At 70.2% G+C, this 55086-nt stretch carries 54 protein-coding genes (1 of these 54 only partly in view); 23 read left to right on the top strand and 31 right to left on the bottom strand.

What is annotated here, in order from left to right; translation table 11 throughout:
* Positions 1 to 89 precede the first annotated feature (89 nt).
* The 5 genes from C8P66_RS00005 to C8P66_RS24645 form a co-directional block, all read right to left on the bottom strand.
* Positions 90 to 674: a hypothetical protein gene (locus C8P66_RS00005; RefSeq protein WP_111396090.1), complete on the bottom strand. Its 585-nt coding sequence runs from the start codon at positions 672 to 674 to the stop codon at positions 90 to 92.
* 73 nt (positions 675 to 747) lie between these two features.
* Positions 748 to 1956 (bottom strand): cystathionine beta-lyase, encoded by a 1209-nt coding sequence (metC, locus tag C8P66_RS00010; RefSeq protein WP_111396091.1) that lies wholly within the window; start codon positions 1954 to 1956, stop codon positions 748 to 750.
* 29 nt (positions 1957 to 1985) lie between these two features.
* Positions 1986 to 2828 (bottom strand): sulfurtransferase, encoded by an 843-nt coding sequence (locus tag C8P66_RS00015; protein ID WP_111396092.1) that lies wholly within the window; start codon positions 2826 to 2828, stop codon positions 1986 to 1988.
* Between the two features lie 11 nt (positions 2829 to 2839).
* Positions 2840 to 3562 (bottom strand): alanyl-tRNA editing protein, encoded by a 723-nt coding sequence (locus tag C8P66_RS00020; RefSeq protein ID WP_111396451.1) that lies wholly within the window; start codon positions 3560 to 3562, stop codon positions 2840 to 2842.
* A complete protein-coding gene (locus C8P66_RS24645; protein WP_111396093.1) occupies positions 3559 to 4200 on the bottom strand; it encodes an NUDIX domain-containing protein in 642 nt (213 codons plus the stop codon). Before C8P66_RS24645 ends, C8P66_RS00020 begins: the two co-directional genes overlap by 4 nt.
* Positions 4201 to 4325: 125 nt before the next feature.
* Between C8P66_RS24645 and C8P66_RS00030 the strand changes: the two genes are divergently transcribed.
* From C8P66_RS00030 to C8P66_RS00040, 3 genes are all read left to right on the top strand, one after another.
* Complete coding sequence (locus C8P66_RS00030) at positions 4326 to 5213, top strand: DMT family transporter (protein WP_111396094.1); 888 nt, start codon at positions 4326 to 4328, stop codon at positions 5211 to 5213.
* An 18-nt stretch (positions 5214 to 5231) separates the two neighbouring features.
* Positions 5232 to 6209 carry a TRAP transporter substrate-binding protein DctP gene (gene dctP, locus C8P66_RS00035; protein WP_111396095.1) on the top strand — a complete coding sequence of 326 codons (978 nt, stop codon included), beginning with the start codon at positions 5232 to 5234 and terminating at the stop codon, positions 6207 to 6209.
* 135 nt (positions 6210 to 6344) lie between these two features.
* Positions 6345 to 7490: an NADH:flavin oxidoreductase/NADH oxidase gene (locus tag C8P66_RS00040; protein ID WP_111396096.1), complete on the top strand. Its 1146-nt coding sequence runs from the start codon at positions 6345 to 6347 to the stop codon at positions 7488 to 7490.
* 4 nt (positions 7491 to 7494) lie between these two features.
* On the opposite strand, the gene C8P66_RS00045 is transcribed toward C8P66_RS00040, so the two are convergent.
* The 5 genes from C8P66_RS00045 to C8P66_RS00065 are packed head-to-tail and all read right to left on the bottom strand — an operon-like array spanning position 7495 to position 10903.
* Positions 7495 to 7920: a GNAT family N-acetyltransferase gene (locus C8P66_RS00045; RefSeq protein ID WP_111396097.1), complete on the bottom strand. Its 426-nt coding sequence runs from the start codon at positions 7918 to 7920 to the stop codon at positions 7495 to 7497.
* Positions 7917 to 8378: a CopD family protein gene (locus C8P66_RS00050; RefSeq protein WP_111396098.1), complete on the bottom strand. Its 462-nt coding sequence runs from the start codon at positions 8376 to 8378 to the stop codon at positions 7917 to 7919. Before C8P66_RS00050 ends, C8P66_RS00045 begins: the two co-directional genes overlap by 4 nt.
* Positions 8375 to 9010, bottom strand: a complete 636-nt coding sequence (gene parA / locus C8P66_RS00055; RefSeq protein ID WP_111396099.1) for a ParA family partition ATPase — start codon at positions 9008 to 9010, stop codon at positions 8375 to 8377. Before parA ends, C8P66_RS00050 begins: the two co-directional genes overlap by 4 nt.
* A 49-nt stretch (positions 9011 to 9059) precedes the next feature.
* On the bottom strand, positions 9060 to 9596 hold the full coding sequence (locus C8P66_RS00060; RefSeq protein WP_111396100.1) for a hypothetical protein: 537 nt from the start codon (positions 9594 to 9596) through the stop codon (positions 9060 to 9062).
* A 5-nt stretch (positions 9597 to 9601) separates the two neighbouring features.
* Complete coding sequence (locus C8P66_RS00065) at positions 9602 to 10903, bottom strand: sulfite oxidase (protein WP_111396101.1); 1302 nt, start codon at positions 10901 to 10903, stop codon at positions 9602 to 9604.
* 94 nt (positions 10904 to 10997) lie between these two features.
* Here C8P66_RS00065 and C8P66_RS00070 point away from each other — a divergent pair, with 94 nt between their 5' ends.
* Positions 10998 to 12389 (top strand): NAD(P)H-hydrate dehydratase, encoded by a 1392-nt coding sequence (locus C8P66_RS00070; protein ID WP_111396102.1) that lies wholly within the window; start codon positions 10998 to 11000, stop codon positions 12387 to 12389.
* Here the strand turns inward: C8P66_RS00070 and gltX are convergent.
* Positions 12373 to 13749 (bottom strand): glutamate--tRNA ligase, encoded by a 1377-nt coding sequence (gene gltX, locus C8P66_RS00075; protein WP_111396103.1) that lies wholly within the window; start codon positions 13747 to 13749, stop codon positions 12373 to 12375. The two genes, C8P66_RS00070 and gltX, sit on opposite strands and share 17 nt — an antisense overlap.
* Before the next feature lie 165 nt (positions 13750 to 13914).
* Between gltX and C8P66_RS00080 the strand changes: the two genes are divergently transcribed.
* Together C8P66_RS00080 and C8P66_RS00085 are read left to right on the top strand one after the other, a co-directional pair.
* Positions 13915 to 15942 (top strand): ComEC/Rec2 family competence protein, encoded by a 2028-nt coding sequence (locus C8P66_RS00080; protein WP_111396104.1) that lies wholly within the window; start codon positions 13915 to 13917, stop codon positions 15940 to 15942.
* 206 nt (positions 15943 to 16148) lie between these two features.
* Positions 16149 to 16883 (top strand): class I SAM-dependent methyltransferase, encoded by a 735-nt coding sequence (locus tag C8P66_RS00085; protein WP_111396105.1) that lies wholly within the window; start codon positions 16149 to 16151, stop codon positions 16881 to 16883.
* Between the two features lie 24 nt (positions 16884 to 16907).
* Here the strand turns inward: C8P66_RS00085 and lexA are convergent, their stop codons facing one another.
* The 6 genes from lexA to C8P66_RS00115 form a co-directional block, all read right to left on the bottom strand.
* On the bottom strand, positions 16908 to 17618 hold the full coding sequence (lexA, locus tag C8P66_RS00090; RefSeq protein WP_111396106.1) for a transcriptional repressor LexA: 711 nt from the start codon (positions 17616 to 17618) through the stop codon (positions 16908 to 16910).
* Positions 17619 to 17753: 135 nt separating this feature from the next.
* Entirely contained in the window at positions 17754 to 18959 is a 1206-nt protein-coding gene (locus C8P66_RS00095; protein WP_111396107.1) for a molybdopterin molybdotransferase MoeA, read from the bottom strand.
* Positions 18960 to 18978: 19 nt separating this feature from the next.
* On the bottom strand, positions 18979 to 19461 hold the full coding sequence (gene moaC, locus C8P66_RS00100; protein WP_111396108.1) for a cyclic pyranopterin monophosphate synthase MoaC: 483 nt from the start codon (positions 19459 to 19461) through the stop codon (positions 18979 to 18981).
* Complete coding sequence (gene trpC / locus C8P66_RS00105) at positions 19461 to 20297, bottom strand: indole-3-glycerol phosphate synthase TrpC (RefSeq protein WP_111396109.1); 837 nt, start codon at positions 20295 to 20297, stop codon at positions 19461 to 19463. The genes moaC and trpC overlap by 1 nt, the downstream gene beginning before the upstream one ends.
* Positions 20298 to 21323 carry an anthranilate phosphoribosyltransferase gene (trpD, locus tag C8P66_RS00110; RefSeq protein ID WP_111396110.1) on the bottom strand — a complete coding sequence of 342 codons (1026 nt, stop codon included), beginning with the start codon at positions 21321 to 21323 and terminating at the stop codon, positions 20298 to 20300.
* Positions 21324 to 21403: 80 nt separating this feature from the next.
* Entirely contained in the window at positions 21404 to 21901 is a 498-nt protein-coding gene (locus C8P66_RS00115) for a hypothetical protein (RefSeq protein ID WP_111396111.1), read from the bottom strand.
* Between the two features lie 244 nt (positions 21902 to 22145).
* Between C8P66_RS00115 and C8P66_RS00120 the strand changes: the two genes are divergently transcribed.
* Both C8P66_RS00120 and C8P66_RS00125 read left to right on the top strand, forming a co-directional pair.
* Positions 22146 to 23126, top strand: a complete 981-nt coding sequence (locus C8P66_RS00120) for a Bug family tripartite tricarboxylate transporter substrate binding protein (protein ID WP_111396112.1) — start codon at positions 22146 to 22148, stop codon at positions 23124 to 23126.
* Entirely contained in the window at positions 23123 to 24346 is a 1224-nt protein-coding gene (locus tag C8P66_RS00125) for a mandelate racemase/muconate lactonizing enzyme family protein (RefSeq protein WP_111396113.1), read from the top strand. The genes C8P66_RS00120 and C8P66_RS00125 overlap by 4 nt, the downstream gene beginning before the upstream one ends.
* Before the next feature lie 24 nt (positions 24347 to 24370).
* Here the strand turns inward: C8P66_RS00125 and C8P66_RS00130 are convergent, their stop codons facing one another.
* The 4 genes from C8P66_RS00130 to C8P66_RS00145 form a co-directional block, all read right to left on the bottom strand.
* Positions 24371 to 24916 (bottom strand): transposase, encoded by a 546-nt coding sequence (locus tag C8P66_RS00130; RefSeq protein ID WP_158537037.1) that lies wholly within the window; start codon positions 24914 to 24916, stop codon positions 24371 to 24373.
* A 281-nt stretch (positions 24917 to 25197) separates the two neighbouring features.
* Positions 25198 to 25719 (bottom strand): Dps family protein, encoded by a 522-nt coding sequence (locus C8P66_RS00135; RefSeq protein ID WP_111396115.1) that lies wholly within the window; start codon positions 25717 to 25719, stop codon positions 25198 to 25200.
* Between the two features lie 57 nt (positions 25720 to 25776).
* Positions 25777 to 26376, bottom strand: coding sequence for an NAD(P)H:quinone oxidoreductase (wrbA, locus tag C8P66_RS00140; RefSeq protein WP_111396116.1), 600 nt, complete (start codon positions 26374 to 26376; stop codon positions 25777 to 25779).
* 161 nt (positions 26377 to 26537) lie between these two features.
* Entirely contained in the window at positions 26538 to 28049 is a 1512-nt protein-coding gene (locus tag C8P66_RS00145) for an ABC transporter substrate-binding protein (protein ID WP_158537038.1), read from the bottom strand.
* Between the two features lie 94 nt (positions 28050 to 28143).
* Here C8P66_RS00145 and C8P66_RS00150 point away from each other — a divergent pair, with 94 nt between their 5' ends.
* Positions 28144 to 29388 (top strand): aminotransferase class III-fold pyridoxal phosphate-dependent enzyme, encoded by a 1245-nt coding sequence (locus C8P66_RS00150; protein WP_111396118.1) that lies wholly within the window; start codon positions 28144 to 28146, stop codon positions 29386 to 29388.
* A gap of 171 nt (positions 29389 to 29559) precedes the next feature.
* Here C8P66_RS00150 and C8P66_RS00155 read toward each other — a convergent pair whose 3' ends face one another.
* Together C8P66_RS00155 and C8P66_RS00160 are read right to left on the bottom strand one after the other, a co-directional pair.
* Entirely contained in the window at positions 29560 to 32025 is a 2466-nt protein-coding gene (locus C8P66_RS00155) for an arsenate reductase (azurin) large subunit (RefSeq protein WP_111396119.1), read from the bottom strand.
* 76 nt (positions 32026 to 32101) lie between these two features.
* Positions 32102 to 32632, bottom strand: coding sequence for an arsenate reductase (azurin) small subunit (locus C8P66_RS00160; RefSeq protein WP_111396120.1), 531 nt, complete (start codon positions 32630 to 32632; stop codon positions 32102 to 32104).
* Positions 32633 to 32681: 49 nt separating this feature from the next.
* Here C8P66_RS00160 and C8P66_RS00165 point away from each other — a divergent pair, with 49 nt between their 5' ends.
* The 5 genes from C8P66_RS00165 (at position 32682) to arsJ (ending at position 37474) form a co-directional block, all read left to right on the top strand.
* Entirely contained in the window at positions 32682 to 33116 is a 435-nt protein-coding gene (locus C8P66_RS00165; RefSeq protein WP_408881873.1) for an ArsR/SmtB family transcription factor, read from the top strand.
* A complete protein-coding gene (gene arsB / locus C8P66_RS00170; RefSeq protein WP_111396122.1) occupies positions 33113 to 34189 on the top strand; it encodes an ACR3 family arsenite efflux transporter in 1077 nt (358 codons plus the stop codon). Before C8P66_RS00165 ends, arsB begins: the two co-directional genes overlap by 4 nt.
* Before the next feature lie 135 nt (positions 34190 to 34324).
* The gene (locus C8P66_RS00175) at positions 34325 to 35182 is read left to right on the top strand and encodes a metalloregulator ArsR/SmtB family transcription factor (RefSeq protein WP_111396123.1); all 858 of its coding nucleotides are present in this window, start codon (positions 34325 to 34327) and stop codon (positions 35180 to 35182) included.
* Between the two features lie 25 nt (positions 35183 to 35207).
* Positions 35208 to 36251, top strand: a complete 1044-nt coding sequence (locus C8P66_RS00180; protein ID WP_111396124.1) for an ArsJ-associated glyceraldehyde-3-phosphate dehydrogenase — start codon at positions 35208 to 35210, stop codon at positions 36249 to 36251.
* On the top strand, positions 36248 to 37474 hold the full coding sequence (gene arsJ, locus C8P66_RS00185; RefSeq protein WP_111396125.1) for an organoarsenical effux MFS transporter ArsJ: 1227 nt from the start codon (positions 36248 to 36250) through the stop codon (positions 37472 to 37474). Before C8P66_RS00180 ends, arsJ begins: the two co-directional genes overlap by 4 nt.
* A 111-nt stretch (positions 37475 to 37585) precedes the next feature.
* On the opposite strand, the gene C8P66_RS00190 is transcribed toward arsJ, so the two are convergent.
* The 4 genes from C8P66_RS00190 to C8P66_RS00205 are packed head-to-tail and all read right to left on the bottom strand — an operon-like array spanning position 37586 to position 41032.
* Positions 37586 to 38335 carry an ABC transporter permease gene (locus C8P66_RS00190; RefSeq protein ID WP_111396126.1) on the bottom strand — a complete coding sequence of 250 codons (750 nt, stop codon included), beginning with the start codon at positions 38333 to 38335 and terminating at the stop codon, positions 37586 to 37588.
* Positions 38332 to 39132 (bottom strand): ABC transporter permease, encoded by an 801-nt coding sequence (locus C8P66_RS00195; protein ID WP_111396127.1) that lies wholly within the window; start codon positions 39130 to 39132, stop codon positions 38332 to 38334. Before C8P66_RS00195 ends, C8P66_RS00190 begins: the two co-directional genes overlap by 4 nt.
* Positions 39132 to 40202: an ABC transporter substrate-binding protein gene (locus tag C8P66_RS00200; RefSeq protein ID WP_111396128.1), complete on the bottom strand. Its 1071-nt coding sequence runs from the start codon at positions 40200 to 40202 to the stop codon at positions 39132 to 39134. The genes C8P66_RS00195 and C8P66_RS00200 overlap by 1 nt, the downstream gene beginning before the upstream one ends.
* Positions 40199 to 41032 (bottom strand): ABC transporter ATP-binding protein, encoded by an 834-nt coding sequence (locus tag C8P66_RS00205; protein ID WP_111396452.1) that lies wholly within the window; start codon positions 41030 to 41032, stop codon positions 40199 to 40201. The genes C8P66_RS00200 and C8P66_RS00205 overlap by 4 nt, the downstream gene beginning before the upstream one ends.
* 565 nt (positions 41033 to 41597) lie before the next feature.
* Between C8P66_RS00205 and C8P66_RS00210 the strand changes: the two genes are divergently transcribed.
* Genes C8P66_RS00210 through C8P66_RS00235 form a run of 6 tightly spaced genes read left to right on the top strand, consistent with a single transcriptional unit; the run spans position 41598 to position 47194 of the window.
* Entirely contained in the window at positions 41598 to 42941 is a 1344-nt protein-coding gene (locus tag C8P66_RS00210; RefSeq protein ID WP_111396129.1) for an LLM class flavin-dependent oxidoreductase, read from the top strand.
* Between the two features lie 45 nt (positions 42942 to 42986).
* A complete protein-coding gene (locus C8P66_RS00215) occupies positions 42987 to 43409 on the top strand; it encodes a hypothetical protein (RefSeq protein WP_146422632.1) in 423 nt (140 codons plus the stop codon).
* The gene (locus C8P66_RS00220; RefSeq protein WP_111396131.1) at positions 43406 to 44425 is read left to right on the top strand and encodes a sulfate ABC transporter substrate-binding protein; all 1020 of its coding nucleotides are present in this window, start codon (positions 43406 to 43408) and stop codon (positions 44423 to 44425) included. The genes C8P66_RS00215 and C8P66_RS00220 overlap by 4 nt, the downstream gene beginning before the upstream one ends.
* Positions 44422 to 45273, top strand: a complete 852-nt coding sequence (gene cysT / locus C8P66_RS00225) for a sulfate ABC transporter permease subunit CysT (protein WP_111396132.1) — start codon at positions 44422 to 44424, stop codon at positions 45271 to 45273. Before C8P66_RS00220 ends, cysT begins: the two co-directional genes overlap by 4 nt.
* Positions 45270 to 46115, top strand: coding sequence for a sulfate ABC transporter permease subunit CysW (gene cysW, locus C8P66_RS00230; RefSeq protein WP_111396133.1), 846 nt, complete (start codon positions 45270 to 45272; stop codon positions 46113 to 46115). The genes cysT and cysW overlap by 4 nt, the downstream gene beginning before the upstream one ends.
* Complete coding sequence (locus C8P66_RS00235; RefSeq protein ID WP_111396134.1) at positions 46112 to 47194, top strand: sulfate/molybdate ABC transporter ATP-binding protein; 1083 nt, start codon at positions 46112 to 46114, stop codon at positions 47192 to 47194. The genes cysW and C8P66_RS00235 overlap by 4 nt, the downstream gene beginning before the upstream one ends.
* 167 nt (positions 47195 to 47361) lie before the next feature.
* Here C8P66_RS00235 and hflX read toward each other — a convergent pair whose 3' ends face one another.
* Positions 47362 to 48714: a GTPase HflX gene (hflX, locus tag C8P66_RS00240; RefSeq protein ID WP_111396453.1), complete on the bottom strand. Its 1353-nt coding sequence runs from the start codon at positions 48712 to 48714 to the stop codon at positions 47362 to 47364.
* 46 nt (positions 48715 to 48760) lie between these two features.
* Positions 48761 to 50194, bottom strand: a complete 1434-nt coding sequence (locus tag C8P66_RS00245; protein ID WP_111396135.1) for an amidase — start codon at positions 50192 to 50194, stop codon at positions 48761 to 48763.
* 104 nt (positions 50195 to 50298) lie between these two features.
* Between C8P66_RS00245 and C8P66_RS00250 the strand changes: the two genes are divergently transcribed.
* On the top strand, positions 50299 to 51873 hold the full coding sequence (locus C8P66_RS00250; RefSeq protein WP_111396136.1) for an ABC transporter substrate-binding protein: 1575 nt from the start codon (positions 50299 to 50301) through the stop codon (positions 51871 to 51873).
* A gap of 21 nt (positions 51874 to 51894) precedes the next feature.
* On the opposite strand, the gene C8P66_RS00255 is transcribed toward C8P66_RS00250, so the two are convergent.
* Positions 51895 to 52632 (bottom strand): SDR family NAD(P)-dependent oxidoreductase, encoded by a 738-nt coding sequence (locus C8P66_RS00255; RefSeq protein WP_111396137.1) that lies wholly within the window; start codon positions 52630 to 52632, stop codon positions 51895 to 51897.
* A gap of 82 nt (positions 52633 to 52714) precedes the next feature.
* Between C8P66_RS00255 and C8P66_RS23715 the strand changes: the two genes are divergently transcribed.
* The gene (locus C8P66_RS23715) at positions 52715 to 52855 is read left to right on the top strand and encodes a hypothetical protein (protein ID WP_158537039.1); all 141 of its coding nucleotides are present in this window, start codon (positions 52715 to 52717) and stop codon (positions 52853 to 52855) included.
* Between the two features lie 31 nt (positions 52856 to 52886).
* On the top strand, positions 52887 to 53726 hold the full coding sequence (locus C8P66_RS00260) for an NADPH-dependent oxidoreductase (RefSeq protein ID WP_111396138.1): 840 nt from the start codon (positions 52887 to 52889) through the stop codon (positions 53724 to 53726).
* A gap of 6 nt (positions 53727 to 53732) precedes the next feature.
* Here C8P66_RS00260 and C8P66_RS00265 read toward each other — a convergent pair whose 3' ends face one another.
* Positions 53733 to 55086: the 3' portion of a hydantoinase/oxoprolinase family protein gene (locus C8P66_RS00265; protein WP_111396139.1), read on the bottom strand. It continues 686 nt past the right edge of the window; the window shows 1354 of its 2040 coding nt (coding positions 687-2040); its start codon lies off the right edge, out of view; it ends in the stop codon at positions 53733 to 53735.

A 55086-nucleotide genomic window follows, 5' to 3' on the forward strand; every position in this document is an offset into this window, starting at 1 on the left:
GCGGGGGCGCGCAGCGCCCGCCTTGAACCGAACCGGGATCCCGGCAAGCATCAAAAGGCAGAACGACCATTGACCAGCAAGACAGTCGCTTAGCCGGCAGCGGCCAGCCGTATCGGGACCACTCTGGCACCGGGATGTTCAGGCACTTGAGGCCGCAGGACGGCCAGCGCCATGCTCATCTCCACCCCAACCACCGCGCGCCCCGCCCCACGGTTCGCCTCCCGGATCGCATCCAGCGTCAGCACCAGCGCCGCGAGGCACTGACCCAGCGCCGCCCCGCCAGCCACGCCATGCGCGGCGGCGATGCCCATGCATTCCGCCGGCATCATCGCCCGCAGCGCCGCGATCTCCCGCGCGCTGATCGTCATCTCCAGGCTGCGCGCCATGTCGTCATGCAGCGCGATGACCCGGCGAACGGGTGCCAGCATCGGCCGCGGCAGCAGCCCCAGCCCGAAGGCGAGCTGCACCCGGTTGAACAGCGTGTTCTGGCTCGCCTGGACATAGTCCGTGTGCGCGCAGCGATCCTCCAGCATCCCGCTGACCAGATGGTCCAGATACAGATGCGCGCGGAACAGGCTGTGCCATTTGCCGCGGACGTTCACCAGCCTGAGCATCTGGGCGGTGTCGATGGTGAATCCCGGCGCTGACGCCTTCGGCTGTTGGAGCGCGTCCATGCTGCTTCCCCTCCGTGCCCGGCCTCCTGCCGGTGCAGGCCACGAAGGGTGAAGCAGAGCTGCGAAGGCTTCCTTAACGCCCCATCCGCGCCATCGCCGCCCCCAGGTCGGCGATCAGATCCGCCGGATCCTCCAGCCCGACATGGAAGCGCACCATCATCCCCCCCGCATCCGGGTTGGTCGCGGTGCGGGTGACGAAGCCCGTGGTCGGCAGCGCCAGGCTCTCATACCCGCCCCAGCTCGCGCCGATCCCGAACAGGCTCAGGCTGTCCACCATGGCCCAGACCTCGGCCTCGGAGAATTCGGGCTTGAACACCACGCCGAACAGCGAGGCCGCGCCGGTGAAATCCCGCTTCCACAGCGCATGGCCGGGGTGGGAGGGCAGGGCCGGATGCATCACCGCCAGCACCTGCGGCTGCGCCTCGAACCATTCGGCGACCTCGATGCCGCTCTGCTCCTGCCGCACCATGCGCACCGCCATCGTCCGCGCGCCGCGCAGGCCGAGCCAGACGTCATCCGGGCTCGCGTAATGGCCCATCGCGCTGCCGGCGCCGCGCACGATCAGCCAGTCTTCCTCGGTGTTCACGGTGATGCTGCCGAGCAGCGCATCGGAATGCCCGACCAGATACTTGGTCAGCGCCTGGATCGAGACATCGACGCCATGCTCGAAGGGCCGGAAGTGCTTCAGTCCCCAGGTGTTGTCCATCAGCAGCTTGGCGCCGCCGGCATGGGCGGCACGGGCCAGGGCCGGGATGTCCTGCATCTCGAAAGTGTGCGAGCCCGGGCTCTCGGCATAGACGACCTTGGTGTTCGGCCGCATCAGCGCGGCGATCCCGGCCTCGTCGATGGTGGGGCTGTAGAAGGTGGTCTCGATGTTCCAGCCCTTCATCAACCCCTCGCAGAGGTTGCGCGCCGGGCCATAGACGCTGTCCGGCACCAGGCAATGGTCGCCGGCCTTGAGGTAGGCGAGCAGCGGCACCGCGACGGCGGCAAGCCCGGTGCCGACGATCATCGTCCGCGTGCCGCCCTCGATCTCGGCGACCACGTCTTCCAGCGCGTAATGGGTCGGCCCGCCGGCGGTGCCATAGGTCATCACCTGATCGAAGCGCTTGGCGCCGAGGTCCTTGCGCGCCTGCACATTCGGATAGAGCACGGTCGAGCCGCGATGCACCGCGGGGTTCACGAAGCCATGGGCATGCGTGCCGGCGCGGCCGGCATGGCTCATGCGGGTCGCGAAGCCCTGTTTGGTGTTGCGGGGCGGGGTCGCGGCGTCGTCGGGCATCAGGTCAGGGCTTTCATCGGTAAGAGGGGTCAGGCTTTGCCGACCTTGGGGGTTTCCGGACGGCCGGCCCATTCGGTCCAGGAGCCGTCATAGACCGCGGGCTCCGGCAGCCCGGCCACGACCGCCGCGAGGGCGATGGCCGAGGCGGTGACGCCGGTGCCGCAGGTCGTGACGATCGGGCGAGAGCCATCCGCCCCCGCCGCGCGGAAGGCGGCGCGCAGGGTGGCGGCGGGCAGCAGCAAACCATCCTCGCCGGTGATCTCGCTGGCGGGAAAATTGCCCGCGCCCGGCATGTGGCCCGAGGGCAGCCCCGCGCGCGGTTCCGGCGCCACGCCATCGAAGCGCCCGCGGGCGCGGGCATCGACGATGGCGGCCGCCCCGCTCTCGACCAGCCGCTTCATGTCACCGATGCCCTTGATCCGATCGGTGACGAGATCGGGGGTGAAGACCGTGGCCGCGGCGGGGGCCGGCGCGCCGCTCTCCAGCGGCTCATTCGCCTTGATCCAGGCGGGCAGCCCGCCATCCAGCACCGCGACCTGCCGGTGCCCGAACAGGCGGAACAGCCACCAGCCGCGCGGCGCGCGGGTCATGCCGGTCTGGTCGTAGAAGATGACGCGGCTGTCGTTGGACACGCCCATGGTGCCGACCAGTGCGGCGAAGCGCGCGGCCGTGGGCGCCATATGCGGCAGGTCGCTTTCCTGGTCGGCCACCACATCGATGTCGAAGTATCGGGCCCCGGGGATATGGCCCGCCAGGAACTCGGCCTTGGCGTCGCGCTTTTCGACCGCGAGGTACATGGTCGCGTCGAAGAGCACGAGGTCGGGCGCGCCGAGGTTGGCGGCCAGCCAGGCGACGGAGACGGTGGGGGTCATGGTTGGTCCTCTCATACCTGGTCTTCCAGGGCGATCTGCACGCGGCGGTTCTGGCGCCCCTTGCTTTCGAGTTTCAAGACGATGATGCGGCCGATCTCGCTGGTATTGGCGACGTGGGTGCCGCCGCAGGGCTGCAGATCCACGGGCGCCGCCTCGGCACCGATGCGGACGAGGCGGATGCGCCCGCTGCCGCGCGGCGGCTGCACCGAGAGGGTGCGGACCAGGCTCGGCATGGCATCCAGCTCCGCCTCGGCGATCCAGCGGTCGCTGACGGCGTGGTTGCCGGCGGCCAGGGCGTTCAGCGCCTCGGCCAGCCATTCCTTGCTGGGGGGCTCGGCCATGTCGAAATCCAGCCGGGATTTCTGGGCGCCGATCTGGCCGCCGGTGACGCCGACACCAGGCAGCGCCGCGCAGAGCAGATGCAGGGCCGTATGCATCCGCATGTGCCGGTGGCGCTGCGCCCAGTCGATGGTCGCGGTCACCGTGGCGCCGACCGGGGGCAGGGGGCTGCCCTCGGCGACCGGGTGGCGCACCGCATCGGCCTCGCCCTTGGCGGCCTCGGCGATCGCGGCCTCACCGCCGTCCCAGGTGATGGTGCCGGCATCCCCGGGCTGGCCGCCGGAGCGCGGATAGAAGGGGGTGCGGTCGAGGATGATGCCCTCGGGCCCCGCCGCCACGACCACGGCGCTGGCCGAGCGGAGGTAGGCGTCGTCGCGGAACAGCAGCGCGGTCATGCGCGCCACTCATCGCGCAGCGCCGCGCGGCGCACCTGAAGGGAAAGCAGCGCCAGCGCGGTGGGCGCATTCAGCACGCGATTGTCGGCAACCATGGCAAAGGCCTCCAGGGCGGGCAGCACCACGACGCGGGTGCTCTCGCCCTCCGTCTCCAGCCCGGCATCCGCAAGGATGCCCGGTTCGGGCAGCCGCACCCGGGCGAGGGAGAAACGCGCGATCTCGTCGCAGGAGCCCTGCATCAGCATGAAGCCGCCGAGGTCGAGCACGCGATCCGCGACCAGCCCCGTCTCCTCCAGGGTTTCGCGGGCGGCGGCGACGACGGGGTCCTCGCCGGTTTCCAGCAGCCCCGCCGGGCATTCGGTCATGACCGGGTCGAGCCCGGCGGACAGCGCCGGCAGACGGAATTGTTCGATCAGCGCGACGCGATCGGTCCAGGGGTCATAGGGCAGGATCACCACCGCATTGCCGCGCCGCCACAGCTCCCACGTCAGTTGGCGCGACCAGGCGCCATCGAATTTGCGGTAGCGGAATTTCACGATCTGCAGGGCGAAGCGGCCGTCGAAGCCCACCTCATCGCTGTCGATGTCCACAAGCGGATGGGCCGGCACCTTCGGTGCCTTCAGGGAGCGTATTGTCACGGTCGGGGAGGCTAACCGCGAGCCGCCCGCGCGTCCATGCGGCCGACCCTCGGCGACCCGTTGCCGGGGGGGCAGGCGCGGGATAGGTCTGCTGCTGCGGGGAGAGTGGGCGGAATGGACGGCATATGGCGGCGGTGACGAGCCAGGGCCGCGCCATCCTGGGCGTGCTCGGGGCCGCGGGCTGCTTCGCGCTCTCGGCCGGCTGCGTGAAGGCGCTGGATGGCGTCTTTCCGGTCGCGCAGCTCATCCTCTGCCGCAATGTCTTCGCCTTTCCGGCACTGCTGCCGGTGCTGCTCGCGTCCGGCGGCTGGCGGGCGATGCGCACCGCCAACCCCTGGGGCCATGCGCTGCGCTGCGTCTTCGGCCTGTTCGGGATGCTGGGCGCCTTCTACGGCTATGGCGTGCTGCCGCTGGCGACGGTGACGGCACTGGGCTTCACCATGCCCTTCTTCCTCACCGCGCTGTCGGTGCCGCTGTTGAAGGAGCGGGTCGGCTGGCGGCGCTGGACCGCGGTGCTGGTCGGCTTCGCCGGCGTGCTGGTGATGCTGGAACCCTGGGCCAAGGGCGGGCCCTCCTATCCGATGCTGGCGGTGGGGCTGGTGCTGCTGGGCGCGCTCGGCTGGGCGCTGGCGATGATCTCGATCCGCCGCCTCGGCCAGTCCGGCGAGAACAGCGTCAGCATCGTGCTCTGGTTCGCGATCGGCAGCGCCCTGGTCTCGGTGGTCTTCGCGGTGCCGGCCTGGGTCTGGCCGGATGGGACGCAATGGCTGCTGCTCATCGCGGTCGGGCTCATCTCGGCGGTGGCGCAGCTGCTGATGACCGCGGCCTATCGCGCCGCCGCGGCGACCATGCTCGCCCCCTTCGAATATTCCGGCATCGTCTGGACCACGATGCTCGGCGCGCTGTTCTGGGCGGAATGGCCGGATGGCTGGGCGCTGCTCGGCATCGCCATCCTTGTCAGCTCCGGATTGTTCATCTGGTGGCGCGAAGTCTCCTTGGGGGTGCGGCGCTGAGCGTGCGAGGCTGCACGCATGATCCCGCGACGCGCCCTTGCCGGGCTTGCCCCCGCCCTTCTGCTGAAATCCGGCGCCGTCCGCGCCGCCACCGCAAGCTGGACGATCGCCACCGAATATCCCCCCACCAGCCTGCCGGGCGAGGGCATCACGGCCTTTGCCGAGACGGTCACGCGCAGCGGCGCGCTCACGGTGCTCGCCGCGCATAGCGCGCCGGGGGGGCTGCGCTCGGCGGGGATGCCGGCGGCGGTGCTGGATGGGCGGGTGGCGGCGGCCGATGCCTTCGCCGGGCAGCTTGCGACGGCGATGCCGCTGCTCGGGCTGTTCGGGCTGCCGTTCCTGACCGCCTCGGCCGCGGATGCCTGGCGGCTGTGGACGCTGGCGCGGGGGCAGGTCGATGCGTTGCTGACGGCGCGGGGGCTGCGGCTGCTCTATGCGACGCCCTGGCCGCCGGCCGGGCTGTGGTCGCGCCGGCCGGTGACGACGCCCGCCGAGCTGGCCGGGCTGCGGCTGCGGACCTTCGATGCCGCCTCCACCGCCACCTTCAAGGCGGCGGGGGCCGATGCCCAGGCGATTTCCTTCGCCGATGCCCTGCCACGGCTGCGGGCGGGGGATCTGGATGCGGTGCTGTCCTCCGGCGATGGCGGGGCGGGGGCGCGGCTGTGGGAGGTGCTGCCGAATTTCACCCCGCTGGACTGGGCCTGGCCGCTCAGCCTCGCCTTCTGCGGCCGCACTGCGCTGGCCGCGCTGGAGGAGCCCGCGCGTCAGGCGGTGCTGGGGGCGGCGGGGGAGACCGAGGGCCGGCAATGGCGCGCCATGGACACGCGGCTGGAGGAGAATGCGACGCGCATGGCCGCCGCCGGGGTGGCGATGCAGACGCCCGGGCCGGCGCTGGTGGCCGTGCTGCGCACGGCGGCGGGGCCGGTGGTGGACGCCTGGGCGGCGGCGGCGGGGCCGGAGGGGGGGGCGCTGCTGGCGGCGGCGCGGGGGCGGTAGGCGGCAAACGCTGCTCAAAAAGCACTGCGGCGGATGGGAACGGAGTTTGCATATAAAGTAATAAATATAGATATATTTAGATAATTTAAATGAATTTTAAACACTCAATCTGCGTTGAACTGAGCGAGCCCTGTCATGATCAAACTTTTCGAGCCCATGCAGCTTCGCGGCACAACTCTGCCGAACCGCATCGTCATTTCGCCCATGTGCCAATACTCCGCCGAGGACGGCTTCGCGGGCGCCTGGCACATGGTGCAATACGGGCGCTTCGCGGTCGGCGGCGCCGGGACAGTCATGGTCGAGGCGAGCGCCGTGTCACCGGAAGGGCGCATCACCCATGGCGATGTCGGCATCTGGTCGGATGCGCATGCCGACAAGCTGGCCCCGATCGCCGCCTTCATCCGCGGCCAGGGCGCGGTGCCCGCCATCCAGCTTGGCCACGCGGGCCGCAAAGCCTCGATGCAGCGGCCCTGGTTCGGCAATGGCGCGCTGACCCAGGCCGATTTCGACCGCGGCGACATGCCCTGGGAGATCGTGGCGCCAAGCGCGGTGCCGCAGGGTGACGGCCACCTCATGCCGGCCGCGCTGGATGACGCGGGCCTCGCCCGCATCCGTGACGCCTTCGCCGAGGCCGCCAGGCGCGCCGATGCCGCCGGCTTCGACATCGTCGAAATCCACAATGCCCATGGCTATCTGCTGCACAGCTTCCTCTCGCCGCTCTCGAACCACCGCAACGATGGCTATGGCGGCGATGCGGCGGGTCGCATGCGCTTCCCGCTGGAGGTGGCGCGCGCCGTCCGTGCCGCCTTCCCGCCCCAAAAACCCGTGTTCCTACGCCTCTCCGTGGTCGATGGCGCCGAGGGCGGACGGCCGGAGGAGGAGAGCATCGCCTTCGCCGCCGCGTTGAAGGAGGCCGGCATCGACGTGGTGGATTGCTCCTCCGGCGGCATCACCGGCACGACCACGGGCGCCCGGGTGCGGCGCGACTATGGCTTCCAGGTGCCGTTTGCCGCGCGCATCCGGCGCGAGGCGGGGATCGCCACCATGGCCGTGGGGCTGCTGGTCGATCCGCATCAGGCCGAGGCAGTGCTGGCCGAGGGCAGTGCGGATCTGATCGCGATCGGACGCCAGGCGCTGGAGGACCCCAACTGGCCGCTGCATGCGCTGGCGGCGCTGAGCGGCGAAAACCATCACGCCGATCGCTGGCCGAAGCAGCACGGCTGGTGGCTCGATGTCCGCGACAGCGCCTTGGAACGGCTCGGGCCCTACGTGAAGGCGTAGGGGGTTACCCCCAGCGCTTGGACAGCCAGACCCGGTCCTGCCCCGGCGGCCGGTCGGCGAGGCGCCCGATCTCGGCATAGCCGTGGCGGATATAGAAGCCCGGCGCCTGGAAGGTGCTGCTGAACAGATGCGCCCCGATCGCGCCATGGGCGCGGCCGGCATCCTCGATCGCCGCGAGCAGCCGCGTCCCCAGGCCCTGGCCCCGCGCCTCCGCCTCCAGCCAGAGGCGGTCGATGTAGAGCCAGTCCATGGCGACCTCGCCCTTCACGCCCCCGAGCAGGCGGCCCTCGGCATCCCGCGCGGTCAGGAACAGGCGCGCGCGGGCGGTGTGATGGCCGGTCGCCGCCCCGTTGTAGGCGACCAGCCCCTCGTGGATTGCGGTATCGGCCGCGCTGTCGGGCGGCTCCTCGGCAATGACCAGCAGGCTCATCCGCCGAAGCGGCCCCAGGCGGCGACGATCACCGTCAGCAGGCCAAGCCCCATGTTCAGCGTGACCAGCTTGCGGATGCGGTCATTCGCCGCCGCCGCCGCCGCCAGATCGGGCACCGCCAGCGCCGTCCGCATCGCCCGCCAGGGCACCAGCGCAACATAGACGAAGACGCAGGACATGATCAGCCCGGTCAGATGCATGATGTGGACATGCACCCCAGCACCCGCGAAGCCGCCGTACCAGCCGAACAGCAGCGCATAGCCGCTGAGCAAGGTGATCGGCATCGCGTGCCAGACGATCAGGAAGAAGCGCCGGTGCGTCTGCGCCAGCAGCGCCAGCCGGTCGGGGCCGGCCAGCACGGCCAGCGCCGGGCGCAGCACGAGCATGGCGAAGACCATGCCCCCGACCCAGGCGAGAACGCCCAGGATGTGCAGGGTAAAGGACAGGCTTCCGGTCATGTGGCCTCGCGTCTGATGGCCTCCGCGAGCGCCCGCGCCTCATCGGCGGCGGCCCCGCGCGGGGCGTGTTCGATCGCGCCCAGCCCTAAAGCAAAGGCGGCGGCAAAGGCAGTGCGGTTGCCGAAGGCGCCGGGCAGCAGCGGCAGCCCGCGCCGGGCGACCTCGGCCGAGACCTGGTCCTTCAGCTTGCCCGAGGCCGGCAGCCGGTTGAGCATCACCACCACCGGGCGCCGCTCGGCCACCGTCAATTCCAGCGTCGCATCCATCGCCCAGAGGTCGGCGGCCGAGGGCTGCAACGGCACCAGCACCAGATCGGCGGCACGGATGGCATTGCGGGCATCGGCCTCGGCATGGGGCGGGGTATCGAGGATCACCCAGCCGGGCACGCGCTTCAGCCGGTCCACCACCTGGCCGACGCGCCAGCCGGAGGGCGCGTCGAACACCAGCCGCGCCGCGCGGGGCGAGGCATTGGCGAGCCGCTCGGCATGCCAGCGCGACAGCGAGGCCTGGGGGTCGATGTCCAGCACCGTCACCATCTCCCCGCTCGCCGCGAGGGCGGCCGCGAGGTTGGCGGCGATGGTGGATTTCCCAGCACCCCCCTTGCGCTGCGCGACCGCGATGATGAAGGCCATGGCTGCGACTCCGGCAGGGTGGGATCACCTTAACGCCGTATGGCGCCCATCAGTCGGTCGCAAACGGATTTCTGCCGCGGGGCGACGCGCGCGGCGCGAAATTCCGGGCGAGGTAGCCGAGGATGCTTGCCCGCGTCTCCGCCTCCAGCACGGGCATGCCCTGCTTTTCCACCATCCAGTCCAGCACCTCATCCCAGCGTTCCTGGCTGAAGGCGGAGCGGCGGATGAGTGCGGTGTTGTGGCAGGCGGTGCAGATCGCGAAGGTGTCTTCCCGGCCCGCGTCATCCGGCAGGATGTCGATCGGCTCCATAACCTGCACCGGGGCCTCCGTCGGGGCCTCCGTCGGGGCCGGCGCCGGGGCCGGCGCGGGGAGCTGGACCGGGGCCAGCGCGGGAACCGGCGCGGGGAGGGGGGCTGGCGCTGCGACCACGGCCGGGGCCGGCGGCGCTGCGACCACGGCCGGCGCCGGCCGTGCCGCCACGACGGGCGAGGGCGGTGGCGGCCGCCCCCAATACCCCGCCTTCTGTCCGAACAAGGTGAGGGTGGCGAGGACCAGAAGCCCCGCCAGCATCTTCGACAGATCCACCTGGCTCAGCCGACCAGTATGGCGGCACGGCCGATGGCATTGGCGCCATAACCCTGCGGGTTCCAGTTCGCCGCGGCATGGGGCTGCATCTTGCCCTGGGCGTCGGTCGCCCGGGTCCAGATCTCGAAATACCCATCCGAGGGCAGGGCGATCCGCCCGGTCCAGCGCTGCCAGGCGTGGCGATTGGCCGGGTCAGCGACCTGCATCGGCACCCAGCTCGCGCCATAATCCAGGCTCGCATCCACAGCCCGCACCGTGAGATCCCCGGCCCAGGCGGCGCCGCGCAGCTCCAGCGCCCGCGTGCCGGCGGGCAGCCGGGCGCCATGCCCGTGGCTGGTCAGGATCGAGCGCACCGGCATCGAGGTCAGATCGGCGAACTCCGCGCCATTGTTGCGTGAGCCCGGCACGATCGGCCGCACCGGCACGCGGTAGGAGGTGCCGCCCATGCCCTGGCCGGTATGCGGCACCGGCAGCAGGGTCAGCCGCGTCATCCATTTCTGCGACAGGCTTCCGGGCCAGCCCGGCACCACCATCCGCAGCGGCGCGCCATGGATGTTGGGGATCGCGGCCCCGTTCAGCCGCGTGCAGATCAGCGTGTCCTCATCCATCGCCTTGGCGATGGGCATGCCCCGGCTCATCGCCGCGCGGTCGGCGGCACCCGAGAGATGCGGATCGGCACCGAATTGCCCGGTGAAGTGGGCGGTCTCCTTCGGCCCGGCGGCGGCCAGCAGGTCGCGCAGCCGCACCCCGGTCCATTCCGCATTGCTGATCGCGCCATTGCCCCATTGGTTGCCGCTGGCCGGCGGCACGAAGGCGTTGCGGCCATTGCCGCCGCATTCCATCTGCAATTGGCGGGTGACCAGCGGGAAGCGGGATTCCAGCTCGCCGATGGTCAGATCGAGCGGCGTGTTCACCTCGCCATCGATCCGCAGCTTCCAGCTTTTCGGGTCGCCGGCGAAGGGCGGCGGGATCTGGCCGTTGTTGCGGATGAAGAATTTGTCGGTCGGGGTGATGGCATCGTCCAGCATCACCTCGGGCGTCTCGGCGACCAGCGGCCGCTCGCCCAGGATGATCAGCGCGGCCTTGCCCTCCATCTGCAAGGTGGCGGGGGCGGCCGTGCCTTGCGCCAGGGCCGCGGGCAGCAGCCCTGCCGGCATCCGGTCGGCAAAGGGGATGGTGGCGCCGAGGCTCGCCCCCATGGCGGCCAGCGCCGCGCCCCGCAGCGTGCCGCGCCGGCCCCAGATCAGGGCATCGGCGCGTTGGGGGTCGTCGGCATGGAGTTCAGACAGGCTTCTCTCGCGCGTCATGGCACGTGTCCTTTTTGTCTTGCGGTCGCGATCATATCGCAATGCCCGCCGTCGCGGAAGTTGACGCCGAGGCTTCGCGCGCATTGCCTGAGGCATGCACGAACTCCTGACGCCCGCCGAAACCGCCCGCGCCGATGCCCTGGCGGTAGCGGCGGGCGTGCCGATCGCCCGGCTGATGCACAATGCCGGGCGGGCGGTGGCCGAGGCCATCCGCCAGCGCTTCCGCCCCCGGCGCGTGCTGGTGCTGGCCGGGCCCGGCAACAATGGCGGCGATGGCTGGGTGGCGGCTCGGCTGTTGGAGCAGATCGGCTGGCCGGTTGCCGTGGCGCCGCTGGCATCCCCCCACCCGGGCACCGAGGCCGCCGAGGCCATGCGCCGCTTCCGTGGCCCGGTCGTCCCCTTCACCCCCGCCGAGGCGGCGCGGGCCGAGCTGCTGGTCGATGCCGTCTTCGGCGCGGGGCTGAGCCGGGCGCTGGACCCGGAGGTCGCCGCCGTGCTGGCCGCCGCATCCGGGCCGGTGGTGGCGGTGGATGTGCCCTCCGGCCTGTGCGGGCTGACCGGGCGGGGGTGGGGGCCGGTGCGGGCGGCGGCGCTGACCGTGACCTTCGGCTGGCTGAAGCCGGGGCATCTGCTGCTGCCTGGCCGCATGCTCTGCGGCGAGACGGTGCTCGCCGATATCGGGCTGCCGATGTCGGTGCTGGCGGCGATCGCGCCGCGTCTGTGGCGTAATGGGCCTGCGCTGTGGCGGCTGCCGGCGGCCGAGGCGGCGGGCCACAAATACACCCGTGGCCATGTCACGGTGCTGGCCGGCGCCACCATGCCCGGGGCGGCGCGGCTCGCCGCGGCGGCGGCGCGGCGGGTGGGCGCGGGGCTGGTCGCGATCGAGGCCCCCGATCCCGCCACCGCCACCCTGCTGCGCGGCACCGAACCTGGGCTGCTGGTGACCGACGCGGTCTCCGACGACCCGCGCCATCGGGTCTGGGTGCTGGGGCCGGGGCTGCCGGCGAATGCGGCGACGCTGGCCCGCTTCACCGCTTTGGTCGCGGCGGGGCGGCAGGTGGTGGGGGATGCCTCGCTCTTCGCCGCCGCCGGGCTCCCCTCGGCGTTGGCCGGGGCGGCGGTGCTGACGCCGCATGCCGGCGAGTTTTTCCGCGTCTTCGGCGATCCAGGTGCGGACCGCGTTGCCGCAGCCCGCGCCGCCGCCGCCGCGACCGGTGCGGTGCTGCTGCTGAAAGGGCCGGATACGGTGATCGCCGCCCCCGATGGGCGGGCGGCGATCAACGCCAATGCGCCGCCTTCGCTGGCGACGGCGGGCTCGGGCGATGTGCTGGCGGGGATCATCGCCGGGCTGCTGGCCCAGGGGATGCCGGCGTTCGAGGCCGCCTGTGCCGGCGCCTGGGTCCATGGCGCCGCCGCCCCCACCGGCCCCGGCGTGCTGGCCGAGGATGTGCTGGCCGGGATCGGCGGCGCTATGCGGCCGCGCTGATCCGGGCGAGGGCTTCCTCGCGCCCGAGTGCGGCCAAGGTCGCATCCAGCGGCGGGCTTTGCAGGCTGCCGGTGATGGCGGCGCGCAGCGGCTGCGCCAGATCCTTCAGTTTTTGGCCGGTGGCCTCGGCATGGGCGCGCAGCGCCGCCTCCAGCGCCGGGCGGGACCAGTCGGTGGCGGCCAAGGCATCGGCCAGCGGGGCGAGGCGGGCGCGGGCGGCGCCGTCCAGCGCGGCCGCCGCCTTGGCATCCATTGCCGGCATGGCGACAACAAACCGTGCCTGTTCAGCAAGATCTGCCATGTTCTTCGCGCGCGGCGCGAGGTCCGGCACCAGCGCCGCGACCCGCGCCGCCGCCGGCGAGGCCGGGTCCAGCCCCAGCCGCGCCAGCGCATCCTGGGTCAGCCGCTCCGGTGCCGCCTGCCGCATCCAGACGCCGTTCAGATGGCTGAGCTTGGCGTAATCCATCCGCGAGGCCGCCCGGCCCACCGCCGGCAGGTCGAACAGCTCCACGGCGCGCTCGGGCGAAAACACCTCCTCATCGCCATGGCCCCAGCCGAGGCGCAGGAGGTAGTTGCACACCGCCTCGGGCAGGAACCCCTGCTCGCGGAAATCGAGCACCGAGACGGCGCCGTGCCGCTTGGACAGCTTGGCGCCATCCGCGCCATGGATCAGCGGGATATGGGCGAAGGCCGGCCGCGCCCAGCCCATGGCGTCATAGATCAGGCATTGGCGAAACGTGTTGGTCAGATGGTCGTCGCCGCGAATGACATGGGTGATGCCCATGTCATGGTCGTCCACCACCACCGCATGCAGATAGGTCGGCGTGCCGTCGGAGCGCAGGATGATCAGATCGTCCAGCTCGGCATGGGCGACGCGGACCTCGCCCTGCACCAGGTCGGGCACCACCATCTCGCCGTCGCGCGGGGCCTTGATGCGGATGACCGGGGCGATGCCCTCGGGCGGCGTGGCCGCGCCATCCCGCCAGCGGCTGCCGTCGTAGCGGAAGGTGCGCTTCTCCGCCTCGGCGGCGGCGCGCATCGCGGCCAGCTCCTCGGTCGTGTCATAGGCGGCATAGGCGCGGCCGGCGGCCAGCAGCGCGCGGGCAACCTCGGCATGCCGCGCCTCGCGGGCGGATTGCAGCACCGGCGGCTCGTCGGGGCTGAGGCCGAGCCAGGCGAGACTTTCCAGAATCTGGTCCACGGCGGCCTGTGTGCTGCGCGCCTTGTCGGTATCCTCGATCCGCAGCAGATATGTTCCGCCATGGTGACGGGCATAGAGTGCGTTGAACAAGGCCGTGCGCGCCCCGCCGATATGCAGGTAGCCGGTGGGCGAAGGGGCGAAACGAGTGCGGACAGTCATGCGGGCGGCCGATCTTCATGCAAGGAGTCCGCTGCCGCCTAGCACGCCCGCGCCCCGCGCGGGAGGCTGCACCCCCTGTTCCCAGGTCTGACCATTTGCCTGGGCTGGGCGGGGCTGCGCCTGGCGGAGGGCTGGCGCGAGCTGCCGCCCTTCCTCGCCGTCGCCATGGGGGCGGGGGTGCTGCTGTATTTCGCCCAAGGCAGCGAACCGTCCCGGCTCTGGCTGTTGGCGCCCTGGCTGCCGATGGCCGCCGCCTTCTGGCTGCTCGGGCGGGCGCCGCTCGGCGGGTTCTTCCTGGGGCTGGTGGCGGCGGCCCTGCTCGGCTTCGCGGTGCCGCTCTGGCACGCCGGGCGGGCGGCGCCGGTCGAGGTGCTGAACAACCGCGCGGTGATCGTCTCGGGTGTGGTGCAATCGGTCGACCTGCTGCCGGAGGGCCGCCGCGTCACCCTGGCCGCCGCCCGGCTGGACGACGGCCCGGCCCTGGCGCGGAGCCTGCGCCTGCGGCTGCGGGCCAATGACCCGGCGCGGCCCGAGCCGGGTGACAGCATCGCGGTGCGATCCCTGGTCCGGCCGCCAGCCCCGCCCGCCTATCCCGGCGCCTGGGATTTTCAGCGCATGGCGTTCTTCGCGGGGCAGGCGGGGGCGGGATTCGCGATCGGCTCCGCCACGGTCACGCCGGGCTCGGGCGCCACGCCGCCGCTCTCCGGCCTGCGCGCCCAGATCGAGCAGCGCGTCACCGCCGCGGTTCCGGGCGGTGCCGGGGCCGTCGCCGCGGCGCTGCTCACGGGCGGGCAGAGCGCCATCCCGCGCCCTGATCTGGCGGCGATGCGGGATTCCGGCCTGGCGCATCTGCTGTCCGTCTCGGGGCTGCATATCGGCATCGTCATGGGGCTGAGTTTCTGGCTGGCGCGCTGGGCCATGGCGGCGATCCCCTGGGTCGCGCTGCGGGTGCCGGGCAAGCCCGCGGCCTCCCTCGCCGCGCTGGCCGCGGGGGCTGGCTATCTGCTGCTGACGGGATCGCCGGTGCCGATGCTGCGCTCCTTCGCCATGGCGGCGGTGGTGACGCTGGGGGTGAGCCTGGGGCGGCGGGCGATCAGCATGCGCGTGCTGGCGGTGGCGGCGGTGATCGTCATGCTGATCGATCCGGCGGCGCTGCTGGGGCCATCCTTCCAGATGAGTTTCGGTGCCGTCCTCGCCCTGATCGCCGGCTTCGAAGCCATGCGCGCGCCGCTGCGACGCTGGCGGGGGGATGGCGGCTGGCCGCGCCGGGCGGTGCTGTTCGTCGTGGCGCTGATGCTGTCCTCGGTGCTGGCCGGGGCGGCGACCACCCCCTATGGGCTGCATCATTTCGGGCGGCTGCAGCTCTATGGCGTCGCGGCCAATGCGGTAGCGGTGCCGCTGACCTCGGTGCTGGTCATGCCGGCGGGGATGCTGGCCCTGGCGGCGATGCCGCTGGGACTGGAGGGGCTGGTGCTGCCGGTCATGGGTTGGGGGGTGGAGGCGATCCTCTGGACCGCGCGGCAGGTCGCGGCCTGGCCCGGCGCCGCGCTGGTGGCGCCGCCGCTCTCGGGCACGGGGCTGGCGGTGCTGACGGCGGGGCTCTGCCTGCTGTGTCTGTGGAAGGGGCGGGCGCGGTTCGTGGGGGTGCCGCTGATCCTGGCGGGGCTCGCTTCGGGGCTCTGGACCGCGCCGCCGGATGTTCTGGTCGCGCAGGATGGGCGGCAGGTGGCGCTGCGGGCGGGGGAGGAGATGTTCCTCTGGCGCGCCTCGGGCGCCAGCCGGATGACGCGCGAGACCTGGCTGCGCAGCTGGGGGGAGGAGGCGGCCCAGGCCCTGCCCGCGGAGGGCACGGCCGGGGGCGGCGCCCTTGTCTGCGCGGAGAGTGTCTGCCGGCTGCAAGGTGCCTCGGGGGTGGCGGCGCTGATCCGGCCGGCGCCGCCGGTGCGGGGCCAGGGCCGCGCCCAGCCGGAACGGCAGTTCGCCCCCGATGGGCTGTGCGGCACGGTCGCCGTGGTGATCGCGCCGGAGCCGCTGCGCGGGCGCTGCCCTGGCAGCCTGGTGGTGGACCGATTCACGGTCTGGCGAGATGGGGCGCATGCGGTCTGGCTCGGGCCGGGCGGGGTGCGGGTGCTGAGCGATCGCGCGGAGCGAGGGGAGCGACCCTGGGTGCCGCCACGGCCGGCGGCGCGTTGATCCGGGAAGGTCGGCATTTTTACTGAAAATTCCCTAAAATAATCCGGTAACACGTAACGATGACGTTGTTTTCAACTCATATGGTAATATTGACGGTTTTAATATCCGATTTATTGACGATAGATTGATGATGTTGGGGAAGAAGAATATGTGCGATTCGAATTGATCGCTGTTCCCTTCTTCGCGGCCCGTGCTAATCTTGCTGCATGCCACTCGGTCTTCGTCTGCTGCCTCCTTCCGCCGGGGACCGGTTCCGCCGCGCGCGGTTCGGCCTCTGCCGCGGCATCATCGAAGACGTGGTGGCGCAACGTGGGGCATGCCATGTGCTCGATATCGGCGGTGCGCTCCGCTACTGGCAGGTCTGCGCGCCGGATCTGCTGGAGGATGCGCGTGTCTCCTTCGACATGGTCAACATCGCCTATTCGCCCGGTGACCAGGAAAGCGCGGAGGCCATTGGCGGCAACCGGATCCGACTGCTGCTGGGCGATGCCCGGGCCATGCCGGAGATCGCGGATGGCGCCTATGACCTGGCCCATTCCAATTCGGTGATCGAACATGTCGGCCGCTGGCCCGATATGCAGGCCATGGCCGCCGAGGTCCGCCGCATCGGGCAGCAATATTATGTGCAGACGCCCTATTGGGGCTTCCCGATCGAGCCGCATTTTCGCGTCGCCGGCTTCCATTGGCTGCCGGAACAATGGCGCCTCAGCCTGGTGATGCGGGCCGCACGCGGCTATCATCCTCAGGCCGAGACGGTGGACGCGGGGATGCGGATGATTGAATCCGCCGTGCTGTTGAACCGGCGCCAATATGGCGCGCTGTTCCCTGGCGCGAATATCCATAGCGAGATCGTCTATGGGCTGACCAAAAGCCTGATCGCCCTCGGCGGCACGGGCGTGGCGCCCGACCCGCAGAGCAACACGCGCGCCCTGCGGGTCTGAACCCGCCTCAGTACTTCGCCCGCCTCAGTACTTCCGGACCAGCCCGACCAGCCGGCCCTGCACCCGCACCCGGTCCGGGCCGAAGATGCGGGTCTCGTAGCGCGGGTTCGCCGCTTCCAGCGCGATGGAATTGCCGCGCCGGCGCAGGCGCTTCAGCGTCACCTCGTTCTCATCGACCAGGGCCACGACGATGGAGCCGTTCTCCGCCGTGTCGCCGCGGCGGATGACCACGGTGTCGCCATCCAGGATGCCCGCGTCCTGCATCGAATCGCCCGCGACCTCGAGCGCGTAATGCTCGCCGCCGGCCAGCATGGCCGCTGGCACCTCGATCGATTCGCCGGAATCGCGCAGCGCCTCGATCGGCACCCCCGCGGCGATCCGGCCGTAGAGCGGCAAGGACACCGCCGCCGCGTCATTCGCCGTCCGCACCGCGCCGGGCAGGTTGGGGGCGAAGTTGCCGCGGATGACGTTGGGGGCGAAGCCGGCCGCGGCGGGCAGGGCTTCCGGCGCCGCGCCGCGCGAATCCGGCAGGCGGATGACTTCCAGCGCCCGGGCGCGATGGGCGCGGCGGCGGAGGAAGCCGCGTTCCTCCAGCGCCGTGATCAGGCGGTGGATGCCCGATTTCGACTTGAGGTTCAGCGCACCCTTCATCTCCTCGAAGGAAGGGGAGTAGCCGGTGCGGGCCAGATGGCCGTCGATGAAGATGAGCAGCTCGTGCTGCTTGCGGGTCAGCATGGAGGTGGAGAATCCTCGCCAGGGCGTCACGAACAAAGCAGCAACCAATGCGATGTTCTAGGAAGGTTCCCGGCGGGGCGTCAAGGGTTTTCCACAAGATAGGCGCTTGATTCACAACGCCGATTCGCAGGCGCGTTACACGCCCATCGCGATCAGGTCCAGAACCTCCACCGCCGAACCCGCCGGCAGCGCCGCGGCGCCGGGCGCGCGCTTCAGCAGGCCCTCCGCATGGGCCAGGGTCTTCAGCATCGAACTATCCTGCCGCGCCGCCGGCGTCGCGACCAGCCGCCCGGTGGCGTCCCGCGTCAGGGCGCAGCGCAGGTAATCCTCCCGCCCGTCGTTCTCGGGCAGGTCCATGCCGGCGATGGCGGGCTGGAAGGCGGGGGCGGTCTCCGCCCGGCCTTGCAGCCGCCGCAGCGCCGGCAACAGGAACAGCACCCCGCAGACCAGCGCCGAAACGGGATTGCCCGGCAGGCCCAGAAGCGGGACGGCGCCCAGCCGGCCCCAGATCAGCGGCTTGCCCGGCCGCATCGCGATCCGCCAGAAGCCGCGCTCGAAGCCCTCCGGCGCCAGCGCCGATTGCACGAGGTCATGCGCGCCGACGCTGGCGCCGCCGGTCGTCACCAGCAGGTCGAAGCCCCGCGCGGCCTGGGCCATGCCCTGGAACGCCGCCTCGGTATCACCCGCGATCGGCAGCACCGAGGGCACCGCCCCCGCCGCCAGGCACAGCGCCGCCAGCGCATGGGCGTTGGAGGAGACGATGCCGCCCGGCGGCAGCGGCTCGCCCGGCAATGCGATCTCATCCCCGGTCGCCAGGATGCCGATACGCGGCGCGCGGGTGACGGAGACCCAAGGATGGTTCGCCGCGGCCAGCAGCCCGATGTCGCGGGCGGTGAGGGGGCGCCCGGCCTGGAGCAGCCTCTCGCCCGCCGAAAAATCCAGCCCCGCCTTGCGGATCCAGCGCCCGGCCCGGGGCTGTTCGGTGGCGGTGACCTGGCCATCGGCCTCGGTCGCATCCTCCTGCAACAGGATGGCGTCGGCCCCCTCGGGCACGAAGCCGCCGGTGAAGATGCGGATGGCCTGACCGGCCTCGACGCGCCCCGGATAGGGATGCCCCGCCGGGGCCGCGCCGATCACCGTGAGCGGCACCCCCACCGCCGCATCCGCCGCGCGCAGCGCATAGCCATCCATGGCCGAGACATCGGCCGGCGGCTGCGTCAGCCGTGCCGCGACCGGCCCGGCCAGCACCCGGCCCTGCGCCTGGGCCAAGGCAATGGTTTCGGCCGGCAAAGGCGAGAGTGCGGCCAGGATGCGCGCGCGTGCCTCCTCGACGGCCAGCATAGGTTCAGGGGGCATGGGTTCAGGGGGCATGGAAATCGCCCGAGCGGCCGCCGGATTTCTGCACCACGCGGATATCCTCGATCCGCATCGCGCGGTCGGCGGCCTTCAGCATGTCATAGACGGTCAGGGCGGCGATGCTGACGGCGGTCAGCGCCTCCATCTCCACGCCCGTGGGGCCGGTGGTCTTCACCAGCGCCTCGATCTCCACGGTGTCGGGCGCGACCAGGGTCAGATCGACCGTCACCTTGGACAGCGCCAGCGGATGGCAGAGCGGGATCAGATCCGCGGTGCGCTTGGCCCCCATGATCCCGGCGAGCCGGGCCACGCCCAGCACGTCACCCTTGCCCGCGCGCCCCGCCTCGACCAGCGCGAAGGTGGCCGGCAGCATCACCACGCGGCCGCGCGCGGTGGCGATGCGCAAGGTCGGCGCCTTGTCGGACACATCGACCATGGCGGCTGCCCCGGTCGCGTCGAAATGGGTGAGGCTGGGCTCGCGCCCCATCAGGCGGCTTCGACCATGGCGCGGGCGGCGGCCTCGACATCGACCTCGCGCAGCAGATGCTCGCCGACCAGGATGCAGCGCGCCCCCGCCTCGGCCATGCGATGCACATCGGCGGCGGTGCGCAGCCCGGATTCGGCCACCGGCAGCCGGTCGGGCGGGACCAGCGGGGCGAGGCGCTCGGTCGTGGCGATATCGGTGACCAAGGTGCGCAGGTTGCGGTTGTTCACCCCGATGAGCCGCGTCTCCAGCCCGAGGGCGCGTTCCAACTCGCGCTCGTCATGCACCTCGGCCAGCACCGCCATGTCCAGGCTGCGGGCGATGGCCTCAAGCTCCCGCGCCTGGTCATCCGACAGCGCGGCAAGGATCAGCAGGATGCAATCGGCGCCCATGGCCCGCGATTCGAACACCTGCCAGGGCGAAATGAGAAAATCCTTGCGCAGCACCGGCAGCTTGCAGGCGGCGCGCGCGGCGACGAGATGCTCGGCCGCGCCCTGGAACCAGGGGGCGTCGGTCAGCACGGAAAGGCAGGCGGCGCCCCCGGCCTCATAGGCGCGGGCCAGGGCGGCGGGCTCGAAGGGCTCGCGGATCACCCCGCCGGAGGGCGAGGCCTTCTTGATCTCGGCGATCAGCCCGATCCGGCCCTCAGAGATGCGTTCGCAGAGCGCGCCCACGAAGTCGCGCGGGCGGGGCGCATTGGCGGCGGCGGATTCGATCGCCGACTGGGACTTGGCGCCAGAGCGTTGGCGCACCTCCTCCACCTTATCGGCCAGGATCCGTTTGAGGACATCCGGCAGATCGGCGTCGAGCCCGTAGGCTGAGGTGAGGATGTCGGGCATTCAGGTCTCTCGGGCGGGTGTGGGGGCGGTGGCGACGCGCAGCCGCTGCAGCACGCCAAGGGCGGCGCCGCTGTCCAGGCTCGTCGCGGCGAGCCTGGCGCCTTGGCGCAATTGGGTGGCCTTGCCCGCCACGACCAGGGCCGCGGCGGCGTTCAGCACAACACAGTCACGATACGGCCCGGTGGCGCCTTCCAGCAGCGCCATCAGGGCCAGGGCATTCTCGGCCGGATCGCCGCCGCGCAGCCCCTCGGCGGGGGAGGCGCGCAGCCCGGCATCCTCGGGGGTGACCGCGAATTCGGTGATCACGCCATTCTCCAGCGCCACCACCTGCGAGGGGCCGGCGATGGTCAGCTCATCCAGCCCCTGGCCATGCACGAGCCAGGCGCGCTCGGTGCCGAGGCGGGAGAGGGTCTCGGCCATGGGGCGCAGCCATTCGGGCGCGAAGGCGCCGGTCAGCTGCCGCTTCACCCGCGCCGGATTGGCCAGCGGGCCCAGCAGGTTGAACAGCGTGCGGGTGCCAAGCTCGACCCGGGGGCCCGCGGCATGGCGCAGGGCGGCGTGGTGGCGCGGGGCCATCAGGAACACCATCCCGGCCTCGGCCAGCACGGCCGGCAGCCGGTCCATCGGCACATCCATGGCGATGCCGAGCGCGCTCATCGCATCCGCCGCGCCGGAGCGGGAGGAGAGCGCGCGGTTGCCGTGCTTGGCGACCGGCACGCCGCAGCCCGCCACCACGAAGGCGGTGGCGGTGGAGATGTTCAGCGTCCCCGCCGCATCGCCGCCGGTACCGACGATGTCCATGGCATCCTCCGGCGCCTCGATCGCGACCATGCGGGCGCGCATGGCGCGGACGGCGCCGGTCATCTCCGCGACCGTCTCGCCGCGCACGCGCATGGCCATGAGCAGCCCCGCGATCTGCGCGGGCGTGGCCTCGCCGGCCATGATGATGCCGAAGGCGTGCTCCGCCTCGGACTCGGCCAGACGCTCGCCTGCGGCGAGGCGCGCGAGGACGGGCTTCAACGACATGAAGGATGGTTACCGGGTGTCACGGAGCGACACGTCGCGCGATGCCGGCTCCAGGTCAAGGATGGGCTGGCGGGCGCCCTCTAGCCGGCCCAGGCCGCGCAGCTTGCCAGCGCGGGCATGCTTCCCTCGACGCGGATGGTGACGGTCAGCACCTGCTTGGTATTGCCGACCCCGCCGCCCGCCAGCTTCCAGATCAGCACGAAGGATTCCCGGCTGGTGGTCAGCTTGCCGCCCTCCAGGAAGCCGACGCCGACGCAGCCCTCCAGATGCGAGGGCACCGCCGCCGGATGGAACAGGATGTTCTTTTTCTTGGTCTGCTCGGCATCCTTGCCGAGCCAGGGATTGAGCACGTAGGAGTTGTACTTGCTGTGCCAGTACATGGTGGAGTTGGCGTAGTCCTGGCCGCCCTCCATCTTCACGTAGCCATCCATGCGTTCCAGCGTGTCGAAGCAAATCCCGCCGACCCAAAGCTCCCCGACCAGCCCATGGGCCGGCTTGGCATTGCCGCCCTCCGGTGCCTTCGGCAGGTTCTTGAGGTAGGTATTGCCGCGCACATAGCGCAGGACAGTATCGGCCATGCCTGTGTCTCCGGCGCGTGGTGCCGCGCGTGGTATAAAGCCTACCGGCAAGCTCCTGCGTGTAACAAGCCGTCGGCAAATGCCAAAACCGGCATCGTAATGGCCGTCCTGGCGCCAACCCATTGTTAATACAGGCCGTGGTGGGAAGGCTCCTCGCGCCTTTGTCAAATACGCCCCGGGCCGGATGGCGCTCGCCTGGGGTTGCACCTAGGCTCCGCGCAAGAACGAATTCCGGAGGAAAGCCATGGTCCGCAACTGGGCCCGCGATTGGACAAGGATCACGCTGGCGCTGCTTGCCCTGGCTGGCTGGGGCGGTGTCGCCGGTGCCCAGGTGCCGGATCGTCCGGTCCGCATCATCGTCCCCTTCGCCCCCGGCGGCACCAGCGACATCGTTGCCCGCGTGATGGCCGAGGGCGCCTCCGCCCGCCTGCCGCGCGGCGTCGTGGTGGAGAACCGCTCCGGCGCCGGCGGCAATATCGGCGCGGCCGAGGCGGCCCGCGCCGCGCCGGACGGCACCACCCTGCTGCAATGCGCCTTCGGCCCCTGCGGCGCGAACCCCGCGCTCTACGCCCGGCCCGGCTATGATTTGCATGAGCTGACCGGGGTGATCCTGACCGGGGCGGTCCGCAACGTGATGACCGTGCGCAAGGACCTGCCGGCCACGACGCTGGCCGAGGTCATCGCCTATGGCCGCAGCCAGCCGAACGGGCTGACCTTCGCCTCCTCGGGCGTCGGCGCCTCCAACCATCTGGGGCCGGAGCTGCTGCGCGCGAAACTCGGGGTCGCCTGGACGCATGTGCCCTATCGCGGCAGCGCGCCGGCGATCACCGATCTGGTCGGCGGGCGGGTGGATGTCTTCTTCGACAACCTGCCCTCGATCCTGCCTCATATCCGGGCAGGCTCGGTGCGGGCGATCGCGGTGCCGGCGGCCGAGCGGGTGCCGGAACTGCCCGATGTGCCGACCTTCGCCGAGGCCGGCGTGCCGGGGGTGGTGATCGACAGCTGGTTCGGCTTCATGGCGCCCGCCGCGACGCCGCCGGCGACCATCGCGGCGCTGAACGCGGCGTTTGCCGGCGCGCTCGCCGATCCCGCCGTGCGGGCGCGGTTGCAGGGCCTCGGCGTCATCCCGCTCGGCAGCACGCCTGAGGAGATGAATATTTTCGTCGCGTCCGAAACCGCCCGCTGGGCCGAGGTCGTCCGCGTCGCCGGGATCCGCGCGGAATGAGCGCGCCAAAAATCACCGGGCTGCGGACCATCCGCATCGCCGAGCGCGCCAACATCCTGTGGCTGGAGATCAGCACCGATGACGGGCTGACCGGCCTCGGCGAGGCCTTCCGCGGGGCGGCGGCGGTGGAGGCGGTGATCCATGAGACCATCGCCCCTTACCTCATCGGCCGCGACGCGCGGGCGATCGAGCCGGTCTCCCGCGCGCTGCTGCACCCCTATGTCGGCTTCGGCGGGTCGAGTGCCGAGGTGCGCGCGGCCAGCGCCGTCGATCTGGCGCTGTGGGATCTGGCCGGGCAGCGGGCCGGGGTGCCGATCCATACCGCGATGGGCGGCGCCTGCCGGGACCGCGTGCGCGCCTACAACACCTGCGCCGGCTACGACTACAACAGCCGGCAGCACGCGGGCGGGCATGCCGGCCGGCGGGAGCGTCAGCCGGATGAGCCTGTGGCCGGGCCCTATGATGACCAGATCGCCTTCACCCGCGATGCCGGGGCGCTGGCGCAGTCGCTGCTGTCCGAGGGCTTCTCGGCGATGAAGATCTGGCCCTTCGATCCCTTCGCGAGCCGCGATGGCGGGCTGACCATAAGGCTGGAGGAGATCGAGGCCGGCATGGCGCCGTTCCGCGCCATCCGCGCGGCGGTGGGCAACAAGATGGAGGTGATGGCCGAGCTGCATTCGCTCTGGTCCGCCCCCGCCGCCGAACGCATCTGCCGGGCGCTGGAGGAGGTCGATGTCTTCTGGGCGGAGGACCCGATCCACAAGATGGATGATTGCCGCGCGCTGGCCGACCTGCGCCGGCGGACGCGCGTGCCGATCTGTGCCAGCGAGACGCTGGGCGGCAAGGTCGCCTTCCGCGACCTGCTGGTGGCGGATGCGACGGATATCGTGATGCTGGACCTGACCTGGTGCGGGGGCCTGACCGAGGCGCGCAAGATCGCGGCCCTGGCCGAGGCCTTCGCCAAGCCGGTCGCCCCGCATGACTGCACCGGGCCGGTGACCCTGATGGCCAGCCTGCATCTGGCGATCCACGCACCGACGGCGATCTTCCAGGAGGTGGTGCGGGCGACGCTGGCGACCTGGTACCGCGACCTGGTGACGGAATTGCCGCGGCTGGAGGGCGGCATGGTGCTGGCGCCGACCGCGCCCGGGCTGGGCACGACCTTGCGGCCGGAGGTGGCGCATCGGGAGGATGCGGTGGTGCGGGTGGCGTCGCGGTAGCGGCGGGGCGGTCACGCCGGCTCCTCATTCAGGCCAGAGGCAGCGCGGGATGCGCCGGCGCCCGCCGGCGAAGGTGAGCAGGCGCCCGCAAAGCGCGAAAACCCCCTTGGGCACGCTGTTCCGGTCCTTCATCAGCCGGGTCAGGAAGAATTCGGTGATGCGCCGGTAGCGTTCGGACAAATCCACATCGGGCAGCAGGAAGGACGGGCCGCGCAGCGCGGTCAGGAAGCCCAGGCGCTGGGCGGCGGTGATGAGGCTCATGCCGGCGCAGCGCATTGCGCGCTGGCAGGCGCGGCAGATCCAATGCTCCAGCGCCCGCAGCCCGGGCGAGGCGCCGGGTTCGGCCAGCAGATGCAGCAGCTTCTGCCAGAGGTGCCGCTGGGTCAGGCGGCGGAACTGGCGGGAGACGGTGTCTGGCTTTCCGAAGGCCTCGGGCAGGTCCTTCCAGGGGCGGCGGGAGGTGGCGATCCAGAAGAAGCCGTCCACGCGCGCGCGCAGATCCTTCACCGGCCGCCCGGCGCCGAGCCAGAGGATGTGGGGGCGCAGCGCATCCCATTCGGGCTGGGTCATCGGCTGCCAGGGGCGGGGTGGGGTGTAGTGGCTGGGCATAGGGCGGCATCCGAGCGGGGCGCGCATCTTAGCCCGATCCGCCGCAGAATTGCTGCTTATTTTCCTAGTCTTTGATGCGCGAGATCAGGGGAGATATCGGCGCAATCGCAGGGCCCGGTCGGGCCACACGCCGCGTCTCCCTTCTGGGGACGGTTCGCCTTGGAGGCGCGGCGGTGATCATTGCCTGCAACCACTGGTTCCATCAAGCCATCGCCTCACGATTTCGTGAGCATCGCCCGCGATCAGTTCCTGTCGGGGCGGCCGGTTTCGAACAGGAACCACACCCGGCGTTCGCCCTCGTCGATCCAGTTCTCCAGGAGGCTCGCGGTGGCGACGTCGCGGTGTTCGTCGCAGAGGCCATGCATCTCGCGCATCCGCTGGACCAGGTCGCCGTTGTCGTCACGCAGCTCGGCCAGCATGTCCTGCGGCTCGACGTAATCGGCATCGTTGTCGAGCGAACGTTGAAGCCGCGCGATATGGCCGATGGAGCGGAGGGTCGTGCCGCCCAGCTTGCGGGCGCGCTCCGCGATCGCGTCGGTCATGGCGAAGATCTGCCCGGCCTGCTCGTCCAGCATGAGGTGGTAGTCACGGAAATGCGGACCCGAGACATGCCAATGGAAGTTCTTGGTTTTCAGGTAGAGCGAGAACACATCCGCGAGCAGCGCCGTCAGGCCGGCGGAGATGTCGCGCGTGGCCTCCTCCGACAGGCCTGTCGGCGTGCGCAGGGGGGCCAGGCGACGCGTGGCCAGATCTTCTTGTGTCATGGATTGGGGTCCTCTGCGGGCTTCGGAGTGAGGGGGCGCCGTGGTCTGGCGGCAGCGTCAGGCGCCGAGCCTGGCCGCGGCCTCCGCGACCTTGCGGCCCTGGTAGCGCGCGCCGGCCAGTTCATTCTCCGACGGCTTGCGCGACCCATCCCCGCCCGCGATCGTGGTCGCGCCATAGGGCGAGCCGCCGGTGACCTCATCCAGCTTCATCTGCCCGGCAAAACCGTAGTCGAGCCCGACGATGACCATGCCGAAGTGCAGCATGTTGGCGATGATGGAAAACAGCGTCATCTCCTGCCCGCCATGCTGGGTGGCGGTGGAGGTGAAGGCCGCGCCGACCTTGCCATGCAGCGCGCCGCGCGCCCAAAGCCCGCCGGCCTGGTCCAGGAAATTCGCCATCTGCGACGCCATGCGGCCGAAGCGCGTGCCGACACCGATGATGATGGCGTCGTAATTCGCGAGGTCGGCGATCTGCGCGATCGGGGCGGCCTGGTCGAGCTTGTAATGCGACGCCTTGGCGACCTCGGGCGGGACGAGTTCCGGCACCCGCTTGATGTCCACCTCGGCGCCCGCCTCGCGCGCGCCCGCGGCCATGGCCTGCGCCATGGTCTCGATGTGGCCATAGGCGGAATAATAGAGAACCAAGACCTTGGTCATGCGGCGGACTTCCCTTGCTGTGGGCGCCAACAGAGCAGCCCAAGGCAAGCCGCGCTTGCCGGAAGCTGCGCCGAATGGACGGATCGGGCGCGGCCGACAGCACCCTGTCGTTCCGCGCCTGCCTCCAACGCCCGACCGCGGGGAAAGTTTCGAGGGCGCGATCAGCCCCCGATCTGCATCCCCTGCAGCCGGATCAGCCCATCCGGCACCATCCGCAGCCCGCTCACCGCCGCCGTGGTCCCGAACAGGCTTTGCGCGTGCCAGAGGTAGATATAGGGCCGGTCGCGCAGCAGGATCGTCATCGCGCGGCCATAGGCGGCGAGGCGGGCCGCCGGGTCGACCAAGGTGCGGCCCTCGCGCAGCGCCACATCGGCCTCGGGGTTGCAGTAGCCGCCGCCATTCAGCGTCTCGCCGCAGGCATTGAAGCCCCAGAGGTTGCCGTCGATGTCGGTGCGGCCGGACCAGGCGATGATCAGCGCCTCGAAATCGCCCGTGGTCCATTGCCGCAGCAGGGTCGCGACCTCGATCACCTGCAACTCCAGATCGATGCCGGCCTCGGCCACCATCGCCTGGATCACCTCGGCGGCCTGGGTGTATTCGGTGGTGTTGGGCACCGAGAACTTCACCCGCAGCCGCTCATGCCCGGCCGCGCGCAGCAGGGCGCGGGCGCGGTCGAGGTCGCGCCCCGGCACGGCCAGGGATGCGATGTGCTGCGGATGGCCGGGCGGGGTGGACTGGTTGTCGGGGATATAGAGCCCCTCGAAGGCGACGCGGTTCAGCACGTCGCGGTCGATCGCAAGCTCAAAGGCCTCGCGCACCCGCGGGTCCTCGCCGAGCGGGGTATGGGCACGCTCGCCATGCGCGAGGTTGAAGGCGATATAGACCGAGGCGAGGGACGGGGCCTCCAGCAGCTTCACCCGCCGGTCCTGCCGCATGGTGGCGACATCCGATGGGTTGACCCGTTCGATCACATCCAGCGCCCCGGCGCGCAGATTGGCGGCGCGCACGGTGGTATCGGTGATCGGGCGGTAGATCACCCGGTCGAAATGGATCGCCTCCGCGTTCCAATAGGCGGGGTAGCGCTCCAGCTCGATCCGGTCCTGCGCGACGCGGCGGGTCAGCCGGAAGGGGCCGGCGCAGGCGGGCTCCTTCTGGAAATCGGCGCCAAGCACATTCGCCTGACGCGGCGAGACCAGCATGCCGGCGCGATCGGAGAGGGCGGCCAGCAGCGGCGCGAAAGGCTCGGAGAGGCGGATGCGGAGCTGCATCGGCCCCGCGACCTCGACCCCGGTGACCGGGCCCATCTCGGCCCGGCGGGTCGAGCCCTGCGCCGTCAAATGCCGGTTGAGCCCCGCGACGGCCCCGGCCGCATCCAGCGCCACGCCGTCATGGAAGGTCACGCCCGCGCGCAGGGTCAGCAGCAGGGCGCGGCCGTCCTCCTCCCAGGCCCAGGCGGTGGCGAGCTGCGGGATCAGCTCGCCCGTCTCGCTCACGTCGATCAGCTTGTCGCACATCGCCATGAACACCTGCCGCCCCGCCACGGTGCGGGAGAGCGTCGGGTCCAGCACATCGGGGTCGGAGGCGATGCCGATGCGCAGCTGCTGCGCGCCGGCCGGGAGGGCGGTCAGCCCAGAGAGGGTCAGGCCGATCAGGGCGGCGAGGAGCGGTCGCATGCGGTTCTCTCCATTGTCTGGACGCATCCTGACTTATATCCCCCGGGGCTGACCATATGATATATCCAGCCCCGCCGAGCCTTTGGAGCGCCCGATGCCCGATTCTGCCTATCCCGTGACCACGACCGGCCGCGATGCCGCGCTGCGCGAGCGCGCGCGCCAGGTGATCCCGGGCGGGCTCTGGGGCCATCTGAACGCCGCCAACCTGCCCTCCGGCTATCCGCAATACTATGCCCGCGCCAAGGGCTGCCGGCTGTGGGATGTCGATGGGCGGGAGTTCGTGGATTTCATGTCCTCCTGGGGCCCGATCGTGCTCGGCCACCATCATCCCCTGGTGGAGGAGGCGGCGCGGCGCCAGGCCGAGTTGGGCGATTGCATGAACGGCCCGGGGCCGGTGCTGGTGGAGCTGGCCGAACGGCTGGTCGGAACCATCCCGCATGCCGATTGGTGCCTGCTCGCGAAGAACGGCACGGATGCGACCACCGCCTGCGTCACCATCGCCCGCGCCGGCACCGGCAGGCGCAAGGTGCTGGTGGCGCGCGGCTCCTACCATGGCGCGGTGCCGTGGTGCTCGCCCTCGATCGCGGGGGTGACGGCGGAGGACCGCGCGCATCTGATCTTCTACGACTACAACGACATCGCCTCGGTCGAGGCCGCGGTCGCCAAGGCGGGGGACGACCTTGCCGCCATCCTCGTCACCGCCTTCCGCCACGACATGGCGCGCGCGCTGGAACTGCCCGATGTCGCCTTCGCGCGGTCGCTGCGGGCACTCTGCGACCATGCCGGCGCGGCGCTGATCGTGGATGACGTGCGCGCCGGCTTCCGGCTGGATATGGGCGGGTCCTGGGAGACGGTCGGCGTGCGGCCGGATCTCGCGGCCTATAGCAAGGCCATCGCCAATGGCCATCCGCTGGCCGCGGTGACCGGCGCCGAATGGCTCCGCCAGCCGGCGACCAAGGTCTATACCACGGGCTCCTTCTGGTGCGGCGCGGTGCCGATGGCCGCGGCGGTCGCGACCCTGGACGAGCTGCGCCGCATCGACGGCCCGGCGCGGATGAAGGCGATGGGCGAGCGGCTGCGCGCCGGCTGGGCCGCCGGGGCCGCGCGGCATGGCGTGGCGGTGCGCCAGACCGGGCCTGCGCAGATGCCGCTGATGCTGTTCGAGGGCGATGTGGGCTTCCGCCTCGGCGATGCCTTCTGCGCGGCGGCGCTGGCGGCGGGGGCGTATTTCCACCCGCGCCACAACATGTTCCTCAACTGCGCGCATACCGAGTCCGATGTGGACCGCGCGCTCCAGGCTTCGGATGCGGGCTTCGCGGCGGTCGCGCGCCTGGGCTGACCGGGTGCTGGAAAGCCCTTTTCGCGCGCGCGCGACGTTGGACGTGGGAGGGCTTGACCACTGGCTGCCCGCTCCCGGCCTTGGCTGCGCTGCTGGCGCGGCGACCCGTGGCGCAGCCGGCCCCCTGGCCGAGGCAAGCCGGGCAAGGCTGCCTTGGCCAAGCTTTGGGGCTCAGCCCGCCTGATACTCCTGCGACTTGAACGACAAGTGGCGCACCGATTCCGGCGCCGCGGCGATCTTCCGGATGCTGCCCCAGCTCTGCTTGTAGTTGGGGAGGATGAACTCGTTCACTCCCTTGCTGACCACATTGCCCTGCACCCCGGTCGGGTAGCCGAACAGCATGAAGGTCTCGTTCCGCTTCGCCGTGGGCGTTGGCCAGACCATGGCCTGGGTCGCGCCATTGTCGTTGAACACCTCGACCAGATCGCCCTGGGTAAGCTGAAGCTCCGTCATGTCGGCGGGGTGCATCTGGATATAGGGCAGCGGGAAGCGGTCGCGCACGAAATCATCGTGCTGGTCGAGATAGGCGCTCTGCCAGACATGGTTGGCGCGGCCGTTGTTGATCAGGAAGCGGAACTTGTCCTTCTCCGCCTGCTTGCCCTCGGCCTGCAACCCGCGCCACTGCGTGCTGGTGAAGGTCGCGCGGCCGTCGGGCTTGTTGAACTTGCCGTCGGAGAACAGCCGCTTCGTGCCGATGATGCGCTCGCCCTGCAACCCCGTCGCCGGCTCCTGGAAACCATTGGTGCCCATGGCGCGCAGCCGGGCGTAGGTGACGAACTCGCCGCCCTTCTCGTGCTTGCGGTAGCCGTCCTCGAAGGCGTCTTCCTCTGTGCGCCAGTCGTAGCCCTTGAATTTGTCGGCGGTGGCGGCGTTGCCCGCCGCGCGCCAGGTTCGCTCCATGGCTTGCGCCAGCCGCGCCACGATCAGCGCATCCGGCAGCGCCTGGCCGGGCGGGTCCATGTAGCGCTCGACCAGGCGCATGCGGCGCTCGCCATTCATCGAGGTCAGGTTCATCTCGCCCGAGGTCGCCGCCGGCAGCACGACATGCGCGCAGGAGCCGATCTGCGACGGCACGATATCCACATCGACGCTGAACAGCCCGCCCTGGCGGATCGCGCCCATGATGGCTTCGACCTTCGCCGCGCGATCGCCCGAGGGCACGCTGTCCATCGCCGCCTTCACCAGATCGGTGCGGCGCTTGTAGGCGCGCTTGAATTCGCTGGCGTTCAGCGTGGTCTTGAAATGATCGCACGCCCAGATGTGGTGCACGCCGCCGCGGTTGTTGATCAGCAACTGGTCCACATAGGCCGCCGGCCGGCCGACATGCGCGTCCGATGGGCGCGAATAGCCCTCCTGGTGCCCGCCGAGCCGCACGCAGCCGCCGCCCGGCCGGCCGATATTGCCAGTGGCGAGGGCCAGGTTCACCAGGCTCTGGTTGGTGCGGTAGTTGTCGTTGCCCCAGATCAGCCCCTTCTCATAGGCGAACATGGTCCGCCGCCGCGCCCCACCCTGCTTCGGCTCGGCGATCCAGGCGGCCGCCTTGCGGATGTCGTCGGCGGAGAGCCCGGTGAGTTGTGCTGCCTGTTCGATGCTGGTGCGGTTGGCGGTGACGGCGGCGTCGAAGCCGCTGGTGCTGGCGGCGATGAAGGGGCGATCGACCCAGCCCTTGGCCGCGACCTCGGTGAACAGGGCGTTGAACAGCACGAGATCCGTGCCCGAGTTGATCGCGAGATGCAGGACATTCTCCTTGCCCGCTTCCGTCTCCGATGCGGCGATGGTGACGGTCCGGCGCGGATCGACGACGATGATGCGCGCCGAGGCATGCGGCTCGTTCGGCAATTGCTGGCGCTTCTTGTCGAGCGAGGAGCCGCGCAGGTTCGGCACCCAGTGGTTCAGAAAGTAGTTGGTCTGCGTCTCCAGGCTGTTGGCGCCGACGATGAACAGCGTGTCGGCAAGCTCGGCATCCTCGTAAGCGTTGTTCAGCTCACCGACGCCCATGTCGCGCGAGCCGTGCACTTCGCTGTTGTAGGCCGGGCGGTTGTGGATGCGGATGTTCTTCACCTTCATGCTCTCGAAGTAGAGCTTGCCGGTCGCCCAGGTGTTCTCGTAGCCACCGCCGGCGCCGCCATGGTCGAAGGCGGAGACGATCAGCCCATCCTCGCCCTGCTCGGCGACGACGCGCTGGGTGACCTCGGCCACCAGCCCGATCGCGTCGTCCCACGACGTCGGCGACATCGTGCCGTAGCGCCAGATCCGCGGCTCGGTCAGGCGCGCGGCCAGCGTGTTCGTCGTGGTCGAGTAGGAGGTTTCCGCCATGCGGGCGCCGCGGATCGAGCCGAGGCCGGAATTCACCTCGCACTCATGGTCCGGCTTGATGACGATGTTCACGTCCCGGCCGTTCTGCCTGACGATATTGTACATCGAGGGGGCGAACCAGGCCGGGCTTTCGGCCGGCTGCTGTTCGGCGAGGTTCACGCCAAAAGCGTTCTCTGCCGCCGCGGTGCCGCCCTGGCCGCCAACCGGCCAGGAATAGGCCTTGTAGCCACAGCCGACGATGCAGAAGTGGCAGGTGACGTTGTGCACCGTGGCGTCCCGTGGCGGGATCGGCAGGCGATCGATGTTGCGCTTGAAGGCCATGGTCGCTTCGCTCCTGTTTCTGGCGATCCGATTCACGCTTCCGGCCTGCGGCCTCCAGCGATCGGATCGCGCCCCCCTATGCCAGCACGTTGCTGATGCGGCCGTAGATCAGCTCGTCGACACCGATCGCGCTGATGTCGCCATTGGCCGCGATGGCCAGGCGGAACTGCGCGAGGTTCGCGGTTGCCTGGCCCCAGATCTGCAAGCCCCCCTTCTCACAGTCGAAGCGGCTGTAATGGCCAGGGCAGTTCAGGCTGCGGTCATCGGCACGGAAGAACAGCGGAAAGCCCTTGTGGGGGCACATCGTGCTGAAGGCCACGATGTCGCCATCCGGGCCGACACCACCCGCGACGCGCGTTCCAAGCTTCATCACCACGCCGGGGCTGTCGGGATCCGGATAGGAAATCGGCACGGGTTCGTTGGGCTTGAGCTCTCCTACATTCGCCACCCGCGCGACCGGATAGGTGATCCGCGCTGGCGCTGGCGCCGCTTCGGCCTCACTGGCCGGAATGGCGCCGGCGACGGCGGCGGCGCCGACGGCCGCCACCGCGCCCCGCGACAAGAAGAAGCGTCGCCCGGACTCAGCCAGTTTGTCGCATTCGGCCATCGTCGTACCTCCCAGGTGAATCGCGCCTCTTGCGGGCCGCGGAACCGTAATGTTGCTCGAACCGACGCCACCATCGGCCAACACAAACCTGGTTTTCAAGGGGAATCCCATCGGGTATTCTCGAATCATGGATGAATCTGTTGCCGTCGAAGGTTTTGCCGCCCTCGCCCAGGAGACCCGTCTCCGGGTCTTTCGCCTGCTGCTCCAGCACGGCCCGGAAGGGGTGCCGGCCGGCGAGATCGCCCGCCGGCTGGGCACCCCTCCGAACACCATGTCCACCCATCTGGCGATCCTCACCCGGGCCGGACTCATCCAGGCCCGCCGGGAAAGCCGCCAGGTGTTCTATGGGGTCGAACTGGGGGGCATCCGCGAGCTGATTGCCTTTCTGGTCGAGGATTGCTGCGGCGGGCGCCCCGGCGCCTGTGCCCCGCTGCTCGACGCCACCCTGCCGCTCGCCGTCTGCGGCGGGCCGGCCTGTTCATGACCGCCGCCGCACCGCGCCGCCTGTCCTTCCTGGATCGTTGGCTCACGCTCTGGATCTTTGCGGCCATGGGGCTCGGCATCGCGCTCGGCAGCCTTGTGCCTGGCCTGCCCGCGGCGCTGGAGGCGATCTCGGTCGAGGGCACGAACCTGCCGATCGCCATCGGCCTGATCCTGATGATGTACCCACCCCTCGCGCGTGTGCGCTACGAGGCGCTGCCCCGGGTTTTTGCCGACCGCCGCGTGCTGCTGCTGTCGCTGGTGCAGAACTGGTTGATCGGGCCGGTCCTGATGTTCGGCCTTGCCGTGCTGTTCCTGTCGGACCGGCCCGAATACATGACCGGGCTGATCCTGATCGGCCTGGCGCGCTGCATCGCCATGGTCATCGTCTGGAACCAGTTGGCGCGCGGCGACAACCAGTACGTGGCGGGGCTGGTCGCCTTCAACAGCATCTTCCAACTGCTGTTCTTCGGGGTTTACGCCTGGTTCTTCCTCACGGTGCTGCCGCCGCTGGTGGGGCTGGAGGGCCAGGTGGTCGCGGTGTCCTTCGGCACGATTGCCGGCGCCGTGCTGCTCTACCTGGGCGTGCCCTTCGCGGCGGGCTTCCTGACCCGGCGGGTGCTGATCGCCCGGCATGGCGAGACCTGGTACGCGGAAAAATTCCTGCCGCTGATCGCGCCCATCACCCTGGCGGCCCTGCTCTTCACCATCTTCGCCATGTTCGCGCTCAAGGGCGGCGACGTGCTGCGCCTGCCGCTGGATGCGCTGCGCATCGCGGTGCCGCTGGTGATCTATTTCCTGGTGATGTTCATGGTCAGCTTCTGGATGGGCCGGCTGATCGATGCGGACTACCCGCGCACCACCGCTATCGCCTTCACCGCGGCCTCCAACAACTTCGAGCTGGCGATCGCGGTCGCCATCGCCGCCTTCGGCCTGGCCTCGCCGGTGGCTTTCGCGACCGTGATCGGGCCGCTGGTCGAGGTGCCGGTGCTGATCCTGCTGGTCGGCGTGGCGCTGCGGCTGGGGCGCCGGTGGTTCCCGGCCTCCGCTCCACCGGCCGGGCAAGGTGCGGGATAGGTCGCGGCCGGGTCTCGGCCGCGCTGACCGGCGTGACGCGGGCGGCACGCGAGGCCGTCCTTGGAAGGCTCGGCTGACATGAAGCCTTCATCGAAACGTCACCCCGCGGCCGGGCATTTCGATTAAAATGGAATAATGGAAACAGAAGACGCCGCCTTCGCCTTCGCAGCCCTTGGGCAGGGCACGCGGCTCGACCTGCTGCGTGTCCTGCTGGACGCCGGGCCGAGCGGTGTGGCGGCCGGAGAGGTCGCGACCCGGCTCGGCGTGCCCGCCTCCACCCTGTCCTTCCATCTGCGGGCGCTGGACCAGGCGGGGCTGATCGCTGCCACGCGCCAGGGCCGCAGCCTGATCTACGCCGTGCAGTTCGCGCGGCTGCGTGCCCTGCTCGCCTTCCTCGCCGAGGCCTGCTGCGGCGGCGAGCCCGACCGCTGCGGCGACCTCGGGCGGATGCTCGACACCATCACACGGGAGAACAACATCATGCGAGCCGCCACCTTCAACGTGCTGTTCCTCTGCACGCACAACTCCGCCCGCTCGATCATGGCCGAGGCCCTGCTGCAAAAACTCGCCCCCGGCCGTTTCGCGGCCTACTCGGCGGGCTCGGACCCGTCGCCGACCGGGCCCTTGCCCGAGGTTCTGTCGCTGCTGAAGGCCCTGGGCCATGACGTGTCGGGGCTGCGGTCGAAGTCCTGGGACGAGTACACCGGCCCCGCGGCGCCGAAGATGGATTTCGTCCTGGCCCTCTGCGACACGCTGCAGGGCCAAGTCTGCCCGGATTTCGGCGCGACGACGATCACCGGTGCCTGGCCGCTGCCGGACCCCGCGAAATTCAGCGGCAGCGTCGCGGAGCGTGCGACCCTGCTGAACGAAGTCTATGCCGGGCTGCGTCGTCGGCTGGAGGCCTTCATCAGCCTGCCCATCGCCTCGCTCGACCGCATGGCGCTGAAGGCGCGCGTTGATGAACTGGCCGATCCGCACGCGGTGACGCGGTGACGGATTCGAGCGTGGAGGCCGTTGCATGAAGGTCGGCATCACGGGAATGGGCCGCATTGGCCGGCTGGCGCTGCGTGCCGCCATGGGGGCCGCCGACCGCCAGCCAGAGGACCCGCGTGCGCGGAACCGGCTGGAGGTCGTGCACCTCAATGAGATCAAGGGCGGTGCCGCGGCCATCGCCCATCTGTTGGAGTTCGACAGCGTCCAGGGCCGTTGGCGGGCGGATATCGCGGCCGAGGGCGGCGGCGCGATCCGCATCGGCGATCACCGCATGACCTATTCGGAACAGGCCGAGCCGGCGCGCATCCCCTGGGGCGATCTCGGTGTCGATCTCGTCCTCGAATGCACCGGCAAATTCCTGGCGCCCGAAGCGTTGCAGGGCCACCTCGACCGTGGCGCCAAGCGGGTCATCGTCGCGGCACCCGTGAAATTCGACAGCGTGCTGAACGTGGTGGTCGGCGTGAATGAGCATCTCTACGACCCCGCTCGCCATCCGATCGTCACCGCCGCCTCCTGCACCACGAATTGCCTCGCCCCGGTGGTGAAGGTGGTGCATGAGGCGATCGGCATCCGCCACGGCCAGATCACCACCATCCACGACCCGACCAACACCAATGTCGTGGTGGACGCGCCGCACAAGGATCTGCGGCGCGCGCGATCGGCCATGTTGTCGTTGCAGCCGACCACGACCGGCAGCGCCACGGCCATCGCGCTGATCTATCCCGATCTCAAGGGCAAGCTGAACGGCCATGCGGTGCGCGCGCCGGTGCTGAATGCCTCGCTCACCGACTGCGTCTTCGAGATGCGGCGGGAGACGACCGCCGAGGAGGTCAACGCGCTCTTCGCCGCGGCCGCGGCCGGGCCGCTCGCGGGCATCCTCGGCTATGAGACGCGCCCGCTGGTCTCGGCGGATTATGCGCGGGATACGCGGAGTTCGATCGTCGATGCGCCGAGCACCATGGTGACCGACGGCACGCTGCTGAAGATCTACGCCTGGTATGACAATGAGATGGGCTATGCCTGCCGCATGGTGGATCTCGCCTGCCACATGGAAAGCGTCGGGATATGAATGCCGGCACCCGCAACTACGCCATCGTCACCGCCGCCTATTGGGGCTTCACGCTCACCGATGGCGCGCTGCGGATGCTGGTGCTGCTGCATTTCTTCCGGCTGGGCTACAGCCCTTTCACGCTGGCCTTGCTGTTCCTCCTGTATGAGGCCGCGGGGATCGGCGCGAACCTGATCGGCGGCTGGCTCGCCACCCGTTTCGGTATCGCGCGCATGCTGGCGGTGGGGCTCTCCACACAGATCGTCGGTTTCCTGCTGCTCTCCGCCATGTCTGCGGGCTGGAGCGCCGCACTCTCCGTCGCCTGGGTGGTGATGGCGCAAGGGATTTGCGGCGTCGCCAAGGACCTCACCAAGACGGCGAGCAAATCCGCGATCAAGCTGACCGCGGGGGAAGCCGCGGGGCGCCTGTTCCACTGGGTGGCCTTCTTCACCGGCAGCAAGAACGCGATGAAGGGCTTTGGCTTCTTCCTTGGCGGGCTGCTGTTGGAGGCGCTCGGCTTTCGGGGCGCCCTCTGGGCCATGGCGGCGATGCTCGGTGCCATCCTGATCGCCGTCGTGCTGTCGCTGCCGCCACTGATGGGACGCGGCCCGGCATCGAAATCCGCCAAGGAGCTCTTCGCCAAGAACCGGGGCGTGAACCTGCTGGCCGGGGCGCGGGTGTTCCTGTTCGGTGCCCGCGACGTATGGTTCGTGGTCGGGCTGCCGGTGTTCCTCTACGCCTCGGGTTGGACCTTCACCATGGTGGGTGCCTTCCTCGCCGTTTGGACCATCGGCTACGGCATCATTCAGGCGGCGGCTCCCGCTGTCATTCGCAAGAGTGCCGATGGGCTGTCGTCGGAGGTGCCGGCGGCGCGCTTCTGGTCGCTGGGCCTGGCGATCGTCCCGGCTGTGCTCGCGGCGCTCCTCGTGGCCGGCGCGCCCCGGCCCGACATCATCGTGCCGATCGGATTGTGCCTGTTCGGCGTGGCTTTTGCCGTGAACTCCTCGGTCCATTCCTACCTTGTGCTGGCCTATGCCGGCAGCGAGAAGGCCGCCGAAGACGTCGGCTTCTATTACGCCGCCAATGCCGTCGGACGCTTCGCCGGCACGCTGCTCTCCGGCCTGCTCTACGCCTGGGGGGGGCTGACGGCCTGCCTGGTCGGTTCGGCCCTGATGCTTGCCGTCTGCTGGGTCTTGACGCTGGCCTTGCCGACGGGCGCCGCGGCCCGCACCGCGACGGCTTAGCGCTGTGCGCCTACGTCGATGTCACGCACCTCGGCGCCGATGGGCGGCGAGAGGCGATGCGGCGTTATGGCTTTGCGGGACATCGGGGGTCTGCGTTCCGGAACCTCAGGATCAGGCAATTTCGCGTTTCCAGGGCGCCAGCCGCGCGCCGCCAAGCCGCGCCATTTGGCTCAGCACCAGGCCGACCGCCCCGAGCAGCACGACACCAACCAGCACCAGCGCCATGTCGAAGGTGTCGCGCCCCTCGATTAGCACGCCGCCGAGGCCGGTGCCTTTGGCCAGGAAGTATTCGGCGCCGATGGTCGCGAGCCAGGCATGCATCAGCCCCAGCTGCACACCGGTCATCATCGATGGCAGGGCTGCCGGCAGGCGGATGCGCGCCAGCGACTGCCAAGGGCCGAACCGCAGCACCGATCCGACCTCCAGCAAGGCGCGTGGCGTGCCGGCAATGCCCTCCCAGCTGTTCAGCACCATCGGCGTGAAGGTGGCAAGCGCGATGAAGATGATGCGTGCCTCCTCGCCAAAGCCGAACCACATGGCGATGAGCGGAATCCAGGCGAAGACGGCGACATTCTTCAAGGCGTGAAAGCTCGGCCCAAGCAGGCGGTCGGCGGGCCGCGACAGGCCGCAGAGCAGGCCGAAGCACAGGCCAAGACCCGCCCCGAGCACGAAGCCGGCAAGGCAGCGCCCGAGACTCGCACCGAGTGCCAGGAAGATCGCGGGGTCGGTCAGCACACGCCAGGCCGTTGCCGCGACCTCGCCCGGTGGCGCAAGCAGCCTGGGATCGGCCAGGCCCCCCGCAGCCACACCCTGCCATAGCGCCAGCAGCCCCAATGGCAGCACCAGCCCCCGCGCGTTCATGCCGCCCGCCAGGGTTGCAGCCGTCGTTCCAGCAGGGCCAACGAGGCATCGAACACCAGGCCCACTGCGGCGATCACCACCATGCCCGCGATGACCATGTCCATCTGGAACATCTGCCGCCCCCAGACGAGCAGGAAGCCGAGCCCTTCGGCCGAGGCCAGCAGCTCCACCGCCACCAGCGCCTTCCAGCAGCTCGTCAGCCCGTAGCGGATGCCGGTGAAGACCGGCGGCACCGCGGCCGGCAGCACCACGTGGCGCAGCACCTGCCAGCGGCTGTAGCGGAAGGCCGTGCCGACCTCGACCCAGCCGCGCGGCACGGCGCGGATGCCGGCCAGGGTGTTGAGGGTGACCGGCACCAGCGCGGCCTTGGCGATGATGACGATCTTCAGCGCCTCGCCGATGCCGAGCGGCAGCATCAGCAGCGGCACCCAGCCGATCACCGGCACCTGCGCGATGGCGACGAAGCTTGGCCGCAGGTAATCCTCCACGCGCGGTGACAAGGCCATGGCAGCACCGAGCGCCAGCCCGAGCACGGCGCCGATGGCAAAGCCCTGGACCACGCGTCCCATGCTCCACAGCGCATGGCTTTGCAGCTCGCCCGATTGCCACAGCTCCGTGAGCGTGGCCCAGACCTCGGCGGGGGCGGGCAGGATGGCGGGCGTCAGCCAGCCGGCCCGCGCGGCGGCGGCCCAGGCCAGGAGGCCGAGCAGAGGCAGAAGGAGTGCCGCGGGCCATGCCGGCAGGCGCCAGGCGCGTGGCCCCGCGGCGGCGCGGGGAAGGGTGATCGAGACCGACATCACACGACGATCTCCCGCCCTTCGGCATCGCGCCGTGTCCAGCGCCGCTCCAGCCCCAGCTCCCGCAGGGCGGCATCGAGGTGGGTCGTGTCGAACCAGGCGGCCGTATCCACCTGGCGGCGCACCAGCCGGTGCTCCAGCGCCTGATCGGCCTGGATCCGGTACTGGCCCCGCAGGAAGGCGTCGAGCAGCGGATTGTTGCGGAAGGCCAGCGGCAGATCGGCGAAATCCTCCCGGAAGTTTTCCACCGAATGACCGGATTTGCCCCAGATCTGGAACAGCTCCTCCCGGTTCTCCTCCTTCGAGGCCCAATCGGAGGCGCGGACGAAGCTGTTCACGATGCGCCCGGTGAGCTCGTGATGATCCTTGTCGAACGCCTCCTGCACCAGCAGGTGCGAATGCCGGGCAAAGCCGGGATTGTCGCCCTTGGTGCTGTAGACGATCTTCGCCAGACCACGCCGTTGCAGCCCGAACAGCACCGGCGAGCTAAAGGCCGCATCGATGCTGCGTGTCGCGAGTGCCGCATCCGACGCCGCGAAATCCAGATTGACCACGCGCAGATCGCGCTCGGTCAGGTTGTTCGCCGCCAGCACCTTGACGATCGCCAGATGCAGGTTGGTGCCGCGGTGCCAGGCGACGGTCTTGCCGCGCAGGTCGGCGGGGCCGCGGATCGTGCTGTCCGGCGGCACGGCGAGGTAGATCGGATTGTTCACGCCGCTCGCCAGGATCAGCCTGGTGCGCAGCCCGTTGGCGCGCCCGATCACCGCAGGCAGGTCGCCCTGCACTGCGAAATCGAGTTGGTTGTTCGCCAGCGCCTCGTTCACCGCGGGGCCGGCACCGGCAAAGAAGGACCACCGGATTTCCAGGCCGCGTTCGTCGGCCAGGTCGCGTTCCAGCCATCCTTCGGCATGGGAGGCCGCGATGGGCGAACCGCCGGTGAACTGGCGGTTGCCGGCACCGATCGAGGCGAAGCCGATGCGCACCACGCGCGTCTGGGCGCGCAGAATACGCGGGGCGAAGAGCGAGGCGGTGGCCGCGGCCACCGCGATGCGTCGGGGGATCGTTGTCATGGCTGGAGGGGTCCTTCCGTGCTGATGCCGTCGTCGAGCATCGCCAGAACCTCGGCGCGCAGCCGGGCGAAGGCGGGATCGGCGTGGTCCCGCGTGATGCTGCGGGGGAGATCGAGGATGCGGGCAATGCGCCCTGGCCGCGGCGTCATCACGACGAGGCGGGTGCCCAGCAGCAGGGCCTCATCCACATCATGGGTGACGAGCAGCATGGTGGTGCGCTCGCGCTCCCAGATGCGGCGCAGTTCGCGCTGCAGTCGGGCGCGGGTCAGCGCGTCGAGTGCGCCGAAGGGTTCATCCATCAGCAGAACGTCGGGGCCATTGACCAGTCCGCGCGCTATCGCCGCGCGCTGAGCCATGCCGCCGGACAGTTGGTGCGGCCAGGCATCCTCGAAGCCCGCGAGGCCGACCAGGGCGATATGCTCGGCGACGGCAAGGCGCTTCGCCTCTGGACCGCCTGGCGCATTCAGCAGCGCGGTCGCGACGTTTTGCGTGACGGTGAGCCAGGGAAACAGACGCGGCTCCTGGAACACCAGGCCGCGTTGCAGGCTGGGCCCCGCAATCGGCACGCCGGCATGCAGCAGCGTGCCGGTATCGGCGCGATCCAGCCCGGCGAAAAGGCGGAGCAGCGTGGATTTGCCGCAACCGCTGGCGCCGAGAATGGTGACGAACTCGCCGGCTGCGACATCAAGATCGACGCCGGCGAGCGCCACCAGATCGGTGCCCGCGATGCGGAAACGACGCGAGACGCCGCGCGCGGACAGGGCGCAGCGCGCCGCGTCGAGGCTGGCCTGCCGCAGGGGGGGCGGCGTGGCCTTCAGAACCGCGCTCATCGCGCGACCCGGCGGCTGTTCGCCCCCACGCGGCGCTGCGGGGGCGAGATCGGCCAATGGGGGAGGAGGGGGCAGGAACGAGGGTGGCGTGGCATGGCATGGCCCGATGCAAGGGGAGGGGGGAAGTGCGGCGCGACCCGGGAGCGCCACGTCAACGGCCACGGCTGCTGCGTGGCCGGCCTGCACGCAGGGTCAACAGCCCTGGCGGCGCGGTTCGACGCGCAGGCCGCACGCCATCTCGGAGACCATCATGCGAGACCTCCTGTCACCTTCACCCGACCTTGAGTGGCCGGGGTGATCATCGATTCCACGTTTTCTAAATGGAGTCAATCATATTTAACGATCATAAATAGTGTGATATATGACCATATATATCAATTAGATAATGTATGATTCGTCTCGGTATGGGGTTTCCGCATCGTCGGATGCCGCCATGAGGATCGGGAATATCTCTATCAACGTTTATATGTGAGTCTTTTCTTGTTTAACGATTGGATGGCGTGTTTGATGACCGCAGAGTGCCGATCGCACCCGCCGGCGTGCTCACCGAGCCAAGGACAAGCCCATGACCGACCGCAGCCTGAACCTGAACCTGTTCATCTACCCCGATGGGCATCATGAGGCCGCCTGGCGCTATCCGGGATCGCAACCCGATCGGATCCTGGACCTCGGATGGTTCCAGGCCCTGGCGCAGCGTGCCGAGGCAGCGGCCTTTGATGCGGTCTTCTTCGCCGATGGCCCGGCCCTGGCCGAGAACATCCAGTATGCGCCGAGGTTCCGGCTCGAGCCGATCACACTGCTGGCCGGCATCGCCGCGGCGACCTCGCGCATCGGGCTGATCGCCACCGCCTCGACCACCTATTACGAGCCCTACAACCTCGCGCGGCTGTTCGCTTCGGTGGACCATCTCAGCCATGGCCGCGTGGGCTGGAACATCGTCACCACGTCATCGCCGGCCGCCGCGCGGAACTTCGGGCTCGAGGAACATCCCGCCCATGCCGCGCGCTATGCGCGGGCAGAGGAGTTCGTCGATGTGGTCACGAAACTCTGGGACTCGTGGGAGGATGACGCGATCATCGCCGATGCCGCCAGCGGCCTCTATGCCGATCCCGCCAAGATCCACGCGATCGAGCATGTCGGCCGCCACTTCCGCGTGCGCGGGCCGCTGAACGCACCGCGCTCGCCGCAAGGGCGGCCGGTCTATGTGCAGGCAGGCTCCTCCGAGGACGGCCGTGGCTTCGCCGCGCGCCATGCCGAGGCGATCTTCACCGCGCATCAGACACTCGGCGCCGCCCAGGCCTTCTACGCCGACATCAAGGCCCGCGCGCTGGGCGTCGGGCGACGGCCGGAACACATCAAGATACTGCCCGGGCTCAGCCCCTTCATCGGCAGCACGCAGGCCGAGGCCCGCGCCTTGCAGGAGCAGTTCAACGCGCTGACCCAGCCGGCCTACTCGCTCCAGCAACTGCGTCAGATGCTGGGTGTGGATTTCTCCGGCCACGACCTCGATGCACCCTTCCCGCGCCATCTGATCCAGCCGGAGAATTCGCAGGCCGTCGCGAGCCGGTTCCAGGTCGTGCTCGACATCGTGGATCGCGAACAGCCCACGTTGCGCGGGCTGCTCCACCGGCTGGCCGGGGCGCGGGGCCATTTCGTCATGGCCGGCACCCCCGATCAGGTCGCCGACCACATCGAGACCTGGTTCACCCAAGGGGCGGCGGATGGCTTCAACGTGATGCCGCCCTGGCTGCCCGGCGGCTTCGAGATCTTTGCCGACGAGGTCGTGCCGATCCTGCGCCGCCGCGGGCTGTTCCGCAGCGCCTATGCCGGCAGCACGCTGCGCGACCATCTGGGCCTGCCGCGGCCGCCGAGCCTCTACAACCAGCCGGCCCGGCAGTTGGCGTCGTGAGCAGGGACGGCAGGGCTGTGTCAGCCGCCGCGCGGCCCGTCGCACATGACCGCCCCATCCGCGACATGGCCGGTGCTTGACGGCTTCCGCGCCTCCCTCTCGCCGGAGGGCGACGGGCTGCGGGTCGAGGTGCAGACCACCGAGGGCGCCGTGCTCCGCTTTGGCATGGATCACCGGGCCGTGAGCGCGGTGGTCGCCTGCCTGCTCGACGTCGCGCGCCGCGCGCCGCCGGGCATACCGCCTGGTCCCGCCGCCCGCGTTGCCGCCGATGCCGTCGGCGTTGCGCTCTCCGACGCGGGCGAAGCCCTGCTGGTCTTCGAAACCGGCGGCGCGGCGCTGTCCTACGCCTTGCCGCCCGATGCCCTGGCCGAGCTGGCCAGAGGCTTGCGGCAAGTGGGCCGGCACACATCCCGCTTGCGCGCACCGCCCCAAGTCATCCACCCTCACCCCAGGAGACATGGCGCATGATGCCCACCCCCCTCAGACGCCGCGCGCTGATGGCGGCCACGGCAACCAGCCTGTTGGCCAGTGGCGCCAGGGCGCAGGCGGCAACCACGCTGCTGAACGTCAGCTATGATCCGACGCGGGAATTCTACCGCGAGTTCAACCGCATCTTCGCGGCGAGCTGGGCGGCGCAAGGCCACCCGCGCCCGAACATCAACACCTCGCATGGCGGATCGGGCCAGCAGGCACGCAGCGTGATCGACGGCCTGGCAGCCGATGTCGTGACGCTCGCATTGGCCTATGACATCGATGCGATCGCCGAGCGTGGCCTGATCGCCCCCGACTGGCAGAAGCGCCTGCCGGACAACAGCTCGCCCTACACCAGCACGATCGTGTTCCTGACGCGGCGCGGCAACCCCAAGGGCGTGAAGGACTGGGGCGACCTGCTGAAGCCGGGCGTCGCCATCATCACGCCCAACCCCAAGACATCCGGCGGCGCACGCTGGAACTACCTGGCACTCTGGGGCTGGGCACTCGCCCAGCCTGGCGGCACCGCACAGACGGCGGAGCAGGCGGTCACGCAGCTCTTCCGGCAGGTGCCGGTGCTCGACACCGGCGCGCGCGGTTCCACCACGACCTTCGTGCAGCGCGGCCAGGGCGATGTGCTGCTCGCCTGGGAGAATGAGGCACATCTGGCACTCCGGGAGTTTCCGCAAGGCGGGCTTGAAATCGTGTACCCCCGCTTCTCGATCCTGGCCGAACCGCCGGTCGCGGTGGTCGATGCCAATGTCGATCGGCGCGGCACGCGCGCGACTGCGGAGGCCTATCTGCGCTACCTCTACACGGACGAGGCGCAGCATCTGGCGGCAAAGCACTTCTACCGTCCACGCGATCGCGCGGCGCTTCAGGCCAATGCGTCACGCTTCCCCGGCATCGAACTCATCACGGTGGATGCGGTGTTCGGCGGCTGGGCCCAGGCGCAGCGGACGCATTTCAACGATGGCGGCATCTTCGACCGCATCTACCAGCCGGGACGATGAAGGCCGCCGTCGCCCGCCCCGCTTTCGGACGACGGCGCCACCCCTTGCCGGGCCTTGGCCTGTCGCTCGGGCTCACGCTGCTCTGGCTCGGGGTCATCGTGCTCATCCCGCTCGCGGCACTGGCGATCAAGCCATGGGAGCTTGGGGTGCAGCGCCTGGGCCTGGTGCTGATTGACCCGCGCGTGCTGGCCGCGCTGCGCCTCTCCTTCGGTGCGGCGCTGCTCGCTGCGCTGTTCAGCGTGCCGGTCGGGCTGCTGCTGGCCTGGACGATCACACGCTACCGCTTCCCCGGCCGGCGCGTGCTGGATGCGATCATCGACCTGCCCTTCGCCCTGCCGACGGCGGTCGCGGGGCTTTCGCTCACCGCGCTGTTTGCGAACAATGGCTGGCTTGGCGCGCCGCTGGCCGAATGGTTCGGCTGGCAGGTGGCCTTCCGGCCGGCGGGCGTCGTGGTGGCCCTGATATTTGTGGCGCTTCCCTTTGTCGTCCGCTCCGTGGAGCCGGTGTTGCGCGACCTGCGGCCGGATGCGGAGGAGGCCGCCGCAACCCTCGGCGCCACGCGGGCGCAGACGGTCTGGCGGGTCGTGCTGCCGGTGCTGTGGCCCGCCACCATCACCGGCTTCGGGCTCGGTTTCGCACGCGCGGTGGGCGAGTACGGCAGCGTGATCTTCATCGCGGGCAACATGCCGATGGTCAGCGAGATCGCGCCCCTCATCATCGTCGTGAAGCTGGAGCAGTTCGACTACGCGGCCGCGGCCGGGATCGGCCTCGTGATGCTGGTGCTGTCCTTCCTGATCCTGTTCGCCCTCAACCTGTGGCAACGCGCCTTGCGTCAGGGCCAGGCATGAGCAGCGCCGGGCAGCGCGCCGACGAGGATCCTTTCCTGGTGCGATGGGGGCTGATCGCGACGTCGCTCGCACTGGCGGTGGTGATCTTCCTGCTGCCGCTCGCGGCCGTCTTCACCGAGGCCCTGCGGCGTGGCGCGGCGCCGGCGCTGGCCGCGATCCTGGAGGAGGATGCACGGGCCGCCATGGGCCTCACGCTGCTGGTCGCCGCGATCGCGGTGCCGGTCAACACGGTGGGCGGGTTGGCCGCGGCCTGGGCCATCGCCAAGTTCGACTTCGCCGGCAAGCGGCTGCTGATCACCTTGATCGAGCTGCCCTTCTCGGTGTCGCCGGTGATATCGGGTCTGGTCTATGTGCTGCTGTTCGGGGCGCAGGGCTATCTCGGCCCCTGGCTGCGGGCGCATGACATCCAGATCATTTTCGCGCTGCCCGGCCTGGTGCTCGCGACCATCTTCGTGACCTTCCCCTTCGTTGCCCGCACCCTCGTGCCGCTGATGCAGGAACAGGGCCGTGGGGAGGAGGAGGCCGCCGCCACCCTTGGCGCAGGTGGCTGGCAGATTTTTCGCCGCGTCACCCTGCCCAATGTGAAATGGGCGCTGATCAGCGGCGTGCTGCTGTGCAACGCCCGTGCGATGGGCGAATTCGGCGCCGTCTCGGTGGTGTCGGGGCACATCCGCGGGCAGACCAATACGCTGCCGCTGCATGTCGAGATCCTCTACAATGAATACATGTTCGTGGGCGCCTTCGCGGTCGCCTCGCTGCTCGCCCTGCTCGGCCTGGTGACCCTGGCCGCGAAGGCGCTGCTGGAGGCCTTGGCCGGCCGCAGGGTCCGGGCCACGGCATGACCGTCGAGATCGAGGATGTGGTGCGGCGCTTCGGGGCGACGGCCGCGCTGGAAGGCGTGTCGCTGACCCTGCGGGCCGGGGAGTTCGTGGCGCTGCTCGGGCCATCCGGCTCCGGCAAGACCACGTTGCTGCGGATTCTGGCCGGGCTGGATTTCCCCGATTCCGGCCGCGTTTTAATCGCCGGTGCAGACATGGCGCAGGTTCCGGCGCGGCGGCGCGGCGTCGGCGTGGTGTTCCAGAACTACGCGCTGTTCCGGCACATGACGGTCTTCGAGAATGTGGCCTTCGGTCTGCGGGTGCGGCCGCGCCGGTTTCGCCCCGGCAACGCCGATATCCTCCGGCGGGTGCGGGAACTGCTGGATCTGGTGCAGATTCCGGAACTGGCGCAGCGCTATCCCGACCAGGTCTCGGGCGGGCAGCGGCAGCGGGTCGCGCTGGCCCGCGCCTTGGCGATCGAGCCGCAGCTGCTGCTGCTGGATGAACCCTTCGGTGCATTGGACGCGCTGGTGCGGAAGGATGTGCGTCGCTGGCTGCGTGGCCTGCACGACAGGCTCGGCATCACCTCCCTCCTCATCACCCATGACCAGGAGGAGGCGATGGAGCTCGCGGATCGCGTCGCCATTCTGGAGCGTGGCCGCGTCGTTCAGTTCGATACGCCTTCGGCCGTGATGACGCGGCCCGCCACGCCCTTCGTCGCGGGCTTCCTGGGCGATGCCACGCGGCTCGAAGGCCAGGTGGCGGCGGGCGTGCTGCATGTTGCGCGGCTGCCGCGGGCGCCCTTGCGCGTGGCGCTGGCCGACGGGCCCGCGACGGCCTTCCTGCGTCCGCGGGACGTCGTCGTCACGCCGGCCGGCCGCGATGCCGGGAACGGCGTCATCCGCCACGCATCCGCGGCGCCCGACGCGCAGATGCGCTGCGTGGTCGAGGTCAATGGCGTGCAACTCGACGCGCTTGCGACGAACGGGGCGGGGTGGATGGTCCGCGGCGCCGCATGTCAGGTGACGATCCGCGGGGCGCTCGTCTTCGGTGCGGCCGGCCCCGGGGTGATGGCGGAGGCAGAGGCCGCGCCGGCGGAGTGAGGGCCGCGGCGATAGGGGTGCGCCGTTCATGCGTGCCACCGGGCATGCGTGCCACCGTTCATGCATGCCACCGGGCATGCGTGCTGCCGGGCGAAGCTCGCCAGGCCATGCCGTCACGCTGGCCGGCAAAAAGGCCGGCGACCCCGCGGCGAATTCAGATCAAACGCTCACTGCGCGGCGAGGCTGCGCTGCAGCCGTGTGATGGCACCGGGCAGGCCGCGCACCTTCAGCACCCGGCCGGTCTCGTCGTAATCCTCGGACAGGACGCGCACGCTGTCATAGACCTCGCCGATCAGCCCCTGTTTCGCATAGGGCAGCACCAGCACATCCTCCACCATCGCGGCCTCGAAGAAGGCGATGATGGTGTCCCGCAGCGCGCTCACATCCTCGGGCCGGTGGGCGGAGAGCAGGATCGCGTCCGGATGTTTTTGGATCAGCGCGGCGCGCGCGGCGTCATCCACCCGGTCCATCTTGTTCAGCACCAGGCGGGAGGGCACCGCATCCGCCCCGATCTCGCGCAGCACGCTGCGGCTCACCTCCAACTGCGCCTCATAGGTCGGGTCCGAGGCATCGACGACGAAGAGCAGCAGCGAGGCCTCCAGCGCCTCCGCCAGCGTGGAGCGGAAGGAGGCGACCAGATCATGCGGCAGTTGCTTGATGAAGCCGACGGTGTCGGAGACGAGCACGCGGGGCCGGGTTTCGGGCTGCAAGGTCCGCACCGTGGTGTCGAGGGTGGCGAAGAGCTTGTCCTCCACCAGCACCTGGCTGCCGGTCAGCGCCCGCATCAGCGAGGATTTGCCCGCATTGGTATAGCCGACCAGCGCCACGCGAAGCTGGTCCCGCCGGCCGGTGCGGCGCTGGTCGCTGTCGCGCTGCACCGCGTCCAACTGCTCCTTCAGCTCCGCCAGCCGGTCGCGGATCTTGCGGCGGTCGAGGTCGAGCGTGCTCTCGCCCGCGCCCGGCCCCTGCTGCCGCCCGCCGCCGCCCGAGGATTCCCGCAGGCGGGGTGCCACGTATTTCAGCCGCGCCATCTCGACCTGCAGCTTCGCCTCGCGGGTATTGGCGTGGCGGTGGAAGATCTCGACGATGACGCCGGTGCGGTCCAGCACCTGGGCGCCGGTGGCGCGCTCCAGGTTGCGGATCTGGCTGGGCGAGAGTTCGTGATCGACGATGACGAAGTCGGGCTTGCGGGGGGCCTCCGGCTCGGGCTCGGCTGGCTCGGCCGCCTCCGAGGCGCCGTCGAAGCGCAACCGTGCCTTGGATTTCGGCGGTGGGGCCATCGAGCCGACCAGGCCGGTGCCGCCGGTCATCGCCGCCAGCTCGGCCAGCTTGCCGGTGCCGAGCAGGGAGCCGGCGCCGGTGCCCTCGCGCCGCTGCGACACGGTGCCGACCACCTCATAGCCCAGGGTTTTCACCAGCCGCCCCAGTTCCTCAAGGCTGGCCGCATGGGCGACGTCGTCAACCTCCGGCGTCTGGATGCCAACAAGGACGGCGAGGGGGATGGGGGGCTTGGTCTGCATCGCGGTCACCTAGCATGGATCGCGTCATGCGTATGGGGCAGCCGCCTCACCCCGCCGGCGGGCGGTGCTGCGCCCAGGGCCGGTCCTGTTCCAGCAGCGCGCCCAGCCGCAGCAGGCTCATATCGCCGCCCCAGGGCCCGACCAGCTGCACCGCCGTCGGCAGCCCATCCCCGGCAAAGCCCGAGGGGATGGTCAGCGCCGGATGCCCCGTGAGGTTGAAGGGGTACATGTAGCTGGTCCAGCCTTGCCGCGTGATGCCGCAGGCCTCGCCGTCGATCTCGATCTGCCCGTCGGCCGCGTCGAAATCGGCGGCCAGCGCGGTGCGCGTCAGGGTCGGGGTGACCAGAACGTCGTAGCGCTCGAACAGGCCCTGGATCGCGCGGAACAGCCTGGTGCGGGCGAATTGCGCCTCGCGATACTGCGTCAGCGAGAACTTCGATCCGCGCTCCATGAAGGCCAGCAGCACCGGGTCCATCTGGTTGTGCCATTGCGCCAGATGCGGCGTGCAGCTTACGAAGAACCCGGCCTGGTACAGGATGCGGCCCTGGTACTCCATCCAGTCGATGCTGTCGGTCACCTCCTCGACCAAGGCACCGCGTGCGGAAAGAGCATCGAGCGAGGCGATGGTGTTCGCCGCCATCTCCGCCTGCACCTTCGCATTGCAGGCCTTCGCGATGTAGCCGATCCGCAGCCCGTTCAGATCGCCGCCGATCAGCCCGGGCGGGACGGGGGCCAGGCCCGGCCCGCGCAGGCTTTGCGCATCGCGCGCGCTGGGCCCGGCGATGATGGAGAACATCACCGCCGCATCCGTCACCGTCCGCGTCATCGGCCCGGCATAGACGTTGTTCCCGAAGGTGTCGGCCGAGGCCTCCCAGGGCACGGCGCCGAGCGTAGCCTTCAGCCCGACGATGCCGCAGCAGGCCGCCGGGATACGCACCGAGCCCGCGCCATCCGTCCCGAGCCCGATCGGCCCCAGCCCCGCCGCCACCGCCGCCGCCGCGCCGCCTGAAGACCCGCCCGTGGTGCGGCTGAGGTCCCAGGGGTTGCGGGTGGTGCCGAAGCTCGGGCCATCGGTCAGCCCCTTGTGGCCGAACTCCGGCATGGTGGTCTTGCCGAGCAAAATGCCGCCCGCCGCCTTCAGCCGCGCCGCCGTGGCGTCGTCGCGCGCGGGCAGGTTGCCCGCGAAGATCGCCGAGCCATGCGCGGTGACCACGCCCTCGGTATCCACCTGGTCCTTGATATGCACCGGCACGCCATGCAGCGGGCCGAGCGCCGCCCCATCCATCACCGCCTGTTCCGCGCGGGTCGCCGCGGCCATCGCCTGCTCGTGCAGCACGGTCGCGAAGGCGTTGAGCCGGGGCTGTGCGCGGTCGATCGCGGCCAGCACGGCGCGGGTCAGCTCGACCGGGGAGAGCGCCCGCCGGCGGATCAGCGCGGCCGCCCGGGTCGCCGGCATGAACAGGAGATCGGCATCGGCCATGGGCGCGTTTCCTTCTTGCGCAAGCGCGGGAGAGGGCGTCATCCTGGCATAGGATATATCGAGCGGCGAGGCCCGCTCCCCCTGCGACCGGAGGAAAAAACAGCATGACTGCAACGACGATCGGGCGCCGTGGCCTGCTTGCGACCGGAACCACGCTGGCTGCATCCGGCATCATCCGCCCGCCCGAGGCGCGGGCCGCACAGCAGTTGAACCTCGTGCTGGAATCCGAGGTGGTCATCCTCGACCCCTATATGACCACGGCGGCGATCACCCGCACCTTCGGCTTCCATGTCTTCGACACGCTCTTCGCCATGGACGGGCAGGGCCGCATCCAGCCGCAGATGGTCGAGAGCCACACCGTCTCCGCCGACCGGCTGACCTGGAATTTTTCGTTGCGCCCGGGCCTCAAATTCCATGACGGCACGCCGGTCACCGCGACCGACGTCGTGGCCTCGCTCAACCGCTGGATGCCGCGCGACGCGCTGGGGCGGATGCTGCGCGAGGCGCATGCGAGCCTGACCACCAAGGGGACGCTGGGCTTCGAACTGGTGCTGAAGCGGCCCTTCCCGCTGGTGCTGGACGTGCTGGGCAAGCCCAATGCGCCGGTGCCCTTCATCCTGCCCGAACGGCTGGCCAAGACCCCGGGCGACCAGCGCATCACCGAGATCATCGGCTCCGGCCCGTTCCGCTTCCTCCCCGACCAGTGGCGGCCGGGCAATGTCATGGTGCTGGAGAAATTCGCCGATTACGTGCCGCGCAGCGAGCCGCCCGATTTCCTCGCCGGCGGCAAGCGCGTGAAGGTGGACAGCATCGCTTTGCGCGTCATGCCCGACCAGGCGACGGGGGCGACGGCGCTGCTGGCGAATGAGATCGACTACCAGCAATACGTGCCCTTCGACTGGATCCCCCGGCTGGAGCGGTCGCGCGACATCAAGCTGCTCTCGCTCGGCGGGCTGCATCAGTTCCAGGGCAATTTCCGCCTGAACCACGCAGCGCCCCCCTTCGACGATCCCGCCGTGCGCCGCGTGCTGTGGAAGCTCGTGGACCAGAGCACGGTGTTGCAGGCGATCGGCATCCCGGAAAAATTCCGCGCGCCGCAATGCCCGTCCTTCTGGATGTGCGATGCGCCCTACAGCACCACCGCCGGTGCGGAGATCGCCAATTTCTCGATCGAGGAGGCAAAGGCGGATCTGGCCAGGACCGCCTATGCCGGCCAGCCGGTGCAATTCCTTGAAGTCTCAGGCTCGATCTCGCAGACCGCGGCGCATGTGCTGATCCAGAACATGAAGGCCGCCGGCTTCACCGTGGACGAGCAGCAGATGGATTGGGGCACCGTGCTCGCCCGCCGCGCGCGGCATGATGGCTGGAGCATGTTCGCCGTCTATTCCAACGGCGTGGACATGCTCACCCCGCTCACACATTTCTACGTCGCCAGCACCTGCGCCGATTATCCCGGCTGGTCCTGCGATGAGCGCATCCCGGCATTGACGCGGGATTTCGCCAATGCCGAGACGCTGGAGGAGCGGCTGCGCCTGACCGCCGAGATCCAGCGCCTGGCCTATGAACTCACCCCGAGCGTGATGTGGGGCCAGTTCACCATTCCGGCCGCCTATCGCACCTCGCTGGTCGGGCTGATGGAATCCTCCTTCCCGATCTTCTGGAACGTCGAGAAGGCCTGAAGCCTCAGTTCAGCTGGCGCCTCAGTTCAGCAACTGGCCGCCATCGACCACCACCGTGTGGCCGGTGACCCAGCTTGCGAGCGGGGAGGCGAGGAACAGCACCACATTCGCGACCTCCTCGGGCGTGCCCATGCGGCCGAAGGGGATGCGGGCGAGGACGCCGTTGTAGAGCTTGGGGTCCTCCGTCCGCCGCCGCTCCCACGACCCGCCGGGGAATTCGATCGAGCCTGGCGCGATGCCGTTCACCCGGATGCCGTCGGTGCCATAGATCGCTGCCTGGCTCTGCGTGTAATTGATCAGCAGGGCCTTCACCGCCGCATAGGCGGGCGTGCGCATCGACGGGCCGAAGCCCGAGATCGAGGCGACATTGACGATGCAGCCGCGGCTCGCCTTCAGCGCCGGCAAGGCCGCATGCGTCGCGCGCACCGTGCCCATCACATCGACGCCGAGCCCCGCGGCCCAGCCCGCCTCGGTATCCGTGGCGCCGAAGCCGGAGGCGTTGTTGATGAGCACGTCGATGCCGCCCAGCGCCTGTTCGGCGTCGGCGATGTAGGCCGCGATCTCCTCCGCGCGCGACAGGTCGCAACGGGCGGCATGGCCTTGTGCGCCAAGCTCGGCCTTGGTCGCGGCCAGCGCCTCGGCGCCGCGCGCGCAGATGGAGACGGCGGCGCCCGCTTGGGCGAAGCCGATGGCGACACTGCGGCCGATGCCCTTGGAGCCGCCGCAGACCAAGACCCGCTTGCCGGTGAAATCGAACATTCCGGGGAATCCCTCTATCTCGTGCCGGTAGCGGCATGGGGTGTTTGTAGGTGCTGGAGCGGATGCTCGCCAGACGCGCGTCATGGTCATCCGGGGCCGCTGGCGGCACGCCATGGTGGCGGTGGGCGCGCTGCTCGCCGTGTCGGTGCCGACGGTCCTGCTGGTCGGGCCGCTGCAGGGGCGCGGCGCTGGCTTGCCAGAAGGCCATACCGCCGCCAGATGAAACCCAGCTCCCCCCTTCGGATACCTGCCCCATGGATAACGCCGCCCCGATCACCTTGTCGCAGCAGGATGCGCTGACCCTGCGCTACGGTGCCGATGCCCTGCCGCCCGCCGGGCCATGGAACGAGCATATCGCGCTGCTGCTCTCGCATCGCTCGATCCGCGGCTACCGCCCGGATGCCTTGCCCCCCGGCACGGTGGAAACCCTGGTCGCCGCCGCGCAATCGGCCGCCACCAGCTCCAATCTGCAAAGCTGGTCGGTGATCGCGGTGACCGATCCCGCGGTGAAGGCGGTGATGGCCAAGGTCGCGGCCAACCAGAAGCATATCGAGCAATGCCCGGTCTTCCTGGTCTGGCTGGCCGATCTGTCGCGCAATGAGCGGCTCGGCAACGCCGAGGGCACCGAGCTGGTGGCGCTGCCCTATCTCGAATCCTTCCTGGTCGCGGCGCTGGATGCGGGGCTTGCCGCCCAGAACGCCGTGGTCGCGGCGGAATCCCTGGGCCTGGCCACCGTCTATATCGGCGCGCTCCGCAACGACCCGCAAAAGGTCGCCGAGGTGCTGGGCCTGCCGCCCGGGGTGATGGGCGTCTTCGGGCTCTGCATCGGCTACGCCGCCCCCGAGGTCGCCAATGAGGTGAAGCCCCGCCTGCCGCAGGCCGCGGTGCTGTTCCACGAGACATATGGCACCCCGGATGAGGCGGCGCTGCGCGCGGGCTACGATGCCAAGCTCGGCGCCTTCTCCCAGCGCAACGAGATCTCGCAGGACAACTGGAGCAGCCGCGTCCTGCGCCGCCTCGGCCGGATCACCGCGCTGGCGGGGCGGGACAAGCTCGCCGGCATCCTCCAGGCGATGGGCTTCCCGCTGCGCTGAGGAGGGTCAGTCCCGGGCGTGAAGCATCATCACGCCCGTGGGCTCGATCATCGCATCCCAGCCCGGCGGCACCAGGGTCGTCGCGTCAAGCTGCGTGACGATCGCGGGGCCCGCAAACCGCGCCCCGGCGCCAAGCCGGGCGCGGTCCAGCACCGGCACGGTCGCGATACCGCCCGGCAGCCGCATCGGCTGGGTGCCGATCCGCGCCGCCTCGGCATCGCCGCCCGTGGGGCGCGGCTGGGGGGCGCCATGCAGCGCGCCGGTGGCCGTGAGGCGCAGGGTCACGATCTCGACCGCGATGCCCGGCAGGTCGAAGCCGTAGAGCGCGCGGTGGGCGGCGGCGAAGGCCTCGCCCAGCCCCGCCAGCCCCGCCCATGGGATGGGCAGCTCGAAGCCCTGTTCGGCATAGCGCATCAGTGCCACGCGGGCGCCGCCGCGATCGGCCTCGGCCACCGCCTCATCGGCGAACCAGGCGGCGGCCTCGGCCTCCAGCCGGGAAAAACCCTGCTCGATCTCCTCGGTCGTGGCGGTCGCCAGCGGGCGGGCGATGCTGCGGCTGAATTCGGCGCGCAGATCGGCCGCGGCCAACCCCTGCGCGCAAAGCACCCCCGGCGCCTGCGGCACCATCACGCTGCGGATGCCGAGCAGCCGCGCCAGCGCCGCGCCATGCAGCGGCCCGGCACCGCCGAAGGGCACCAGCACGAAGCCGCGCGGATCATGCCCGCGCTCCACCGAGACGACGCGGATGGCGCCGACCATGTTGTTGTCGGCGATGGCGAGGATGCCGCGCGCGGCATCCTCCAGGCTCAGCCCGAGCGGGGTGGCGACGCGGGCCAGCGCGGCTTCGGCCAGCGCCGGGTCCAGCGCCATGCGCCCGCCCAGCAGAGCCGGCGTCAGATGGCCGAGGTAAAGATGCGCGTCGGTCACCGTGGGCTCGGTGCCGCCACGGCCGTAGCAGGCGGGGCCGGGCGCGGCGCCGGCACTCTGCGGCCCCACGGTCAGCGCGCCGCCCGCCCCGATGCGGGCGATGGAGCCGCCACCGGCCCCGATCGTCACCATGTCCAGCATTGGCAGTGGCAGCGGCCAGGGGCCGACGCGGCCGGATTGGGTGAGGCCGATGCGGCCCTCCGCGATCAGGCAGATATCCGCGCTGGTGCCGCCGATATCGACGGTGATGAGGTTTTGCACCCCCGCCGCCTCGGCCGCCGCGCGGGCGCCGACCACCCCGGCGGCGGGGCCGGAGAGGGCGGTCTGCGCCGGGGCGCGGCGGATGGCGGCTGAGCCCGCGACGCCGCCATTGGATTTCATCAGCAGCAGCGGGGCCGCGATGCCGGCCTCGGCGAGCCGCGCCTCCAGCCGG

This window comes from Humitalea rosea (genome assembly GCF_003253705.1).
In the GTDB taxonomy this organism is placed as follows: Bacteria; Pseudomonadota; Alphaproteobacteria; order Acetobacterales; family Acetobacteraceae; genus Humitalea; species Humitalea rosea.

Coding starts and splice junctions, on each gene's coding strand:
- C8P66_RS00005 (WP_111396090.1), bottom strand. CDS start 674: ATGGACGCGCTCCAACAGCCGAAGGCGTCAGCGCCGGGATTCACCATC.
- metC (WP_111396091.1), bottom strand. CDS start 1,956: ATGCCCGACGACGCCGCGACCCCGCCCCGCAACACCAAACAGGGCTTC.
- C8P66_RS00015 (WP_111396092.1), bottom strand. CDS start 2,828: ATGACCCCCACCGTCTCCGTCGCCTGGCTGGCCGCCAACCTCGGCGCG.
- C8P66_RS00020 (WP_111396451.1), bottom strand. CDS start 3,562: ATGACCGCGCTGCTGTTCCGCGACGACGCCTACCTCCGCTCGGCCAGC.
- C8P66_RS00030 (WP_111396094.1), top strand. CDS start 4,326: ATGGCGGCGGTGACGAGCCAGGGCCGCGCCATCCTGGGCGTGCTCGGG.
- dctP (WP_111396095.1), top strand. CDS start 5,232: ATGATCCCGCGACGCGCCCTTGCCGGGCTTGCCCCCGCCCTTCTGCTG.
- C8P66_RS00040 (WP_111396096.1), top strand. CDS start 6,345: ATGATCAAACTTTTCGAGCCCATGCAGCTTCGCGGCACAACTCTGCCG.
- C8P66_RS00045 (WP_111396097.1), bottom strand. CDS start 7,920: ATGAGCCTGCTGGTCATTGCCGAGGAGCCGCCCGACAGCGCGGCCGAT.
- C8P66_RS00050 (WP_111396098.1), bottom strand. CDS start 8,378: ATGACCGGAAGCCTGTCCTTTACCCTGCACATCCTGGGCGTTCTCGCC.
- parA (WP_111396099.1), bottom strand. CDS start 9,010: ATGGCCTTCATCATCGCGGTCGCGCAGCGCAAGGGGGGTGCTGGGAAA.
- C8P66_RS00065 (WP_111396101.1), bottom strand. CDS start 10,903: ATGACGCGCGAGAGAAGCCTGTCTGAACTCCATGCCGACGACCCCCAA.
- C8P66_RS00070 (WP_111396102.1), top strand. CDS start 10,998: ATGCACGAACTCCTGACGCCCGCCGAAACCGCCCGCGCCGATGCCCTG.
- gltX (WP_111396103.1), bottom strand. CDS start 13,749: ATGACTGTCCGCACTCGTTTCGCCCCTTCGCCCACCGGCTACCTGCAT.
- C8P66_RS00080 (WP_111396104.1), top strand. CDS start 13,915: ATGGGGGCGGGGGTGCTGCTGTATTTCGCCCAAGGCAGCGAACCGTCC.
- C8P66_RS00085 (WP_111396105.1), top strand. CDS start 16,149: ATGCCACTCGGTCTTCGTCTGCTGCCTCCTTCCGCCGGGGACCGGTTC.
- lexA (WP_111396106.1), bottom strand. CDS start 17,618: ATGCTGACCCGCAAGCAGCACGAGCTGCTCATCTTCATCGACGGCCAT.
- C8P66_RS00095 (WP_111396107.1), bottom strand. CDS start 18,959: ATGCTGGCCGTCGAGGAGGCACGCGCGCGCATCCTGGCCGCACTCTCG.
- moaC (WP_111396108.1), bottom strand. CDS start 19,461: ATGGGGCGCGAGCCCAGCCTCACCCATTTCGACGCGACCGGGGCAGCC.
- trpC (WP_111396109.1), bottom strand. CDS start 20,297: ATGCCCGACATCCTCACCTCAGCCTACGGGCTCGACGCCGATCTGCCG.
- trpD (WP_111396110.1), bottom strand. CDS start 21,323: ATGTCGTTGAAGCCCGTCCTCGCGCGCCTCGCCGCAGGCGAGCGTCTG.
- C8P66_RS00115 (WP_111396111.1), bottom strand. CDS start 21,901: ATGGCCGATACTGTCCTGCGCTATGTGCGCGGCAATACCTACCTCAAG.
- C8P66_RS00120 (WP_111396112.1), top strand. CDS start 22,146: ATGGTCCGCAACTGGGCCCGCGATTGGACAAGGATCACGCTGGCGCTG.
- C8P66_RS00125 (WP_111396113.1), top strand. CDS start 23,123: ATGAGCGCGCCAAAAATCACCGGGCTGCGGACCATCCGCATCGCCGAG.
- C8P66_RS00130 (WP_158537037.1), bottom strand. CDS start 24,916: ATGACCCAGCCCGAATGGGATGCGCTGCGCCCCCACATCCTCTGGCTC.
- C8P66_RS00135 (WP_111396115.1), bottom strand. CDS start 25,719: ATGACACAAGAAGATCTGGCCACGCGTCGCCTGGCCCCCCTGCGCACG.
- wrbA (WP_111396116.1), bottom strand. CDS start 26,376: ATGACCAAGGTCTTGGTTCTCTATTATTCCGCCTATGGCCACATCGAG.
- C8P66_RS00145 (WP_158537038.1), bottom strand. CDS start 28,049: ATGCGACCGCTCCTCGCCGCCCTGATCGGCCTGACCCTCTCTGGGCTG.
- C8P66_RS00150 (WP_111396118.1), top strand. CDS start 28,144: ATGCCCGATTCTGCCTATCCCGTGACCACGACCGGCCGCGATGCCGCG.
- C8P66_RS00155 (WP_111396119.1), bottom strand. CDS start 32,025: ATGGCCTTCAAGCGCAACATCGATCGCCTGCCGATCCCGCCACGGGAC.
- C8P66_RS00160 (WP_111396120.1), bottom strand. CDS start 32,632: ATGGCCGAATGCGACAAACTGGCTGAGTCCGGGCGACGCTTCTTCTTG.
- C8P66_RS00165 (WP_408881873.1), top strand. CDS start 32,682: ATGTTGCTCGAACCGACGCCACCATCGGCCAACACAAACCTGGTTTTC.
- arsB (WP_111396122.1), top strand. CDS start 33,113: ATGACCGCCGCCGCACCGCGCCGCCTGTCCTTCCTGGATCGTTGGCTC.
- C8P66_RS00175 (WP_111396123.1), top strand. CDS start 34,325: ATGGAAACAGAAGACGCCGCCTTCGCCTTCGCAGCCCTTGGGCAGGGC.
- C8P66_RS00180 (WP_111396124.1), top strand. CDS start 35,208: ATGAAGGTCGGCATCACGGGAATGGGCCGCATTGGCCGGCTGGCGCTG.
- arsJ (WP_111396125.1), top strand. CDS start 36,248: ATGAATGCCGGCACCCGCAACTACGCCATCGTCACCGCCGCCTATTGG.
- C8P66_RS00190 (WP_111396126.1), bottom strand. CDS start 38,335: ATGAACGCGCGGGGGCTGGTGCTGCCATTGGGGCTGCTGGCGCTATGG.
- C8P66_RS00195 (WP_111396127.1), bottom strand. CDS start 39,132: ATGTCGGTCTCGATCACCCTTCCCCGCGCCGCCGCGGGGCCACGCGCC.
- C8P66_RS00200 (WP_111396128.1), bottom strand. CDS start 40,202: ATGACAACGATCCCCCGACGCATCGCGGTGGCCGCGGCCACCGCCTCG.
- C8P66_RS00205 (WP_111396452.1), bottom strand. CDS start 41,032: ATGAGCGCGGTTCTGAAGGCCACGCCGCCCCCCCTGCGGCAGGCCAGC.
- C8P66_RS00210 (WP_111396129.1), top strand. CDS start 41,598: ATGACCGACCGCAGCCTGAACCTGAACCTGTTCATCTACCCCGATGGG.
- C8P66_RS00215 (WP_146422632.1), top strand. CDS start 42,987: ATGACCGCCCCATCCGCGACATGGCCGGTGCTTGACGGCTTCCGCGCC.
- C8P66_RS00220 (WP_111396131.1), top strand. CDS start 43,406: ATGATGCCCACCCCCCTCAGACGCCGCGCGCTGATGGCGGCCACGGCA.
- cysT (WP_111396132.1), top strand. CDS start 44,422: ATGAAGGCCGCCGTCGCCCGCCCCGCTTTCGGACGACGGCGCCACCCC.
- cysW (WP_111396133.1), top strand. CDS start 45,270: ATGAGCAGCGCCGGGCAGCGCGCCGACGAGGATCCTTTCCTGGTGCGA.
- C8P66_RS00235 (WP_111396134.1), top strand. CDS start 46,112: ATGACCGTCGAGATCGAGGATGTGGTGCGGCGCTTCGGGGCGACGGCC.
- hflX (WP_111396453.1), bottom strand. CDS start 48,714: ATGCAGACCAAGCCCCCCATCCCCCTCGCCGTCCTTGTTGGCATCCAG.
- C8P66_RS00245 (WP_111396135.1), bottom strand. CDS start 50,194: ATGGCCGATGCCGATCTCCTGTTCATGCCGGCGACCCGGGCGGCCGCG.
- C8P66_RS00250 (WP_111396136.1), top strand. CDS start 50,299: ATGACTGCAACGACGATCGGGCGCCGTGGCCTGCTTGCGACCGGAACC.
- C8P66_RS00255 (WP_111396137.1), bottom strand. CDS start 52,632: ATGTTCGATTTCACCGGCAAGCGGGTCTTGGTCTGCGGCGGCTCCAAG.
- C8P66_RS23715 (WP_158537039.1), top strand. CDS start 52,715: ATGGTCATCCGGGGCCGCTGGCGGCACGCCATGGTGGCGGTGGGCGCG.
- C8P66_RS00260 (WP_111396138.1), top strand. CDS start 52,887: ATGGATAACGCCGCCCCGATCACCTTGTCGCAGCAGGATGCGCTGACC.